The sequence below is a fragment of the Paenibacillus sp. FSL R5-0475 genome, assembly GCF_038004585.1.
Classification (GTDB): Bacteria; Bacillota; Bacilli; order Paenibacillales; family Paenibacillaceae; genus Paenibacillus_AQ.
The window spans coordinates 4,381,172-4,438,842 of sequence record NZ_JBBORK010000001.1 but is presented as its reverse complement, the minus strand read 5'-3'; the positions used below and the strand labels follow the sequence as shown (position 1 = coordinate 4,438,842).

Genomic DNA, 57,671 nt, shown 5'->3' with positions numbered 1-57,671 from the left:
TTCCAGCCTTTAGTTTCCACTAAACCAAAGCAGGTGCTGCGTACTGGCATACCTTGCGGTGCAAAGAGGTCAGTCCCTTCGTGAATACGTGCCCCACCCCAGCTTCTGCCGGTTCCCCAAGTGCTACGATAAGAATAAGAATTACTTAAGGGAAGTGGAAAAGCATTACCTGATAGGTCAAGCCGACCAAAATGTTCATATAGCTTGGCGAACTGAGCTATGCGCTGAGAGGCACGACCATTGTGATAATACTCCCAAATGCCAATGCTGAAATCATTAGCTGAATCACCATATTTCTGCAAGTGTCTAGCCATACTATATAGAACATCAGCATCATTCTCTGGATCGGCGATTCCATCACCTGAGCCATCACGGCCGAAGCCGTTAAAGAAAGTGATGGATTCAGGAGAAGTATCCTCCTGATCCGGGTTGAGTGGACCGGACCATACGGGTGCTGGAATCATGATTCCAGTAAGACGGTTGGTGACGGGTTTGTCTGAGGAACCTTTTTTGGCGATGGTGCGTTCATATTGATCAATGGCTGCGAATCTAAACCAAGGGATTCCAGTGGCTGCACTCAGTTGATCATAAATCCCCCTACGGGCAGACCATATGGATTCTTTGCTAGCATTAACAGAATTGCCGCTGCTTTCCACCGGTTGGACTGTAGCCTGTACTGCAGCTGCTGGAACGGGAAGGCCTAAACCACCCCAAAGGATAGCGGCCGCGGACAGACATAACATAGATCTCCGGTTATTAGTATTCTTAAATAGGGCCAGCAAGATAACAGCCTCCTTTTGTCCGGGCGTAGAATTGAATGTAGGCACTTCGGATAAAGCTTTTATTATAGATTGAAGCAAAAGGCTACTTTTTATCCGTTCTTGTCTAAAGGTACCAGTAAATTCTTCGCCGGAATCGAAATTGAGATGCCCTGCATATTTCACAAAAACAGGCAATTGTAAAGCGCACATGGTATAATATGAGGCAGCATCTTTCATCTGCAGCATCACATTCAGGAGGAAGCGGGGTTTATTATTTTGACGAATAAAACAGCAAAGCAGCCTAAGCCGGATTGGATTAGAATCAAGCTAACTACCGGTGATAACTATCAGGAAATCAAGAGCATGATGCGTTCTAAAACTTTACATACCGTATGTGAAGAAGCTAGGTGTCCGAATATTTATGAATGTTGGGCAAATCGAACGGCTACCTTTATGATTCTTGGTGATATATGTACTCGCGCATGCCGTTTCTGCGCTGTGAATACAGGGTTGCCGACAGAGCTGGACCTGCAGGAACCTGAACGTGTAGCAGAAGCTGCAGAGGGAATGAACCTTCGCCATTGCGTGGTGACCAGTGTGGCCCGTGATGATCTTGCGGATGGTGGCGCTCAGATTTTTGCTGAGACGGTAGCGGCAATTCGTAAACGCCTTCCGTTATGTAGTGTTGAAGTATTGATTCCAGATTTCCTGGGAGAACGGAATAGTCTAGAGATTGTTATGAACAGTAATCCAGACATTCTTAACCATAATATTGAGACGGTGGAACGGATGTCAGACCGTGTACGGGCTAAAGCGAAGTATCGCCGTTCGATGGAACTGCTGCGCAGAGCCAAGGAAATGAAGCCGGATATTCCTACCAAATCAAGCATTATGCTTGGAGTCGGTGAAGAGTGGGATGAGATTTTACAAGCAATGGATGATTTACGAGCCGTAAATTGTGATATATTGACTTTAGGACAATACTTGCAGCCTTCTCCAAAGCATTTGAATGTGGAGAAATATTATCCACCAGAGGAATTTGCGCTGCTTAAGGAAGAGGGATTGAAGCGTGGCTTTAGCCATGTGGAATCAGCTCCGCTTGTTCGCAGCTCTTATCGTGCGCATGAGCAGGTGAAATCTGCCGCTCAAGCTCGTGAGGAGCGCACGGTTTCTTCTAGTTAATTTTTTTGAAATAGTGACAAAGTCACAAAAAGGTTTTATTAAGGAGAGGGTTGAAGGAGCGATAGCGTTCTGAAACACTCAGCCCATAGGTTACACATAAAAAAACGTTGATTTGAGTCATTGGAGAGAAATGTTGGAGCTGTAGGAGCGTAGCGTTCGCCTTTGTTGATTAATTTCACCGCTGATGCGGTTCAAATAGAAGAAATTAATCAACAACAGCGACCGAAAGCCCAATATTTCTCGGAAATGACGGCATAATCAACGAAAATACTTTCCTTCGAAAGGCAGGCGACAAAAGGTTTGATCGTTATAGGCGGAAAAGGCTACGAACTAATGTTAGATCATAAGGATGGTTGGAATCCGGAGGCGTTTCGCGGAAGATATAGCGAAGTGCTGGAAAGATACGACTACATTATTGGTGACTGGGGTTACAGTCAGCTGCGTTTGAAAGGTTTTTATCGGGACAACCACCCAAAGGTGAATCGGGATACAGCGATTTCTGGCATGGTCGATTATATTAATGAATATTGCAATTTTGGCTGCGCATATTTTGTGTTGCATAAGTTAAAAGAGGTACCACAAGAGGGTTTGTTCAAGGATATTCTGATCAAAGAAATACCAGAGCCGAGTGAGGAAGAAGATTCGGAGCTAGAAGCTGAAGATAATGATGGAGCGGCTATAGATAAAGAGCTCTCCTCTAAAGAAACATCATCTAAGCAAGGTTCGAATTCATCTGCTGCATTTAAAGAGATGACTTCTGCTAAGGATAGACCTTTGAGAGAACATCAAAGTCGAAATCACCGGGGTAAAGATTCGCAAGGGAAGAAATCCAAAAAGGAATTTCAAAGCAGACCACCACAAGGTCAATCCCAAAAACCCCAAAACACACAAAAGCCTCAAAATAATCAAAACACACAAAACACACAAAACATAGAAAATCCACAATCTTAACGATGAAAGCTGACCATAAGTAGAGTCCTTCTACGAATGAGACAGCTTTTTTCTTTTGAATAGATATGTACAAATAATAAAGGCAGCAAACCCCATCTCTGGAGAATTGCTGCCTTTTCTTATGGATTATTTTATAGATAATTTCAATTGCTTTTGTGTAGCATTGTAACTCCATACGAGTGCCGGAAACTTCTTCTTAAAGGCATTTAATTCAATGTAGGTCTCACCATTCTGAGATAGCGCCTCTTTGGAGGAAAGCGTAAAGCCGGTAGACGTGCCTGTTCCGCTCTTTACGATGATCTTCTTGTTCTTGGCATCCCAGGTGATCTCGCCCTCGACAAGCGCAGCCAGCACCAGCGATGAAGCATAAGTTTTATCGCCCTGCTTCACAAGACCAACATTACCAGCAAAAGGAACCCCGTTGATATTTAAGATATGATGATCTCCGGTGACTTCTAAAGTCTTCATTCCAGCAATCTGCAGGGCGGTAATCAACTGTGCAGTTTTCCCTTTTACCTCAATATCCGGTGCGAGACCGATGTGATTAAAGTCTTCTTTTTTAGGTGTTAGATATTTCTGCGTGGTCAATTTCAGCATGTCGCCATTAGACACTGGAAGTAGGCTTTGAATACGCGCTTTGCCGTAAGAACGAGTGCCTACAACAGTAGCCAGCTTGTTGTCGCGCAGGGCGCCCGTAAGAGCTTCTGACGCACTTGCAGTGTATTCGTTGGTTAGAATTACGACAGGCACACCGATTTTGCTGCCACTAGTGATCGTTACAGGAGTTAACGCGCCACTTTGATCAGAGGTATACATCATGATGCCTTTATCCATAAAACTAGAGGCAATGTTGTATGCCGAATCCATGTAGCCACCCAAGTTATCACGTAAATCAAGCACCATGGATTTCATTCCCGCTGTACGCATCTTCTTCAGCATAGCGGCGAATTCTTCATCAGAATTCTGTGTGAAACCACTTAGCGAAATATAGGCAATCTTCGGACCAATGAGGGTTCCAAAAACGGAAGTCGAGTTCAATTCATTTCGGGTGACAACATAAGATTTTGTGACACCATTTCTGAGGATCAGCAGGGTGACCTTAGTGCCCGCGGCTCCACTTAGTTCCGAATCATCCGTTTCGTCAACAGGTATTCCGTTGATTTTGAGAATCGTATCGCCGCGTTTCAAACCTGCCTTTTCAGCAGGAGAACCTGGAGAGATTTCTTCGATGTAGAGCTCTGTTGGCGTATATTGAAGTTTAACACCGATGCCAACGTATTCGAGATCAACCGCATGTTCAAATTGCGCCGCTTCCTCGGAATTGAAGTATTGGCTGTATGGATCATCCAGTGTGTTCACCATGCCGTCAATTGCTCCGCGAATCAAAATATCTTTATCTACATCTGAAAGATTATAGTTCTCCAATAGCTTCATTACTTCATTAATAAGATCACTGTTGTCTGTGGAGGCTTTAGCGGCATCTGCAGCGGAAGCCAGTGGAGCAAATGTAATAGATAAAGCTAGACAGCTGGTTAACAGTGCACTTATTATTTTTTTTGATTTCATGGAATCAAACACCCTTTTTATTAGGATTTCACAAGTTTATTGTAGACGCTATATGTGTCATCGATTGTCCATACACCAGTATCCGACTTGGATAGAATATAGATAAGGCCCTGCTCATAAGTCTCCTCTTCACTAGCTTCCTTGTCTTTGCTTTCTACATATATAGCAGCTTCTTTGGCACTGTAATAATAAATATTTGAAATGCCTGGAGTATAGGTAATATCATACGAAGCAAAGAAATCATCCAAATCTGCCTTGAGAGAGGAATCATATTCTTCTCCATATGAAGTCATCGTGGAAAGAACTGCTGTAGGATTCTGTTCGTTCATTGCTTGATAATACTTGCTAATAGTACCTTTGATGGCATCCGCATCGTTTTGAGGGATGTTGGCTGCTGGTTTTATACCTTGTTCACGAGTAAGGAGAACGGTCGAGCTTTGGGATTCCACGGATGAAATCTTCCAGCTTCCGTTCTTGCGGACCAGGGTATATACGTATTCATTCTCTGTATCTGGAGTATAAGCCCCACCTATTCTGCGTGAACTTTCAAGCGTATACACAGTGGCTTCGTCAGCTGTAATGTCGAGGATTTCCAAGCTATCAATAGTATTCTTTATATCGAAAGCTTTAAAAGATTCATTGAGTTCGGCCACTGATTCCGTGTAAGAGTACTCCGAATCCATAAGGGAGTAGAAGCTAGTCGCTTTTTCTTCATTGAAATATTGATTAGACAAACGGATTAATGCTGTAATGGCTGCTTCGTCCTTACCTTTGGAGACAGGAGTAGTAATTTGTACACTTCTACTAGTAGAATTCCAGACAGCTGTGCCCCCGGTTGCCTCGGCGATAAAACGCAAAGGGATGTATGTAGTGCCGGCTGAGGAAACTGGTGCAGTGGTTAGTTTTTTAACGGTTCCGTTAACAGTAGCGCGGTTACTGCCAATTTTGAGGGTAATCGCAAGATTTGAACTTTTTCCTGTTACCGTTCCAGTTTTGGCATCCCAGAGAACTTGAAGTCCAAGCTTCTCAAATACAACCCGGAAAGGTACAAGTACAGAATTGTTCGCTAAGTATGGGGATCCAGCGGTGAAGGAAACCTTACTTCCGTTAATATAAACATCAATTGGTTTCGATGCTGCAAAAGCCGGGACCGCAAGTATGAGGGCCAGTAGACTTATGCTTAAGAGGGATAAAAATCTTTTCAACAGTACTCTCTCCTTTTATGTAACTCTTTGTAAAATAGCCTCATTATACCATTTGGCTTCTCTCTCAGTCTATCAGTTGGTGTTAGTTTTGTCACACAAAAAAGCCGGAGAAATGGATATCTCCAGCCACTGAAAATCGTTGGATCGAAGGTTAATCTTAAACTAAAAAAGCTTCACGTACACGGTTCCAGAACGGAAAAGGACGGTACCTGGCGAAACTGACCTTCTTGTCCGATACTTGGCAGCGTACTGAAATCAGATCATCTACTGGGATATTGTTATGATCTATCGTGAGTAGTAAGCGCTGATCCTTACATGAAAGAATATCGCAATGGTGATGCTTCGGCAGTAGTAATGGCGACCCCATTGTTCGAAATACGCGGTTGTTAATTGAGGCGATTTCGGCAATCTGCAGCGCCTCTATAGATGGGTGAACCATGGCTCCCCCAAGGCTTTTGTTATAGGCCGTGCTACCAGAAGGAGTAGAAATACAAAGCCCATCACCCCGGAACATTTCGAAGGTAACATCATTGATGTCAACTTGAATCATTATAGTTCCATCTACCCCTTTAAGGGTAAATTCATTTAGGGCAATGTGGGACGAAGAACCGGATTTCTTGTGGATTTCCAGCTCAAGCAATGGATATTTCACGATACGAGGTTTCTGAGGCTCAGAATCCTCGGTTCCGCACATGTAGTCGATTAAGGTGGGTAGCTCTTCCGCTTGCCAGTCCGCATAGAAGCCTAAGTGTCCTGTGTGCACACCTACGAAGGCTAGATTGGGGATTTGATCGATAAAGGTATGAAAAGCGTGCAGCATTGTGCCGTCTCCGCCAATAGAGATGACGATTTCGGGAGACTCGGCATCCAGTTGCAGGTCCCGCTCCGCCGCCAGCTTGTGAAACTGCTCGGCAAGTTTGATTGATAGTTCATCACCGCGGTCCAGAACATAATATCTCAAGATGTACAGGCTCCTTTTGTATAATTCAGTCATACACCGATCATAATCAATCTTGACCCGGAACACAATATGTTAATCAACTTCGCCGTACCCATCGAATCATTGTCATGAATACAGGGATAAGCAGTGAGACTAGAATTGCAGCAGTTAATAATAGGCTCAGCAGCGCGAGGCTTGCCGTTATCCCTGAGGCAGAAGGAGTAAAGGCAGCATAGGCTGGTAATGATACCCATGCGGTAGACAGTCCTGTGTTCATCACAGGGTTCCAGAGCAGCAAGACCAATCCTGATGCGAGTATGGCGTGAATTAGCCGTGCAGTCAAAAATGGCAGATACCGCAGCCCGGTACCGTTCAGAATACTTGCCACCTGGGCATGTACAGATAATCCGCCCCAAGAGAGAATGAAGGCAGCTGCCGCTACCTTGAACTGAAGCGGGATGGAAGCTGCGGCTTCACCTGCTGAACGGGCACCGATCGTCACCTCAAAGAATCCGCTAATGAGAGCCTGAGCTAGTTCTGGAGGACCACCTACAAGGGACACAAGATGTCCTGTCATGTTAAAGAGGGAGGATAGGATACCGGCACGGGCTAGCAGTTCCATTAGCACATTGAAGAATACAACCAAACCGCCTACGACAATAATAAGCTTTAGCGAGGACTGGATTGCTCCCTTTAATAGCTCCCCAAAGCTCCGTCCATCTTTGCGCCGAGCCTCCTCCATGGCAAGAAGTGCTGCATGGATTCTTCCAAAACCTTTTTTGGCTGGAACAGAGGGGGCAGTAGAACTAGTTATGGATGGGTCTTGGGAGGGGGAGCTCTGTTCTTTGCGTCCATGGAACGACATTAGCAAGCCAACAATCAAACCGCTCCCATAGTGGGCGAGGGCTAGGATGAGCCCCAACGATGCGTCTCGAAAGAAACCAACGGATACTGCACCTAACAGAAAGATTGGGTCAGAGGAGGTTGTGAAAGCGACTAATCGTTCGCCCTCTACTCTGCTAATCAGATTCTGTTCCCGCAGCTTAGCGGTTAATTTAGCGCCAACAGGATATCCTGATACATATCCCATCGCAGCGACAAACCCGCCGCTACCTGGTATACCAAAAAGAGGGCGCATCAATGGATCGAGCAGTGCTCCGAAGAGATGAACGATCCCTAGGCCTAGCATGATTTCGGATATGACGAAGAATGGAAATAGGGAGGGGAATAACACATCCCACCAGATGGCCAGGCCTCGTAAGGCTGCGCCAAGGGATGCCTCCGGATGAAGCAACATCAGCAGCATACAGCCCGCCAAAGTTAATCCCAGCAGTGGGCCGCCAATCTTTTTAAAAGTCATAATTAACGCCTCCTGATCTATGGTTAGATGTATGCGAAAAGAAGGACAAACAGCACAAAAAAAATAAAGGAAGCGGTTACATAAATCGGTGCTTTTTCGTTCGAAATATGATATTATGTAAATAAGAAATGCACCCTCTGTTACAAGAATAAATGGGATGGAGTGATGGCGATGAGCGTTGTAGCCGGAGTTCTCGTTTGTGCTTTTGTATATGTGATCCGGGTCTCTCTCGTCCCTTCAGGTGATGAAGAATTTCGGACCTACTGACAATAACCTCCAGGCGCTAAACTATAGTTTAGCGTCTTTTTTCTGCCGTTTAGGGGCACTTTCGACGGATATCCGAGCCGTGCTTTTTTTTGGTATAATAAAGTAAGAAACGTTTCATTAATATGGAAGAGAGCTGGTAACCTCAATGAATCCAAATGAGAGTATATATGAGAACCTAGGAGGAGCTGAGGCGCTACATCGATTGGTGGAAGTGTTCTATGCCAAAGTGCAGCTTCATCCGCAGCTGGGTCCGTTATTTCCTGAAGACATTTCTCCTGTTCTGGAGAAGCAGTATCAATTCCTGACACAGTTTTTTGGCGGTGGCCCATTGTATTCAGAACTGCATGGACATCCCATGATGAGAGCAAGGCACATGCATATTCCCATTACTCCAGAACGTGCTGAAGAATGGTTGCAGTGTATGAAAGAGGCGCTTGAGGAGACCGGAGTAGAAGAGCCGCTACGTTCGTTCGTGCTTAGCCGCCTTGCAGGTCCCGCACATCATTTTGTTAACATGCCCCAGGAATAATAAGGGACAGGTTGATCCTGAAAGGAATGAGAGTACTTGCCAGAGTTAATACCCCTATATTCTATTAAGGTCAAATGTTGCAATTGTGAACATGAATTTTCAACCTCTCGCGTACGCCCTAGCCTAAAAAAGGCTATCCGCCGCGATGCTGATTTTTGCGCATATTACAAAAACGAGAATCCGGATTATTATGTTGTACGTGTCTGCCCGAGTTGTGGGTTTGCCTCTACAGAAAATTCAGCGGACAAGCTGACGGATCTGCAGCGAAAAGCATTTAATGAACAGGTAGGAAAACGATGGAAGAGCCGTGACTTTGGGGATAAACGAAGCTGGGAAACTGCACTTGAGACCTATAAACTGGCGCTTTTATGCGCTCAAAGTATTAACGATAAGGATCGAATTATTGCAAGTCTGCTTCATCACATTGCCTGGTTGTATCGGTATCAAGGGAATACGGAACAGGAACAACGCTTTTTGCGCTATTCATTAGCTGAATATGTGAAGGTATACGAAAAAGACGGAATAGCTGGCAATGATGCCCGGCTCATGTATCTTATCGGCGAACTTAACCGGCGCATCGGAGAGTTCTCTGTGGCTGTAATGTGGTTCTCCCGCCTGATTAATGATCAGAAGATTATGGATGCTGCGATGATTCGAGCTGCCAGGGAGCAGTGGGTTGTGCTAAGAGAGCAAATGCGCGGCGAAGCTGTAGATATTGATGCCGATGGATTGCCTTCAGGTTCTTAAAATTTTACGAACAACAAAAAGCGCAGAAGAGAGTAATGCTCTCGTCTGCGCTTTATAAAAATGGTAAGATTGGGATTTAGATGACCTTCTATTTATCGGACTGCCCGATCGAATAGGAGGTAATCTCCGTCGTTATCTACAACTGTGGGACTGGCGCTGCAACATGGGAAGACAAGTAGTTTTTTCTTGCCGTCACGAACGATTTGCAATTCTTTTGGCTTCATAGGGAGAAGAACATTCTCCGAGTTGCAGAAAGGGCAATACTGCACATACATATCGCCTAAAATAATGTCATAAGGCCAGGTATGACTAAAAGGAATCATTGTGAATCCTTCCCAGAAGGAGACTCTTCATTTCCATCCTCAGCTTGCGGTGAATTCTGCTTTTTGGATAGCTCAGCTATTTTTTGTAGCAAAATATGTTGGGGCATATGCATCAAGTGTTCCAGTGGAACGCCTAGTTGCTTTGATAACGTTATGGCTGTTTCCGGTGAAATTTGTAGTGGCTTCATATGGATGCCCTCCTAAAGTTTATCGGCTATGAATGTTCCGGTATCGTTATTCACTTTACCACGGTGTTAATTCAATTACAAAGAAAACGAAATGAGAGCAAAGGAATGGTGAGAAGACATGAAACAACCATTATCACTGACTTGGGAACTTGATTCCATATTTCCTGGAGGATCGTCCTCTACTGAGTTAGAAAGCTTTTTAAAGAATCTTGAACAAGATATTACAGCCTTACAGGGTCTGGTGAAGAATGCTGTAGCTCCAACGGATGTTGAGTCTACAAAGGCGCTGGACGAGGTTGTAGAACTGCTTCAGAGCTGTTCAGGAAGACTTGTGGAGGTCTCTTCCTTCGCAGACTGTCTGGGCGCTCAGAATCAAATGGACAAAGGTGCGGTAAGACTGGCGGCTCGAGTGACAAGTATGCGTGCCGGATTCGAAGGCATTAGCTCACAATTCAGTAATGTGCTTCGTCAGACTACAGATAAGGTATGGGCAGAGTGGATGGCACGTCCGGAGATTGCTCCATTAACGTTCGTGCTTAGCGAGAGCCGTGACTTGGCCCGTGAGAAGATGAGCCCAGAGTTGGAAAGCTTAGCGCTTGAACTAGCCGTTGACGGATATCATGGATGGAGCGGGCACTATGATACGATTGTAAGCTCGATTAAGATCCCATTTGAGGATGAAGAAGGAACAAAGCTGCTCTCCGCAGGTCAAGCTTTTAACAAGCTGGATGATCCAGATCCGAAAGTACGTCAATCCATGTTCCATAAATGGGAAGAAGCATGGACCGAAGCAGCAGATAACTGTGCGGATACCTTGAATCACTTAGCAGGCTTCCGTCTGAAGCTCTATAAAGGAAGAGGTTGGGAAGATATTCTGAAAGATCCACTGAGCATCAATCGCATGTCACAAGATACTTTGAATGCGATGTGGGACGTGATTACGAATAGCAAGCCTGCACTCGTGACCTATCTTCAGCGTAAAGCTAAGCTGCTTGGACTGGATGCTCTTTCCTGGGTAGATGTCGAAGCGCCAGTGGGTAAATCTTCAGGTAAAATCCCATATGATCAGGCCGCTAAAGATATCGTTACCCAGTTCCGCAAATTTAGTCCGAAGATGGCAGAGTTTGCAGAGCGTGCTTTTGATAATAACTGGATTGAGGTTGAGGATCGTCCGGGAAAACGTCCTGGAGGTTTCTGTACATCCTTCCCTGAGAGTAAGGAATCGCGGATTTTCATGACTTATAGCGGTACAACTTCCAATGTTTCAACCTTGGCACATGAGCTGGGACATGCTTATCATTCTTACTTGCTGGATGATCAACCTGTATTTAATCAGAACTACGCTATGAACGTTGCAGAGACTGCTTCAACCTTCGCAGAGGTCATTGTATCTGACGCTCAGGTTAAAGCCGCTGGCAACGCTGAAGAGAAACTGGCGTTGCTTGAAACGAAAATTCAAAACAGTGTAGCCTTCTTTATGAACATTCACGCACGGTTCTTATTCGAGACTCGTTTTTATGAGAAACGTAAGGAAGGTCTTGTAAATGCTGAAGAGCTGTCTGAATTGATGGTGGAAGCACAGAAGGAAGCCTTCTGTGGGGTGCTTTCGGAATACCATCCTCATTTCTGGGCTTCTAAACTGCATTTTTATATCACAGATGTGCCGTTCTATAACTTCCCTTACACCGTTGGCTACATGTTCAGCACAGGCTTGTATCGACTGGCTCTGCAAGAAGGAGCGTCCTTTGCAGATAAATACGATAGCTTGTTGCAAGATACTGGTGTGATGACTTTAGAGGATTTGGTACTTAAGCATCTGGGTGTGGATCTTACGAAGCCGGACTTCTGGCAAGGCGCTACAGATCTGATTGTAGCTGACATTAATGAGTTCTTGGAGATGACGGAGCAATTAGTTTGAAAAAGTCTAAACTAAGACAAATTTAGCGGTAGAAAAAACAACAATTTTTCAGCATGAACACGCAAAAGCCCCTGATACAGGGGCTTTTTTTAATGATAAAATGTCGAAAAATCACGATTTATAAAAAGAAATATGCTATTAATCTATGGATTTCGCGCATCTATAGGGATAATAACCCAATTTTGCCGAATAATGTTGTTTGCCATTTGTTAGTAACCTATAATGAGTCTTAAGCCTTATATAAGGCACGCTAGAGTACCACTTGGCTGAACTCACAAAAATAAGCAAGCGCTTACGAAGTCGGTTCTGCGAAGTGCACTCAAATCAAGCTATGCTCACAAAACTTTTAGGAGGAGAAGTAATGCTTAAGACGGAACAACTATCATTAGCGAGACAGATGGATATGGTGTTTAAGGAGCTGCAGGAAGAATTATCGGGATTAACTTCTGGTACGGTTTTTGTGCAAATACGAAATAACATGATCGGAAAATTCGGGATACGACATAATCCTCTTTCTGGGCGAAGCGGGGGATTCACTGATGCAAAAGAAGGGATGACAGATGGACAACAGTCTTCTTTTCGACTAATGGCGCTGGAAAGCCTGAAATACAAGCGGCGTTGGACGCATGGTGAGATTTCTTATGAATTCGCCATTAGACAGGGAATGGTGATTGTAGATGCTACGTTGGAGTCCAATTATAATATGGCGAATCTAATGATTCGATCGTCTCGTAATGCCTATGCTGAAAGTTCCGAACAGTTTTTTGGTTAAGCGTTGTTTACATAAAATTTCAATAATTGTGAAAATCAAAAACCCTCCCACAGCTTCAGAAAGAAGTGTGAGAGGGCTCAAAAGCTACTCGGCTTTAGGCTTGATATGCCCTAGCCGGATAAAACACTTAAGATAACGTTGTTACTGACGACCAGACAGTTGTTGTTCTGCCAGTTGTACTAGACGTTTAGTGATGTAACCGCCCAGAGAACCAGTTTCGCGAGAAGTGTAGTTCCCGTAATAACCGTCAGCTGGGATCGTTACTCCAAGCTCCTGTGCTGCTTCATATTTCAACTGTTGCAATGCCGCAGTTGCTTGAGGAACGACCAGGTTATTGGAACGGCTGCTACGACCTTGACCTGCTTGACCCATGTGTGTCACCTCCTTCGCCCGTTGTGAAGATAGTATGAGCGCTAAGAGGTTAATTCATGCATCACTTCGAAAGGTTTTAAGGATGGTAATTATTAGTGAAATAAAAGTGAGGATAGAAATCCTTTATTACTAGGGATTACACAAAAAAATCGGTCTTCCCTTACGTAATCGCAAGGCAAGACCGATATAATGTATATCTGCTTTAAATCTCAGGATAGATCATTTCCAGCACGGTGGATAGATTCTGACTTTGACCGGGTTCTACCGTTAAAAGACCTGTGAAGGAAGCATCCTCGGATACATTCGGTGCATTCGCGAGCCAGGTATAGGGCTCAATACACAGAAATTGATCAGCCGGTCCTTTGGTATATAGCACCCAGTGACGGAATAGATTCTCGTCAGCAGTATAACGAAGGCCATAACCATCATCACGTAATAATAAGGCTTCTACAGGCTGTTTTTCTCCAATACGTAGAGCAGTATCAAAATTAGTTCCCTGCATGTTCATTCCGGTGTTCAAGGCTTCCAGATCACCAAGTGGAATCAGATTGCCGCTAGGGAGCAATTCATCGTTCAGTTCATAAATACTATTTACTGGGAGCTTAAGATTCCAGCGCTCAGGTTCTCCATCAATCATAAACCAGGTGTGATAACCGATCCCAAAAGGAATTCGATGATCTCCAAGATTTGTAACCTTTAAAGTTTGGGTAAATCGGGCTTCCTGAAGCCTAAACGTCATTTCGAATTTAAGTGGGATAGGGAATTGCTCCATCCAGTGTGGATCATCTTCCGTTCGGAATTCAGTAGTGACCGCGCAACCATCCTCATCTTCTTCAATATCGCTGACACACCAGGCCTGAGTTCGGTGTAGACCATGAATATGATTGTCATTAGCGGTATTCTGGTCAAATTGATAACTTGTACCCTCGAATTGAAATTGGCCCTTACGAATTCTTCCGGGTGGAATTAATAGCGGCATGCCAAAATGGTAAGGTTTTTGCATAAAGAAAGCTTGATCGCTTTCATCAGGCCGCCGTAGAATTTCCCGTTGTTTCTTGACATCAAACAATGAAATCACGTTATTTCCTAGTCGCGGCAAAAGCGTGACTTCCAGTTCACGGCTGTGCAAAATATAAGTATCATAACCGCCCCACTGCCCTTTGGTCACCTGTTTCATGAGATATGCTCCTTTATCGTAACTGTAATCGAATAGAACATGGATAACCTTATCATAACAGATTTATACGGTAGTGGTTAAGTGATTTGACAACTTCTCTTTATGGTTCTATGATGAAGGCATTAATTCATGATGATAATGTGATGACGGGGACAAGTAGGCAGGCATTGCACCTTCAGAAAGCCGGTGGTTGATGCGAACCGGTAGGACAAACCTGATGAATGGACCCCTGAGCGCCGAGCTTGAACGGGAGCTAGATACCCTAGTAGACCGGCCGGATCTTCCCCGTTAACGGAAGACTAAGGCTGTTTTTTCTTGTCCAACAAGATTAAGCAGCGAATAAGGGTGGCACCACGGTCTCACGTCCCTTGCGGATGAGGCTTTTTTTGCGTTCTCGGAAACTTAGAAATGACATCAAACGGAGGTCTATATTATGAAAAAAGTAATGTCAGGCATTCAGCCAAGCGGTTCACTTACATTGGGGAACTACATTGGAGCACTGAAAAATTTTGTGAAGCTGCAAGATGATCATCAATGTTTCTTTATGGTTGTCGATATGCATGCAATCACTGTAGCACAAGATCCTGCGGCACTGCGTGAACAGTCAGAATCCGTAGCGGCCCTCTTTATTGCAGCAGGAATTGATCCTGCACGTTCTAATGTCTATATGCAGTCGCATGTGCCACAACACGCTGAACTGGGTTGGATCATGACGACACTTACAGCAATGGGCGAGCTGGAGCGTATGACCCAGTTTAAAGATAAATCATCAGGTAAAGATTCTGTTGGCGCTGGTTTATTCGTCTATCCTTCCTTGATGGCAGCAGATATTCTTGTTTATAATGCGGATCTTGTGCCAGTTGGAGAAGATCAAAAACAACATTTGGAGCTGACTCGTGATTTAGCTGGTCGCTTCAATAATCGTTTTGGCGAATTCTTTACCATTCCGGAGCCGTACATTCCAGAGGTGGGTGCACGTATTATGTCTCTGGATGATGGCACCAAAAAAATGAGCAAGAGCAATCCTAACGCAGGCAGCTACATTGCTCTGTTAGATTCACCGGACGTAATCCGTAAAAAAATCAGCCGTGCAACGACTGATTCAGGACGTGAAGTAATTTTTGATCCAGCTAATAAGCCAGAGATCAGTAATTTGATGAGTATTTATTCCGAATGTTCTGGAATGACACTCCAGCAAATTGCCGATCGTTATGAAGGGCAAATGTATGGCGGCTTTAAGAAAGATCTTGCTGAAGTGGTTGTATCTACGCTTGAGCCTTTACAACAAAGATATAATGAAATTCGTAGCTCGGGTGCGATTACAGATATTCTTGCTGAAGGTGCTGGTCGTGCACGTATTGTTGCAACTGAGACGTTGAATGGAGTTAAAGAGCGGATGGGATTTCTGCCAGCTCGTTAATCTAATCAGCGCTTAGGCTTTCCTGTTTGCGTCTGATCTTGGCCTTGAGGATAAATCCCCAGCCAATATTCATGACACAGAGAAACCCGAGCAGAAGTGCCAACCAAAAGCTATAACTGATCGCGATTGAAGCGGCAGTAAGAATAAGAATAGAAGAACAAGCGAACCAAAGTGAAAGTCCTTTACCCATTAAGAGAGCCTTCCTTTCTATGTCTGCTAAAATGAATCCCGGAGTATGATAATAATACTCCGGGATTTTTTGTGATTATAGAATAGATCTCTGCGTAAGTCTACAGTTTCATCGTAAAGAACCAGGGTCAATGGAAAATCGTTTGTCGAGCTTCTCGCTGCTAAGCCAACCTACATAAGTATTTAAAGGTCGATATTGATTGTCCATCACTAATACAGCCACAAATGGGTATTGTTTGCGATGTAAATAACGTACGTCCCCCCAGCGCACCATATATCCTGAAGGGAGTTCCTCGACTTCGGCTACTGCATAAGAGGTGAAGTATAGAAAGGACTGAATATCAGGGTGCGACTTGGAAATCTCCACAGCAGGATGAGTCGAGCATACAGCATGTTTGAACCATTCCAGTCGGTTATTGACTAACTGCCCAACATCATAGCTGCCATCTTTTTTCACCTTGACTACGTTCCAGCGCTTTAGTGAAATTGTAGGGATTACAATATAACGTTCGCCGGCACTATGATGTAAATCCTTAAGCTTAATATTACGCGTGAGACGTGCGTGAACGACGGTTCTCCAAATATAATAAAGAATAGTACAGGCATACAGTGTAATAAATAAAGGTTGCGGTGGAATGATCCCGGTGATCCAGAGAAGGATGGCTGCGATATGGCTACCAAATATAAACGGATCAAAAATGTGGATGATGTTCCATGCAATCCATTTCTCCGTGAATGGACGTGCAGCCTGAGTGCCATAGGTATTAAATAGATCAGAAAATACGTGAACACCTACACCAATGAAGCTCCAGAGCGCAATATGGCTTAGAGCTTGTAAATCAGTAAAACCAAATAAGGGGCCTAACACGAAGGAAATCAGCGCAGGCCACAGAATTAGAAAGGGTAGGGAATGTGTGATTCCTCGGTGATTTCGAATATACATTGCATTGTCCTTCAGTCGTAGCGCAGTATCGGCATCAGGAGCCTGAGAGGCGAGCACTGTTGCCAGCATAACAGCCCCGGCCAGTTTCGGATCAGAAGCAACGATGGGATCAACGAAGGAAAGCCCGGCTAAGCCTAGGCCCATAACTAAATGTGTAGCAGTATCCATTGGTCAGTTCTCCTTTGTTGTTCGGAAGTTCTCTATTTAATAATTACCCAAATACAGCTCTGGTTATTAAGGGGATTGAAATAAATACAAAATAAATATTGTCACGTAATTGTCGAATTCATGAACTTACTGTTCCATGACTGTCAAAGTCTTCACGGGTTTGTTATGATAAAGTTAACAGCGAAGTTAAAAAACTTCGGTTAGAACGTTACATGTTCGTTTAGAAGGAGGATCATTAGGTGTGGACAATCATATAACATTTCAAGCTTCTTCCGACTCTGCAGCCATGTCTGCAAAATCTCCACCGGAAGGTGCTAGCTGGCGTGATTTCATTGCTGTAACAAAACCCGGTATTATCCGATCTAACCTTATTGCCGCCTTTGCGGGATATTGGTTGGCCTCGGGTTGGGATGTTCATTACGGCAGATTAGTTCTGACTCTGCTCGGTACTATGCTGGTTATGGCTTCGGCCTGCGTTTTTAATAACTATTTCGACCGGGATCTGGACATGAAGATGGAAAGAACCCGTGAACGGGGGCTTCCTACAGGACGACTAAAACCAAACACTGTGTTATTATACGCCATTGGGCTTGGTATTGCAGGTTTGATCGTGCTGTTTGCTTTTTCAGGTATGCTTGCCGGTCTGTTTGGAATTGTTGGTATGTTCGTTTACGTAGTAGTATACACGCTTTGGTTGAAGCGGACATCAACATGGAGCACCTCCGTAGGTGCGATTTCTGGAGCAATGCCCCCGGTAATTGGTTATGTTGCGGTTTCAGGAACGGTTGATCTAGGCGCTTGGCTGATCTTTGCCATGTTGTTTCTATGGCAACCCCCTCACTTCTGGGCGTTGGGCATTAGACGTAAAGAAGAATATAGAGCGGCAGGATTTCCATTGTTACCTGTAGTTAAAGGGACGCGACGTACGAAATTTCAGATGATTCCTTATGTAGCCCTTTTGCTGCCTATTCCAGTGTTAATGTACGCCTACGATTACGCAGGCATATTTTTTCTAATCATTTCATCAGCGCTGTCCTTGGCTTGGTTAGTATTGACCTTGATGGGCTTTAAGGCTAAAGATGATGAAGTCTGGGCGAAGAAGAATTTCCTCTTCTCCATTAACTACCTGACAGTTAGTTTGATCGTACTTGTATTGAATACGATTCACGGTTAAGAAGAGGGAGGGTATACGTGTCCGTGCAAACCTTTAAGCGTTACAAATGGACTTGGCTTCTGCTAATACTTGCTTTGATTATGGCTGGTTATCTGGCAATTAACTCTTTGAATTTAGGAAAAGAGAAATTGCCAGTAATCGGAGAAGTGCAGGACTTTTCTCTTGAAAATGTGAATGGAGACCAGGTTACTCTGGCTGATACACAAGGTAAAGCACGGCTGGTATACTTCTTTTTTACACAGTGTCCGGATGTATGTCCTATAACTACGTTTTTGTTATCTCAGACACAGAAGATTCTGGTCGAGGATGGCAGTTTTGGTAAAGATACGGGTTTTGTTTCTATCTCTTTTGATCCGAAGAATGATACTCGGGAAGCTATTAAGGCTTTTGCAGACCGGTTTCAGGCGAATTATGATGGATGGTATTTCTTGCGGGGGGATCAGGAAGAAGTTCGTAAGTTAGCGACGGATTCTTTTAAAGTACTAATCGCAGGGAATTCCAAAGAAAATTTCGTACATGCCAACCGTATAGCGTTAGTTGACCGGAACAATCAACTTCGTGCATTGTATGACGCAGGAGATACGGAGAACGTAACTCCTGAATTTCTTGCCGATCAGCTGACGGAATTGGCTCGGGAATAGAACATAAACATTAAAAACGCCTTTTTCGAATCCCTCTTTATTGAGCGGATAACGAAAAAGGCGTTTTTTTAAATAGACGATAGTATAAGTTTCATGCTATACATTATCCTTATACTTGTTTCAGCTAAAATGGAAGTGGTTCAGGGTAGACGATGAAATCTTCCAATCCGGCTTTTTCGAGCTGAGTGATGTTGTATTCATCAGGCGTACCTTCCACACCAGCATATCCGCGACGAGTATAAATATGATCGGCATCAGGGAAGGCATCCCGGAGCACACTGCGTATTTTTTTGCCAGAGCTATCGTTATCCAAATAAAGGTATACTTCTCCATCTCCTACTTGTTGCCGGAGGGATTCTAATTTTAGTGTATTTAATGTACCAAAGGTACATAGGATTTCTACTTCCGGTACCAGCACGCGCCGTAATCTGCTGCGATCGTTCTTACCTTCGACAATAATCGTTATGGACATTAGCTGACAATCACCTCCGGGAATGGGTCCAAGCTTCAGGCTCATTATAGTTTACCGAAGGATCGTCATTTTTAACAACTGTTTCTGCAGGAAAGTCTTCATTCCCCGGGAAATGTCGTAAAAGCAAAGAATCATGCGGCTCGCCCGTTCCATTTGGAAGTGAGGTTCGATAGTTTACCAGTGTTTTTAGGTGGAAGAAGAAGCAATGCTACCATTAGTATTAGAAAGGCTATGAAGTAAGGAGAAACGAAGGACCTTAGCTGTCCAGCAGCCACGGGCCCAGCGAATGCACCGAGTGACATGGCTATCGACTGCATGGAGAAAGTCCGACCCATTCGCCCAGGGCCACCGAGACTAATAAAGAGTGATGCCATTGCAGGAAACAACACTCCTTTGGCTGCGCCGAGCATAAAAAGAATCGCAGCAGTCGGAATCCTGTGAAATGAGGCGAGTGCAAAGAAGCTGATGGCCATTCCCAGTAATGCCGCTGCTATTCTTCCCCCCGGAGAAAGACGGTTAAGGAAGAGCATGCTGAGCGTTACCAAAGCACCTAAACTGAGGAGTGACAGTAGGATACCAGTGGAAAGAATACTGTTGCTCCCTGTTTGAGATAGCGGGAGCTCGAAAAAGAGAACGCCTTGTGAACAGGAAACGAAAAAAGGTAAAAGGTAATACCGTTTGGATACCAGATCATCATCTTTCGTTGGTATAGAAGGTTTATCTGGAACTTTTAATGCTGATGGCGCTGAGCTTAGCGGCTTTAATATATGTCTCGAAGGTGCAGGTACACTAAAAAAAGCCATGATTCCTGTTGCGATAAGGAGCCATCCAAGTGTGGTGAAGGTGCCAGAGTAGCCGGCTTTTGCTACGATAAAAGCTCCCGCAGCAGGCGATACAACTGAAGCTAACGTATGAACGATACCATGTCCGGACATATATTTACCCTGCTCTGTGGCATCCGATGACAAAGAAGCGAGTAACGTCATACAGGCTGGAGAGAGGAAAGCGAGCACGAATCCACTTGCTGCTCTTAGCATCAGCAGATGCCATGGAAGCTGTACATGAGCTTGCAGCAGTAGGATAGCTCCCGCTGCGACAAGGCTGAAGACGATGTAGCGGCGGGAGCCATTACGATCGACTAGTACGCCTGCAAGCAGATTGCCGGGAAGGTGGGTCAACGAGTACATGCCCATCATCCAGCCAATAAAGGTGGGTCCCGCACCAAGAGAGATGGCAAAGGGCGTAAGGACGGGATACTGAGCATGTAAATCGAAGAACGCCAAAAAGAGAAATAAGTATAGCCACAGCGCAGTTTTCACAGGGAAACACCTCCGAGAGCCACCTACAGCACAAGTGAATGCAGGACGGCGTAATAATGAAGAACGAATTCTTAAGCACTACTTGTACTTTACGTGGGACAGAGAGGGCTTATACCGCTTTTTTAATTCCGCTGGTAGGTATACCTTTTACGGAGGGTGGAACCATGAATTATGATGGGTATTCATGTATAATAATTAATATTGGCGTTATGTCTATGGGAAGAGAGAATCTTTGGGACGAAACTAGGCGATAGGGGTGTTGTGAGATTGATGGATCCAGAGGTATGGTCACAGTTTATAAGGGAAAATTGGCTAGTTATTGTAATTGCGCTTGTCCTGCTGTTTGCGGTTGTTAATTTGGTTAAAACCGTTCTGAAATGGGCGATTGTCATTGTGATCGTTGTAGGTTTGTTCATCTATAGTGGTGTTACAATGGACCAAATTGGTAACGCTGTGAATAAGGTGGCAGATGGAACGGTAAGCACGCTAAAGAAGGAAGCGCAAGAGGTTATGCTTAAAGAAGCGCAGGATGCGAAGTACACTTCAAATGGAGACGGGACCTTTACGATTACAACGCCGAATATTGAAGTGAAGGGCGCAGCGGGTGAAGATAAAGTAGAGGTTACTTTCCGTGGTGTGAGTCTTGGGAAGTGGAGTGTTACAGATACGACAAAAACATTTATCGAGGAAGCCCGAAAACATCAATAACAGGCTTGGACTCAAAAATATAACAAGCGAGCAAGCACGCGACTGAAAGGAGAGAGCGGATATGATAAACGGATGGATGACTAGTGTGAGTGATGCTAATATCATCTCCATCGCCCTCCTGCTGGTTGTAGTCTTCTCTCTATTGCAAGGCTGGAGCAGAGGTTTCTCAAGCGCTACCGGAAGATTATTTGGGCTGCTGGGAACAGGATTATTTACTATAGCATCTTTGGTATTAGCTATCCCAGCTGCGGCCTACCTCAATCCCTATGTAGAGACTTGGGCATCGGGTATTAGTCTTCCTGATACGAAGCTTACACAGTGGCAGCAAATTTATTATACGGCGGTGTCTGTGTTATCAGAATCACCGCTAGTTCGATTTCTATTGTTACTCCTGATTTCTTATCTGTTAATTCGTATGCTCTTAGGACTGTTATCCATGTTGCTTCCTTTTCCACAATTGCGGCGTACTAAGAAGTTTAAAGACAGAAAGATTACGCAGGTAAGCCGTATGGGAGGAGCAATGGTTGGATTAATTATCGGCTTAATGCGTAGTCTGGTAATTGTTCTCGCTCTTTTCATCTGTGTTGGATTAAATCCGGAGAGTGGATTTAGTCGTTATGTGGAGTCCTCACCAATCTATAGTCAGAGCGCTGCTGCTGTATTTGAACCTATTGTTGGTGAGACTGTGCAGAAGAAACTTCCAATTCTGACGAAGACCGTTGCAGCAGAGATGAATGATATCCTTCGCAGAAAATATGAGGTTATCGATCATGAAATTCCTCAGGATATTATAGGAGCAGCAGAAGACATTGTTGGACAAGCGCAAGAAGAAGAGAAAAAAGCGAGACTTCTCTATGATTGGGTAGGTACACGCGTGACTTACGATTATGCTAAGGCTGACAATTATTTGCAAAACAGGGTCTGGCATGAACAGACACCACAGGATACATTCGACACTCGGCAAGGGGTATGTATAGACTATGCCCGACTGTACGCTGTGATGGCTCGTTCACAGGGCTTGCAGGTACGGGTTGTAACAGGTCAGGGTTATGATGGGCGTGGCGGATATGGTGCACATGCTTGGAATGAAGTATATATAAGTGATCGGCAAGCTTGGATTCCGCTGGATCCGACTTGGGCTAGCAGTGGAGATTGGTTCAATCCGAAGGATTTTGATGAAACGCATATTAGGGAGAACGCCCTCTGAGTGAGGGCGTTGAACTCCTGGGGTGTGGTACAATAAACTCAAGTAACGTCAGTTCTAACTTAAATGCGAGGGCATGCTCACAATAAGCAGCTAAGAACTCACCTTCATCATAAGAGTAATGTCGCAGGCAAAGGGTTGTCAGACATTTTTTTAAAATATAAGAAAGTATAAGCACTATACTTTATGTCTTATATTTCTCGCTTAAACACTTACCTTCCTTATAAGGACGGTCAAGGCGTTTATGCTTGTAGAAGGGGAGAAAGCTGGTGAGTTTGTTTGGTAAGCAGCTCCCGCCTAAGGACGGGATATCTTCAAGAAATTCTGTAGGCTTGAGACTGAATATTTTTTTCTTTGGCACTTTTTTTATTTTTTGTATTATTATCGTACGTCTTGCAGGTTTACAGTTTACTGAGGGAGCTCTGTTGAGTGAAGAAGAAACGAGCCGGGAAACGAAAATTGTTCCGCTCGCAGCGATGCGTGGGATTATTTTTGCTGCCGAAGGAGAGCAGATTGCCTATTCAACACCTACCGAGTCGCTTTACCTTACATTAACTAAAGATTATACAGCTAGAACGACAGATAAAGTAACGGGTGAGACCTCACTTACGGAGAAGGCGAAGAACAACTCCGATATGCTTGCAGCAAGGCTTGCAGCTGATTTTGCTAAATATGGAGATCCGAATGCACCGAAGCTGACGCAGCAAGATATCTTGGATTTATTAGATTTAGATTTCAAAAAGTATTTAGGTTATGTGCCGCGACGGATCAAGACTGGATTAATTCCAGAGGAAATAGCCTATTTCATGGAGCATAAAGACAATTATCCGGGGCTAACGATCGTGGAGGAGAGTGTTCGTCACTACGATAAAGATACGGTAGCGGTACAGACAGTCGGCTTTGGAAAGCCGTTTAAATCGACTGAAGATATAGCGATGTATAAGAATGTCCGTAGTGAAATGAAAAAAGATTCTCCCCCTGGACTTATGTATAAAGCAGAAGAATATGTGGGGTTTGATGGTCTGGAAATGCAGTATCAACGAGAGCTACGAGGAGAAAATGGTTATCAGGTCATTTCGGTGACTCCTCAGAATATGGCTGAGAAGGTTGAACAGAACGTTGCTCCTGTAAAAGGTAATAATATTTGGATGACCATTAATAAGAAGATTCAGATGAAGACAGAACAGGCCATATTGGATCAGATTAAATGGTTGCATACCAATGCTGTTCAAGGTGAGACGCATCCAGATGCTTTAACCGGATACGCCGTAGCAATGGAAGTGGAGACTGGAAATATTGTCGCCATGGCAAGCATGCCGGATTACGATTCAAATGTATGGACTAAAGACTCCTTACCAACACCTGTTTGGAATAAAATAATGAATAATCATCTAAACGGTACGATTACTTCGAATTCATCTGGTAGATCAGGTCATGATTTTAGTTCACTTGTATTTATGGGATCTACGATCAAACCATTAAGTGTGTTAATTGGTTTAAAGGAAGGTTTCTTTAATACCTCAACAACCTATTCAGATGTGGGCATTACTTATTTCGGTAAGGATAATAAATCATCCGTAAGAAATTCATCGGGTCACGTATATGGTTCACTAGATCCGGCCAAGGCGATTATGAATTCCTCTAATGTATTTATGATTGATATGGTGGGTAAGCAGCTTTACAAGAAATATCCGGGGGATAAAGGCATTGAGGTATGGGACAGATATATGAAAGAGTTCGGGCTGGGTGTATCTACGAAAAGTGGTCTCCCAGGTGAATCACCGGGCCAGATTAACTATACTGATCTTAAGGCCGCAGGCAGCTCGCAGGCCGCACTTATCTATGCTTCTTTTGGCCAACAGGGCAGTTATACTACATTGCAGCTTGCCCAGTATGCTTCTACTCTTGCAAATGAAGGAGTGCGTATTAAGCCTCAACTCGTTAGCAAGATCACGGATGCGCAAGGTAAGGCGGTTAAGGAATTTCAAAGAGAAGTGCTTAATACGGTAACGTTTGACAAATCCTACTGGAAAGAGATCAAACAGGGGATGAGCAGTGAAGTTAGTGCCTTTGATGATTTTCCTTATGATTTTGCACGTAAGACAGGTACCTCTGAAAAAACAGACAGAAAAAATATAAACCGTGATAATGGGGTATTTATTGCATTTGCTCCGCGAGAAAATCCGAAGCTAGCCGTAGCGGTTGTTATACCAGAAGGGGGCTTTGGCTCCAAAAGCGCTGCTCCGGTGGCTCGTAAAATTTTTGACGCCTATGATTGGGAGTATGGGCTCGATGGTGTGCCAAAAAAGAATGTTGCTCCTGCGTCAGACCCCGTTCAAAAATAATTAGAGAAAAAGGAGAGAAATAAACTGTGAGTTTTTTTCGTAAGCAGGCCTCACCTCCAGATGAGACCAACAGTAAAAGTTCCATAGGCCTGCGACTCAACGTGTTTTTCTTTAGCACGTTTGTTATATTTTGCGTAATTATTATACGCCTGGCTGTGTTGCAATTCGTGGAAGGACCAACTTTAACTGAAGTGGAGACAAGCAGAGATACCAAAAATGTACCCCTTGCATCCATGAGAGGTGTAATTTATGCTGCTGAAGGTGAGAAGTTAGCGTACTCTACACCGGTTCAATCGCTGTATATTACGCTCAATAAGGAGTATACCGCTAAGCAAACAGATAAAAATACCGGTAAAACTACCCTAACTCCAGAAGCTAAAGCCAAGTCAGATGCATTGGCAGCCAAGCTGGTAACTGATTTCAATAAATATGGTGATCCAAAAGCTGAGAAGATGACAGAAGAAGATGTTATTGACGCACTGGATTTATATTTCCGAAAATCACTTGGCTTTATGGCACGGCGAATTAAGGCGGACCTGACTACTCAGGAAGTAGCCTATTTCATGGAACATAAGGGAGAATACCCAGGCCTTGAAATTGTCGAGGAAAGCATTCGTCATTACGATAAAGATACGGTTGCCGTACAGACGATAGGTTATATCAAGCCTTTTAAATCAGCAAACAGCCTTAATATTTATAAGAATATCTTAAATGCTATGAAGAACAATCCGGAGCCAGGACTAACTTACAAGGACGATGAATTTGTCGGATTTGACGGCCTGGAGCTGCAGTATCAGAGAGAGCTTCGGGGACAAAACGGCTATCAGGAAATCTCCGTCAATCCACAGAACATGGCAGAAAAAGTCGAACGTGTAGTCCCTCCTGTGAAAGGCAATGACGTCTGGACAACTATTAATAAGAACATTCAGATGAAGACAGAGCAGGCGATTATGGATCAGATTAAGTGGCTGCATTCCAATACTGTACAGGGTAAAACGCATCCTAATGCTTTAACTGGTTACGCTGTAGCGATGGAAGTTGATACGGGGAATATCGTCAGTATGGCAAGTATGCCGGACTACGATACGAATATTTGGACATCGGGATCCTTATCCACTGATGTTTGGAACAGTATTATGGACAACTATCAGAACGGTACCATTAATCCGATTTCTTCAGGGACGTCAGGTAATGGACTTAGGTCTGTGCTGCTATTAGGTTCAACGATTAAACCTTTGAGCGTACTCGTGGGTTTGAATGAAGGTCTCTTTACAACCTCAACTTACTATTCGGATAGAGGTTTCGCGACTTTTGGTAAAACAGGTCATGAAACTAAGGTAAGAAACTCCGGAGGACATGTGTACGGTTCTATGGACCCTGCAAGAGCGATTGAGAAATCTTCGAATGCGTTCATGGTGGACATGATCGGTAAACGATTGTATGACAAATACAAAAGCAAAGGCGTAGATGTCTGGGATAAGTATATGAAAGAGTTTGGACTTGGTGTATCCACGGGAAGTGGTCTGCCAAATGAATTCTTAGGACAGATTAACTATACCAATATAGAGGCTGCGGGTAGCGCCCAAGCGGCACTTGTATATGCTTCTTTCGGCCAACAAGGTAGTTATACGGTGTTGCAGCTTGCCCAATACGTAGCTACACTTGCTAATGAAGGACAGCGGATCAAACCTCAGCTTGTTAGCAAGATTACAGATGCTGACGGAAAAGTAGTCAAGGAGTTCGGTCGTGAGGTAATAGATGAAGTAACAGCCTTCGATAAATCCTACTGGAAAGAAATTCAACAGGGTATGCGAAGTGAAGTTAGTGCTTTTTCTGATTTCCCTTATGATTTTGCTCGTAAGACGGGAACATCTCAACAAGTGGCAAAAGGTCAAATTCGCGATAACGGTGTATTTATTGCCTATGCCCCACGAAATAATCCTAAGCTGGCAGTAGCCGTAGTCATTCCAGAAGGGGGCTTTGGTTCCCAGAGTGCTGCGCCGGTCGCACGCAAAATTTTTGATGCTTATGATTGGGAATATGGACTTGATGGCGTTCCGAAGAAGAGTCTACAGTCAGGTAATAATACGAATGATCCTGCGAATGAAGGAACGACTACAGGTACTCAGTAACTTTGACTCTAAGGTGAATAATGATTAAAAAATAAACAGCTGCTCTATTGAGAGCATAAAAGAATGGAGGGGTGGCAATGACTGCCAAATACCGCCTGCTTGCTTTGGATATGGATGGAACCCTACTGAATGATGAACAGATTATTACACCTACAACAGTGAAATGGCTTCAAAAGGCGGTCGACGCAGGCGTTCATGTCTGCCTGTCGACAGGCCGGGCTTTTACAAGTGCATTTCCATATGCTGAGCAGCTTGGACTAGAAACACCTATGATTACTGTGAACGGTAGTGAGGTATGGCGAGCTCCACATGAAATTTATCGGCGATCATTGATGGACCCTATGCTGGTACAGCAAATGTATGAACTTGCTAAAGAAGATGACATCTGGTTCTGGGCCTATTCTACGGAAAAAGTCCACAAACAGGATAACTGGGATGGGGATGTAACGGGCAGAGAATGGCTTAAATTCGGTTATCACACCGAAGATGATGAGCTTCGTCATAAGCTGCTGCTTCGTCTTCAAGATATGGGTGGATTGGAGATTACGAACTCCTCTCCACATAACCTGGAGATTAACCCTCTAGGAGTGAATAAAGCAGCCGGAATCATGGAAGTCTGTAAGCTGCTAGGACTAGACATGTCCCAAGTTATAGCGGTTGGTGACAGCCTCAATGACCTTGCAGCGATTCAGCAGTCAGGGCTTGGGGTTGCCATGGGCAACGCTCAGGAGACGGTTAAAGAAGAGGCTGACGTTGTGGTAGCTTCTAATAATAATGATGGAATTGCAGAAGTCATTCAAAAATATATTTTTAATGAAGCTATTGCGAAGTGAATCCATAGAGCATATTTGCTATTAGGAGGTTAAGTGTTGACGATCCTGGGTTGGATTCTTATTATTGCTTTATTTGCCGTAGGGCTAGCGGGGGCTGTGTACCCTATACTGCCGGGTGCGCTTGCGATTTATCTTGCCTTTTTCGTATATGGCTGGTTCTTTTCTTTCGAGCCTTTTGGTGTCTGGTTCTGGATCATTCAAACGCTGATCGTTGTAGTTTTATTTATTGCTGATTACGTTGTAGGGGCGTGGGGCGTTAAGAAATTTGGCGGCTCACGTTCATCGATTATCGGGAGTACAATTGGGCTAATCATTGGTCCTTTTGTAATCCCAGCCTTTGGACTTATTATTGGTCCGTTTCTGGGTGCCTTTATAGGAGAATTGATCGTAGGTTCTTCACCAGCTAAAGCTGCCAAAGTAAGTGTAGGATCAATACTTGGGTTGTTTAGTAGTACTGTTGTCAAAATTGTGCTACAAATTATTATGGTCGTCCTCTTTTTTATATGGGTCGTCCGGTTTTAATTTTAACAGTGAAGAAGGGGAAATGGTTTGTCCAAGAAAGAGTCTTTCGTAAAAGGCACGCTTATCCTTGCTGCTGCAGCTTTGGTGGCAAGGGTACTCGGGCTTGTTCAGCGGGTGCCGCTGGATCATATTTTTGATGATGTGGGGAGAGCATCATTTGGGGTATCGAACAATATCTATTTAATGCTGCTCACCGTGGCTACAGCAGGTATTCCAAGTACGCTCAGTAAAATGGTCTCCGAGCGGTACGCTCTGAATCGTCCTGAAGAGGCGAGACAAGTGTATCATGCAGCATTGCTATTTTCAGTAGCAGCAGGGGTAATCATGACGGCCTTGCTGTACCTAGGCGCTCCGTTCTATGCGACACATATTGCTGATGTACCTGAATCAGCGATGGCAGTTAGGGCTATTGCACCTGCGCTTTTACTTTTTCCGGCAATTGCCATGATGCGTGGATATTTTCAAGGGCGCAACAACATGATGGCTGGTGGTATTTCACAGATTGTAGAGCAGTTCGCTCGCGTACTAGTCGCTATTTTACTAGCTTATATTTTATTACAGCAGGGGTATAACAATACAACTATAGCTGCGGGAGCATCCTTCGGTAGCGTAATTGGTAGTATTGCAGCATTTGGTGTCATGATTTATTTTGCAATCAAGCTGCGCCGAGAGGATAAACAGCAAGGATTAAATTACAATACCACTCAAAAATTGCCGATTTGGGGAATTTACAAAGATATTTTCACACTATCAATTCCGATCGTGCTCTCTTCACTTACGATTCCCGTAGTGAATGTGATTGATACTTCTTTGGCTGTTCCACTGCTTATTGATCAGATGGGTAGAGAGAGTGCAACAGCAGCTTTGGGTATACTAACCACGCGTGCTCAAAGTGTGGCCGGAATTCCGCCGGTACTAGCCATTGCGCTAGGTACCTCGCTGATTCCGATCATTTCAGCTGCCTATGCCCGTCGTGATGAGGGACACTTGAAGAAGCAAATTACACTTGCTTTGCGGATTTCTATCCTAACAGGGATGCCAATTGTGTTGGCACTTGTGGCAGCAGCCTATTCTGTAAACGGGTTATTGTTCAGCAGCTTGGACGGAAGCGGAATTGTGGCGATGCTTACGATTGGAACGATCTTTCAGATCACCATGATGACAACGAACTCCATCTTGCTCGGTATGGGCAAATCACGCATTTCAATGTATTATGTCCTAGTGGGTATTATTGTTAAATTAGTCGCAAGCTTCTTACTAAGTAAGATATTTGGGATCTACGGGATTATCGGCGCAACAGCACTTTGTTTCGTAGTTATTACTATTCTTAACTTACGGATGCTGAAATCCATTGTACCTTTCGAAATTATGGGTAAACGGTGGGGCGGCTTCGCAATTGCGGTTCTGGTGTCCGGTGGTATTGGTTTTGGACTTAACCAAGCTGGAATTCTGTTAACAGATCTAATGCCTGCACGTCTGGCATTTCTGATCACTTGTCTTGTTGTAGGGGCCGCAGTTGTTGTTATTTATCTGGTCATGCTAATTGTACTGGGTGTGCTTACTAAACAGGAAATCTCCAGTTATCCGCGTGCATTGCAAAAATTGCTCCATCCGCTGATGAAATTGCAGCCTGCGCGTGTTCGTATGAGAGAATAAGTTTGACTTCTGCATGACATTTTGCTTCACTTAAAGAATAGAAATTTGACAGATATGGAAGAAAGGACTGAACAAGCTATGGACAAAATTAGTTCTCCTGCTGAATTTCAGGTAGCCATTCAATCTCCTCGATTAACTGTAGCCATCTTCAAGGCGGACTGGTGCTCGGATTGTAAATTTATCGATCCTTTTATTCCTGAGGTAGAGCAAGCCTATGCAGATCGTCTAACGCTGGTTGAGGTTGACGTTGATGCTGTGGGTGACGTTAGTCAGGAACAAAATATTATGGGTATTCCAAGCTTTGTCGCGTATTCCGATGGACGTGAATTGGTTAGATTCGTTAATAAATTACGTAAATCCCGCGAGGAAATTGAGAATTTCCTGGATAAAGCGGTTCAAGTGCATCAAAGCCTTCAACAGTAATTCCGGAAAACCACCGCTTTCGCCTGTTCGAGCAAAAGCGGTGGTTTTTTAAGATGCTTCTTCATTACTAAAAACTGCGGGTGATATTTTTGTCGACAAATCAGTTGAAATGGCTTAGTTATCTTACTTGCCTTATCATGTTCCTCGCTGTACTAGGGGGAGCGGTTGTAACGAAGACTGGATCGGGATTGGAATGTGGAAATGAATGGCCGCTCTGTCATGGGAAATTGATTCCGGCCTATACTGTAGGTTCGATGATTGAATACACCCATCGCTTGTTTAGCGGATTGGCAGGGTTATTGTCACTTGCCTCGATGATTGCCTTTTGGCGTTATGCTCGAAATCGGCGGGACTTGTTAGTATATGCATTCATGACGTTGCTGTTTGTAATTGTTCAAGGTGGTATGGGAGCGCTTGCAGTGATTAAATCCCAATCTGCTGCTGTAATGGCACTACATATGGGCTTTTCTTTGATCGCTTTTTCAAGTTCTCTAATGCTGGCTCTAGGAACTAAAAGGCGACATGAAGCAGGTGAGTATGATCCTAAGATGGAGCTTCAGAAGCAACCCGTCAGTAAGGCTTTCCGCAATTTAACCTGCTTTACGGCCTTTTATTCCTATGTTGTTGTTTATATTGGAGCCTTTGTTAGTCATACGGATTCGCGCGGTGGATGTTCTGGCTGGCCGCTCTGTAACGGTGAATGGGTTCCCGAGCTTTCCGGGGGAGTAGGTATTGTTTTTACGCACCGGATTGCGGCTTTGATCTTATTCATTCTTACTGCGGTGCTTGGACATTTAGCTTTTTGGAAACATAAGGATTATCCAGAGCTAAGAGCTCTTGGCGTAGCGGCTGTTCTGCTGTGCTTGATGCAGGTATTTAGTGGAGCTGCTGTTGTTTACACACTAGATAATGAAAGATTGTACATATTTGCTGCTTTGGCTCATATTTTGTTGATCGCTAGTTTGTTTGGTGTCTTATGTTATATGAGTGTAAGAGTATGGCAGCTGAATCGCGCGAGAAATGTCGTTGTTGAAAAAAATCCGACGAATCCAATGACACCGTTGTAACACCCTTGGTAGAAAGTTCCCACCGTGGATAGAGTCGCTTTACCTGCGGAATAATAAAGTGGAAATCGGTATATCGTGGTGCTGGACAAAACTTTAGGAGGACTGGGATATGCTGCGGGTTATACTTGGAGAGCCGCCTCGAAAGAACAGCGGTGTATTGGCTGACGCGATGGAGAACATGGCCACATTTGCAGCCTTACTGCGCAAGGAAATGAACGCTCATGAGGATAATGACCATGAATACCGCAAGCTGGAGATTTGGACACGTGGACTGATCTCCTCATTGGATGAATTGGAGCAAAGCTGGTTCGCAGCTGCTTTTTACCGGAAATCGGTAATCGCTGGTTATATGGACGATATGTCACCAGTGGAACAAGGCGATTATGCGCGGTATGTTTATTTTTATAAAGATGGATTTATTCGTGTGTTCTCTCTTCTGGATAAGCTTGGAACGGTACTGAATCATTTTTATGACCTCAAAACCTCCAAATTAAAAACGCACTTTTCTTATTTTACAGTACTGCGTCAACTTCAGTTATTGAATGTACATCCTGCGCTAGCAGATCAACTGGAACAGATCAAGAACTCTTATCGTGATCCACTGGAGAATCTACGCAAGCGCAGAAATGCTGAAATTCATTATATGAATTCCGAAATGCAGGATGATTTATGGCAGCGACATCAAGGCTTGCATGACAAAATTCAGCTTGAGGATTTAGATAGCCATCTTGAGGATTTAAAGCAGTCCCTTGAAATGAACTGTAAAACATTAATCGCGGCATTCAGCTACAGCAATGAACAGCTGCGTAAGGAAATAAGCAAGGCAAAGCGTGAACAATCCTAAGCGTTCAAGATATTTCCTTTTGACAAAAAACAAGAAACTTACTATACTTATGCTTGCATTAAAGTCTGTACGAATTCAAACATAAAATTTCATACTCTATATCTTATCGAGAGTGGCGGAGGGATAGGCCCGATGAAGCCCGGCAACCGATTTGTATACAGCGCGATTAGCGTTATGTACAAATGTCATGGTGCTAATTCCTACAATGACGCAAGGTTTGTGGTCGTTGGCAGATGAGAAGGCATTGTCTAAATAAACACACAGAGCCTCTTGCGATCTGCATCGATCGTCGGAGGTTTTTTTGTATGGAATAAGTGAATTATAAAGGGGGCGACGAGCGTTGATTAATCTAAAAGGAATAACAAAGGTATATGGAAAAGGCAGCCATGCGGCTACAGCACTTTCCGGATTGAATTTGTCTATCGAAAAAGGTGAAATATTCGGAGTTATTGGCCATTCTGGAGCGGGGAAAAGTACATTGATCCGTTGCATTAATCTGTTGGAGCGTCCGACAGAAGGGGAAGTATGGGTAGATGGCATTGAACTAACCAAGCTTACCCAAGGCCAACTGCAGGAGCAGCGGCGCAAGATAGGAATGATTTTTCAACATTTCAATCTGCTATCTTCTGCGACTGTATATGATAATATTGCTTTTCCTCTACGACTCACAGGTACCTCGAGAGCAGATATTGATGCAAAAGTGAAAGAACTGCTTGCTCTAGTTGGGCTTGAAGAACACCAGGATAAGTATCCGTCTCAATTATCAGGAGGACAAAAGCAACGAGTCGGCATCGCTCGGGCACTTGCCAGCGACCCTGATGTGCTGCTGTGTGACGAGGCAACCTCTGCGCTTGATCCACAAACGACAGACTCTATTCTTAAGCTATTGCTCGATATTAATAAACGGTTCCATCTGACTATTGTGCTGATCACTCACGAAATGCACGTGATTCAGAGCATTTGCGACCGTGTTGCGGTCATTCATGGTGGTGGTATCGTTGAGCAAGGTAAAGTCACGGAGGTATTCCTGAAGCCACAGCATGAGGTCACTCGCGATTTCATTCGCAGTGAATCACAGAATGAGGGACCCCTTCGTACGGCGCTTGACGCTGCTGCTGGGGACAACTCTCAGGCCGTCAAAATCACTTTTTTCGGAGAGAAGACCTACGGCTCTGCACTTTCCAATGTAGTACGTGAGACGGGTGTTAGCTTCGCCATTCTGCATGGTACCATCTCAACGATAAAAGACGTACCTTATGGACAAATGATTGTTCGGTTCGAAGGTCCAGCTGAAGCGATCGCTGTGACGATAGCCGAACTAACCGCTCAAGGCCTTGAAGTGGAGGTGATTTCGTAATGAATTTCGCAGACTTAAACTGGCAAGAAATGATGGATGCTACAGTTGCTACCTTGCAAATGTTAATATTCTCTGGATTGTTCACAATTATTCTTGGTTTACCACTCGGAATTCTATTGTATTTATGGGGAAGATCGAATAGTATAGTAATCAGAGTAATTTACTCGGTCTTATCATTCTTTGTAAACATCTTGCGTTCCGTACCGTTTATCATTTTGATGGTGGCTTTAATTCCTTTTAGCAAAACCATCGTTGGAACCTCCATTGGAGTACTTGGTACGATTCCACCGCTCGTGATTGGTGCAGCTCCATTCTTTGCTCGCTTGGTGGAAACGGCATTAAGAGAAGTGGATCGTGGAGTAATCGAAGCGGCGCAAGGGATGGGAGCATCCACGAATCAGATCGTTATGCGTGTTCTTTTGCCAGAGGCTCGTCCAGGTCTGCTCGCTGGGGTTACGATCACACTGGTTACACTGGTCTCCTATACGGCAATGTCCGGGATGGTAGGCGGCGGCGGGCTAGGGGATCTAGCGATTCGTTACGGATATTACCGATATGAGAAGGAAGTTATGATTATCTCTGTAGTCTTAATGGTCATACTGGTGCAACTGCTACAAATGGCCGGTGATCGACTAGTACGACATTTCACACGGAAATAAGGTACGTCCATATATAGCCTTATTCATACAAATACCAAGGATAAGAGGGGGATTTAAAATGAAAAAATTACTACTTACTTTTTTTAGTCTGACACTGGTTGTGGTGCTGGCTGCTTGCGGCAATAACAATAATGCTTCTAACTCGGCTGCTACTAATGCACCAAAAGATGGTGCTGCAACTGAGTCATCTGCAGAACCTGTAAAATTGGTGGTTGGTGCTTCACCTGTTCCACACGCTGAGATCCTAAAAGCTATTGCTCCATTGCTTGAAGCGCAAGGAATTAAATTAGAAATCAAAGAATTCACTGACTATGTTCAACCAAACGTTCAGCTTTCAGAGAAGAATCTGGATGCTAACTTCTTCCAACATCAACCTTACCTGGATGACCAGAATCAAAAGAACGGTTCGGATCTAGTTTCTGTTACAGCCGTTCACGTTGAACCTTTTGGTGCTTATTCCAAAAAAATCAAATCCATCGACGAGCTGGCTGATGGTGCGAAAGTTGCCATCCCGAATGATGCTACAAACGGTGGTCGTGCACTGATCCTGCTTGCCAAAAATGGACTGATTTCTTTGAAAGATGATACCAACATCACATCTACCCAAGCAGATATCACTGAAAATAAGAAAAACCTTAAAATCATCGAGCTAGATGCAGCAATGTTAGGTCGTCAATTGGATGAAGTAGATCTTGCCTTGATTAACACTAACTATGCTTTGGAAGCTAACCTAGTTCCTACTAAAGATGCTTTGTTCATTGAGGGTACGGATTCCCCTTACGCCAACATCCTGGTAGCTCGTCCTGACAATAAAGATTCTGATGCAATCAAAAAGCTTGCCGCTGCACTGAATTCTCCAGAAGCTAAAGCTTTTATTGAAGAGCAGTACAAAGGCTCGATCATTCCAGCATTTTAAGACAGAAAGCTAACTTAATCTCTAATACAGCATAAAACCCGCTGCCTAACGGCAAGCGGGTTTTATGCTGTATGTTGTAGGGGAAGTGTAAATCCTCTATAATAAGAAAATCCCGATCTCCTGAAGAGGAGGATCGGGAATGATATTGAATGGGATTAGAATACTTGCATAACTTCTTGTACGCCTTCTACTTCTTCAAGAAGGGCGCGTTCAATCCCGGCTTTCAAGGTGATCGTGGAGCTTGGGCAGCTGCCGCAGGCACCCATAAGTTTCAACTTAACGATGCCGTCTTCTACATCGACCAGTTCAACGTCGCCGCCATCGCGTTGCAGGAACGGACGAAGCTTATCCAGCACTTCCAATACTTCATCATACATTTCGGTGCTTTGTGCATTCTCACTCATTTCTCAATCACTCCTTTCATAAGTTCATTATAGTACAAAAAGTTAAAAAATAAAATGGTTAGGCGGAATAGGGAGATCATCATGAGACCAATTATTGAATTTTGTGCCAGTAACATGGGTCACGGAACAGACAAGCTAATGCATAAGCTGGAGGAAAATCCAGATTACGATGTGATCGAATACGGATGCCTGAACAATTGTGGGGAATGTTATTTAACTCCCTTTGCCATGGTTGAAGGTGACATCGTTGCTGCAGATACGGTTGTCGAGCTAGAAGAGAAAATTGATACTAAAATCAAAGAGCTAGAGGCTTGGTTTAATATGGACCTTGATTAAATGCTTTTTGTGGAAAATAAAGGGCTGCTCTTTTTCGTATTTATAACGGAAAAGAGCAGCCCTTAGGTTTATCCTAAAGTGCGTTTTGACATCCAGAGCACCCCGCTCTTAAGGATACGGGGAACCCGTCCTTTGACGGAGCGTTGGCCCATCAGACCAAATCCAGCTTTCTTGCCTAGTGAGCCTAAGGTACCCTTTAGACGAATAGGATGAAGCTTAGGGGTCTCGCCGCGCCACATGGCTTGAATAACCTGAGCAACCTGCTCACCCTGCGCTCCTGCGGCTTGTGCGCTTGGAGCGAATGGCAGGCTGGCACAGTCGCCAATTACATACACTTCTGGATAATCAGGTACACGATAATATTCATCCAGAATGATTCGTCCTCCGCGATCCTTCGGGACTGTTAATTCCTGAACAACCTTCACCGGTTGGATCCCCGCGGTCCATACCGTAACATCTGAAAGAATTTCCTCTGTACCGTTAAAAAGCGCATCTTTCTCTACATGGGATACGGAGACACGTCCAAGTGTCTGTACTTGATGGTGGTGAAACCATTCCTCCACGTACTGTGACAGCTTCGCAGGGAAGGCAGATAAGACACGTTCACCGCGATCCAGAATAGCAATATTAAGATCTGGTCGGCTCTCCCGAAGCTCTGCCGCCAATTCCACTCCACTTAGTCCTCCGCCTACAATGTTTATTGTTCCATAAGGCTTCACATCGTTTAAACGTTGGTAAGTTTCGCGTGTTCCTGCAAAGGTCTGGATACTGCAAGTATATTGATCAGCTCCAGGGATGTTATGGTAATTGTCGGTACAACCTAGTGCAATGGCAAGTATGTCATAAGACACAGTCTCGTCAGGCTCCATTGTAACGATTCTACTCTCCAAATCAATGGAACTCACCTCACCGTAACGGATAGTGAGACGGGGATGAACCGGAAACTGGATTCGCAAGTGATAGTCAGTTACTGTACCTGCGGCAAGCGCATAATATTCCGTTTTGATTCCTTGATAAGGCATTCGGTCAATTAAGATAATTTCAATATCCTGTGGAAGGTGATTATTGAGCAATTCTTGAATTAGGGCCAAGCCGCCATAGCCGCCGCCCAGAACGAGTAGTGTTCTCATGCTGACCGAACTTCCTTTCCAATATAGGATAACGGATCTAGGTAGTCGTTTATTCGTATACCTTTATCGCATTGTAGAACGTGTCGCGTTCTACTGGAATTCGTCCAGCACCTTTTACTAACCAGATCAATTCATCGCGAGTGAGGCCTTCAGGTGTTAAGGCACCAGCCGCATGGCTAATGCGTTCTTTAAGAATAGTACCATGGACGTCAGAAGCACCGAAGTTCAGTGCAACTTGAGTAAGCTGAGGACCGATATTAATAAAGTACGCTTTGATGTGATCGAAATTATCCAGCATCAATCTGCTGATCGCAATCGTCTTCAGATCCTCATAAGCGGAGTTGCGGCGCATAATCCCTGCATTCTTGTTCTTAGGCTGCATAGATAATGGAATGAATACCATAAAGCCATTGGTTTCATCCTGTAGATCGCGGATCTGCATCATGTGCCGGATACGATCTTCATGAGATTCAATCGAACCGTAAAGCATAGTTGTATGTGTCTTCATGCCAAGCTGATGTGCTGTTCGGTGAACTTCCAGATATTCTTCCACATTAGCCTTATCTACACGCATTTTTTTACGGTATTGATCGGATAATATTTCTGCGCCGCCACCAGTAAGTGTCTTAAGTCCTGCAGCACGCAGCTGCTCGAGTACCTCACGAATACTCAATCCGCTAATTCGGGTGAAAAAATCGATTTCGGCTGCAGTGTATGCTTTTAAGGTTACCTCAGGGAAACGTTCATTCAAGGCTTTTAAAGAATCCACGTAATACTGGAAAGGAACCTTGTCATTATGACCGCCTACGATATGGAATTCGCGCACACCTGGATGAATATGCTGTTCGACATATTGCACCATTTCCTGACCGGAAAGGGTATAAGCACCCTCTTCTCCATCATCTTTGCGGAAATTGCAGAATGCACAGTGAGATTCGCAAACATTGGTGAAATATAGACTCATGTTTTCGATAAAATATACCCTGTTGTTGTTCTTTGCAAGATTGACTTCATTTGCTAATTGGCCAATCGTAAGTAGGTCGTTACTCTGATATAAATAAACGCCATCTTCTAAATTCAATCTTTCGCCGCCGCGAACTTTTTCAATAATGTTCATCATTCGGGCGTCTGTTTGGGGGGTGAAAAGAGTAGACATATAATAAATTCCTCCTGAAAGTTTTACGGGGTCCATTGCCCGCAGATAATTCCCAGACTTACCCAGACGGTAGCTGTTCATTCATGAAAATAAACCGGAGGTTTAGCCTCCGTGACAAATTTCCGAATTTTTACTTATGTTTGCCTTCCTTATTATAAACCTCTCTTATAAGGGGATCAACAGCTGGATATGGATGGTTTATTTTGGTGCGGCAGGTCAGGCATAAGGCAGTTGTGACTTGAGGGTAATGGAATAGTCGGTTATACTGAGTTTATTAAGTATATATTTTTAAGAAAGTAATTTTTGACCGGAAGGTCCCTTAAACATAAGTTTTTCTGTTGAAGTAAGTTAATTTATAGGAGGATATGATCATGATTAATATTAGCGAAAAGGCAGCAGAACAATTAAAGGCGATGCTTGCTGAACAAGAAGTGCCGAACATGTTCCTCCGTATTGGAGTAACGCCCGGCGGTTGCAGTGGATTCTCTTACGCTATGGGCTTTGATGATAATGAAACCGATCAGGACGTATATATGGACATCCAAGAAATGAAGGTTGTCGTGGAGAAAGAAAATCTTCGTTACCTTGATGGTCTCGAAATTGATTTTGAAGAATCCGGCATGACAGGTGGCTTCACCATTAATAACCCGAACGCTACTGCAACCTGTGGCTGTGGCTCAAGCTTCCGTACAGCTACGGATGCAGGAAAACCGAACGAAGAGCCTTGCTAATCGCGACGTTACGCCTTCAAGCCCCATGTTGAGTTCTACAACACGGGCTTGGAGGCTTTTTTTATTCTCAATGACAAAAGTCATCACAAGGAGCTCTAAGCATGCTAATTAGGAAATTAAACGCAGAAGAACAACCACCCTTACATTTGTTGTTATTAGCCGATCCTTCCCTAAGTCTTGTTGAAGCGTATTTAAAAAGAGGGCAATGTTTTGTAGCTGAAGTGGAGAATTGCATTATAGGTGTCTATGTTTTGCTACAAACGAGACCTGAGACAGTGGAGCTAGTGAATATAGCCGTTGATGAGAATCAGCAAAGTAAAGGGATAGGAAAGCAGTTGGTCTATCATGCGATTCAGAATGCGACATTACTTGGTGCGAAGACGATTGAAGTGGGTACGGGGAATTCTAGTGTAGGACAACTGGCTCTTTATCAGAAATGTGGATTTAGAATTACCGGAATCGATAGAGATTTTTTTATCAGACATTATAGTGAAGAGATTGTTGAAAATGGGATCAAGGTAGTGGATATGATCCGTCTTACGCTAGATATATGAGTGACATACAAACAAAAGCCCTCCGATGGAATTCCTCGAGAGGGCTTTTGTTTGTTCCTGCGTACAATTAGGCTGGAATAATAAACTTGTAATTAATCATAAACACGATGAGCCCTGCGGCTCCAAGGGAAAAGGCAATACAGCCAGCACCCAGTGCTCTGCGCCTGTCTTTAATGAATTTAAAGCCAATAGCGCAGATCAGTATAGTCGTTCCAGCCAATACGATGGACATCCCAAGCATGGCCACCCAATATAATACCTCGAAAAACTGAGCCATTCCGAGCCCTCCCCGCGCTGTTTTTTAGCGAGCCTCTAATTCATTATTATATAGTAGGAATTGAAAATGTAACCGCTATTAATAATACAACGATTTTGAAGATTATTCTAGTTATAGTGAACTCATCCATTGCGATTTAGATGTCGAATGTTCAGAAATGAGGTTCTACAAAATCTGCAATCTAACCTGCGAGGTTGAGAATGTTGTCGATACAAGCTCTAAGCCCTTTTTGCTAAGAGCTTCCTCCTACACGGACAATCATACAAGAGGGTGGGGCCTTTTCTGAGTAATGTATAGGGTAGGCTGGAATGTGAAAGGAGGGAAAGGACGATGTCGGGAAGACAATTGGCTAGCAAATGGTTGAAGACAGAAGCATTGCTCAGTGACGCGAGGGTTTCTCATTATATACCAATGACGAGGGTGTATTCGGCTGACTCACTGTTAGCCATGCTCCGGAGATACGGAAATGTTGTTATTAAACCAATAGTTGGCGGTGGAGGCTACGGTGTAATTAAAGTGTTTCGGGATAGTCGAGGTTATGGATTTACTTATATGGACAGAACTCGAATTTACAAGGACTTTAGATCCATGAGACGAGCGCTTCATTTCGTCAAGGTTAGACGTAAATATTTGATTCAACAGGGGATTTCTCTCGCCAGAATTGGTGGGCGTCCTATTGATTATCGGGTCAAAGTAGTGAGAAATGGCGGTGTTTGGGAGTTTCGCTCTATGGTGGGAAGATTGGCCCGGCCTGGCCTGTTCGTAACTAATTTATGTAAAGGAGGCACGATGCTTTCTTGTCGAGAAGGACTTCGCAGATCCTTGCCTCGAATTAAAGCCTCAGCGAAGAAATCAGAAATGCGCAGGCTAACGCTCGTATGTATCGAACTGATGGAGCGGCATTTCCCTGGAATAGGCGAACTGGGTTTTGATTACGCCGTGGATTATTCAGGTAAAATATGGATTCTGGAGGTTAATACAAGACCTCAGTAAATTAACAAAAATTTTAGAATTGACGATAATAGAGTAGTAAGATAAAATTGCGTTTAGTTGCGTTCTTTTGGGGTAAATTATATTGTAATTTATTTACAATAAAAATATATTTTTAGCTGTATACAAGTGGTTCAGTCCTGTGTATAACTATTATCCCCATATTCCACTGTGCAGTTATCACCTTTGTAACGCTTACGCACATATTATACACAGGATTTCCACATGTACTTGTGGATAACACGAACGCTTGTTCGAAAAATGATAGTTTGATATGATAGATTCAGATCCAAATACAGGAAAGGTAGATGAACGTTATGGTTGAATTGTCCGATGAGATGCTTCTAGACTCTTACCATAGAGCGATAGAACTGCAGCTAGAGCATGATTTCATCGCTCTTCTACTCGTTGAGATTCGCAAACGAAACTTACACTCTCCAGTTCATGCGGTTCTTCATTAAAAGAGCGCAAAGTATACCTTTGTAGCTGGCTACATATAAATAAACCGCGAGTCACAAACATAAAAGGGTATCCTGATAGGCTAGTATTGATAGGCCTGTCAGAATACCCTTTTTTATTGTGGTAGATTGAATTAGAGTTTCATATTACTACTGTGTCCTGGTGAAAGCTTGGCTTCCGGATCGATGTAGACTTTTGCATTATTCACAGCCGTTGGGGCTTCGCCGAATCCTACAGCAATTAGCTTCAGCTTACCTGGATATGTGGTGATATCGCCGGCTGCAAAGATTCCCGGAATACTCGTTTCCATACGTGAGTCAACGACAATGGAGTTCCCTTCAATATCGATACCCCACTCTGCAATGGGTCCCAGAGAGGAAACAAATCCGAAATTGACGATTACACTGTCGACTTCGATTTCTTGTGTTTCCTTGGTCTTGATATGAGATAAGGTAACCTTAGTAATAAACTCGTCACCATGCAGTTCTGTAATTTCAGTAGGTGTAATTACGTTAACTTTGGAAGCCATCAGATTCTCTACGCTGTGCTCATGCGCACGGAATTTATCCCGGCGGTGAATCAGGGTTACTTGCTCCGCGATCGGTTCCAGCATTAGTGCCCAGTCTACTGCGGAATCTCCACCACCGCTAATCAGAACTTTTTTATCTTTAAAGGCATTTAAATCATTTACAAAATAATGAAGGTTGGCTTTTTCAAACCGTCCTGCGTCTGGCAGTTCTAAACGACGAGGTTCAAAGGCGCCTACCCCAGCTGTAATGATAATAGCTTTACTGTGATATTCTGCTACATCGGTTGTAACTACAAAATGGCGTTCGTCCCGTTTCTGAACAGAAATTACTTTCTCCTCCAGCCGGATATTCGATTGGAACATATCCATTTGCCGTGTCAGGTTGTCAACCAATTCTTGTGCAGTTACTTTTGGAAAACCTGCTACATCATAAATGTATTTTTCAGGATAAAGTGCAGCAAGTTGTCCTCCCAATTGGGGCATACTTTCAATAAGTGTTACTGATGCCTGACGCATCCCACCGTAAAATGCGGCAAACATGCCAGCTGGACCGCCACCTATGATTAAAAGGTCGCTCATAGGAACGCCGGATTGCTCTTGTGTCACGGGATATTACACCTCCGAGTTGATATATTCATTTTGCCATACTTGTATTCTTTCTTATTATAAACATTGTGACACATACCTGCAAAGAAAGACTTTAGAACACAATAAGAATGTGACGTTTTTTAGTATTTTAATGTTTGATTAATAGTACACTAAGGTTTACAATGGATATGGTCAATTTAGAAATCCTTTAAGTTTGATTGGAATTTCTTCTAAATATAAGTGTATAAATTCACAAAAAGGACCGTACATTGTTTCAATAAAAAATACAAAGACAGATTTACCTCTTGGAAGGAGCCGGAACATGAGTAGTATTCCCAAAATCGTAATCTTAGGCGCGGGCTATGGGGGTATTTTGACCGCACAGCGCTTACAGAAGGCTTTGAACTATAATGAAGCGGATGTCACGCTCGTAAACCGTCACGAGTACCACTATTTTACTACCCATCTACATATGCCTGCCGCGGGTACAGACAGTATTGAACACACTCGGGTGTCTATTTCTAAACTAATCGATGAATTCAAGATCGATCTCGTTAAGTCATCTGTTCAGGAAATTCGTACCCAGCAGAAAAAGATTATTTTGGAGGATGGTACTCTTTCGTATGACTATCTCGTCATTGCTTTGGGCGGAGAGCCTGAAACATTCGGTATTCCAGGACTTGATAAATACGCACTGACGATCCGGAGCATCAACTCCGTTCGTTTGATTCGTGAACATATTGAGTATCAATTTGCCAAATATAAGAACGAGAACAATGCTCAGGAGCATATTAATTTCGTAGTCGGTGGTGCCGGCTTTAGCGGAATTGAATTTGTGGCCGAATTAGCTGACCGCATCCCTGGGTTGTGCAAAGAATTTGACGTTGATCCAAGCATGGTAAATATATATAACATAGAAGCTGCTCCAACAGCTCTGCCTGGATTTGCTCCTGAACTTGTTGAGTATGCGATGAACTTGCTCACTAAGAAGGGTGTTACATTCAAGATGGGCGTTGCGATCAAGGAATGTCTACCAAACGGTGTAATTCTGGCATCAGGCGAAGAGATTAAGGCTTCTACAATTGTCTGGACAGGCGGAATTCGAGGAAACCGTCTGATTGAAGCTGCAGGATTTGAAGCTATGCGTGGACGTGTGAAAGTAGATGAATATTTACGTGCACCAGGCCAAGACAATATCTTCATTATTGGAGACGGCTCCTTGATGATTAACCCAGAAGGGCGTCCTTATCCGCCAACGGCACAAATTGCTATGCAACAGGGAGAGTGCTGTGCACATAATTTGGTGGCTGCGATCCGTAATCAACAACCCAAGAAATTTGCATTCAGCAATAAAGGAACAGTAGCTTCTCTAGGTAAAGGTCAAGGGATTGCTGTAGTTGGCAGCAAAACTTACAAGGGCTGGACTGCAGCTCAATTGAAAAAAGTTGTGGATATGCGCTATTTGTTCATTATCGGTGGGATTCCGCTGGTTCTGAAAAAAGGAAGATTCTTATAAGATGCGTCACTGCAGCGTGCAGGTGCGTGGATTGCTGACCCGAGAAGAATTGGACCGATATAACGGACTGATTGAGGTTGGATCTTATCTGGAGGATCAGAATCAGTACGATCTAGCGTATGTTGTTCAAAAGGAAATTGATCTGCTCATTCTCCCTGGCATTGAACGCTTAAAGGAAAAAGGGCGAGCACGTGACAGGGCTACGGCTGAATATTTGGAAAGTCTGCGTGATGATGAAGATGACAGCGAAGAGGATGAGGAAGCAGGAACTTCGTTATAGCATTTAAAAAGGGTGAGTCTCCATAAAGATCTGGAGACTCACCCTTTTTGTTATTACAATTACAATTTAAGCATTTCTTCAAAAGAATCCTCAGTCAGCAGGTTGCCGACATAGAAAGGTCCGAATTCGCCGTAGCGAGCACTGACTTCGTCAAAGCGCATTTCGTAAACCAGCTTCTTGAATTGTAGCGGATCTTCAGCGAACAGGGTTACGCCCCATTCCCAATCATCAAAACCTACGGAGCCGGTGATAATTTGTTTCACCTTACCCGCATAACCACGTCCGATTAATCCGTGAGAAGCCATCAGCTCCCGACGTTTATCCATATCGAGCATATACCAGTTATCGGCGAGCTCGCGTTTCTTGTTCATTGGATAGAAGCAAATATGCTTCGCTTGCGGCAAAACAGGTTTTAGACGTGCGATAACATGCGGATTCTGCATAGGATCACTACCATCGCTGCCCCCCGCAAGGTAATTGCTTAATTCAACAATACTTACGTAGGAATAGGCTTTAGTTGTATATTGAGCAAAAGCGATTTTGTTAAAGGCCGTCTCAAGCTGGTTCAAATCTTCCAAGCTTTCGCGCAAGAACATCATTACGAAATCGGCCTTCTGGCCAACGATGGAATATACCGCGGAGCTGCCTTGTTTGGCTTCTTCGACAGGACTCCATTCTTGCATAAAAGCATGTAATTCTTCCAGAGCAACGGCACGTTCTTCATCATCTGCTGCCGTCCATGCGGTCCAGTTCAGTGAGCGGAAGTCATGCAATGCATACCAGCCTTCCAGTGTCATAGCGGCTTCGTTCATGATCTCACTCCTTAAAAGTTTTACGAAGCATAGGCTCCGCTTGAATAACGTCGCGTAAAACTTGCATCGGAAGCATACGCTTTGTTTTACGAAGCATAGGCTCCGCTTGAAATAACATCGCGTAAAACTAACATCGGAAGCATACGCTTAGTTTTACGAAGCATAGGCTCCGCTTGAAATAACATCGCGTAAAACTAGCTACGAAGCTCCTGCATCATAGACTATGTATGATTTATTAATCTATATGCATTGTATCGCAATCAAGTTGCTTAGAGCAAATGATGACATTCCGATGTAAGAGTATTAGACCTAATTTTGAATAAAGTTCATTGCTTCGTGACATTTTTTCTAGTAAACTTACTACTAGCTCGTATAAGATGTGCGCTTCTTTATAGAAAGGGGTAGTGACGGTAAGATGGGGTTTATTCCAGTGTTTATCCTAACCGTTTTATTCTTTGTGATGATGTTTGGTATTGGATTTATTCTTAACATGTTAATGAAGACAACCTGGTTTCCCGCTTATCTATTCGTACTTATTATTCTACCCGTCGTAGTCTATTCCATTTGGGATAGAAGCGCGATGTCGCTCTGGGAGCATCTCTCCAGTTTCCACTTTGTTGATTACTTAACTGGTGTCGCTGGTCTTGCAGGTGCTATATTGAGTGGATGGACCATTCAAAAACTGCGCTTTGGCGGTTACAAGATGTTTTAAAGATTTAATCGGAAGACCTGCGGCTCTGATGTGAGAGTCGTTTTTTTGAACATATAAGCTTTTAGTTCTACGCTAAGAATCAATTTTGAAATTCAGCGAGAAACGGAACCTTCCTCTTCCAGAGGACAGTGAAGCCGTTTCTTCTTGTTTAATAGAGGTAGATAATCGTATGAAAAAGCTGATTATATAGCGAAAAGAGTCGGAATTGGTAGTTTATTTACATTTCCGGCGACGTTTTTTATGATAGAATAGAATCCTGTATGAATTCGTGAAAACAAGGGGGTATCCGTAGATGCGCATGAGTAACTTACATCATTTCACCGAACATCATCGGTACTGCGTTTCCCGCGAATTTGGTCTTAGTGTTATAGATGGACGTATGCTTAGCTCTGTGTATCAGCCTATGGTAGGAGCTTTTGCAATCAGTTTCTATCGCTTGCTGGTTGAACATGTACCGGCAGATAGCATTGGCTATTCTGGAGTGGAGCAACAGCGCAGATTATTTATGACGCTAGGCGTTGAACCAAATGAGAAAGGCCGCAAATATTTAATAGATCAGGCTTCCCGGTTAGAAGCGGTAGGTCTGCTACAGACCTGTCGAATCTATGTGCCGGAAACCGATGATTACTTATATGAATATGAGCTTATGCCGCCGCTATCGCCAGCTGACTTTTTTGCCACTCAGCATTTGACGTTGCTGTTACGCGATAAAATCGGCAAATTTGCTGTGCTGTCCTTACGGGAACAATTCTGGAATCGAGAGCCAGAAGAATGGAGTCGTAGATCCATAGGCAAAGAGAATATCTCCGTGCCTTTTTATGATATTTTTCAACTTAATACACATGTCATTGATTATGAGCTGGAGCAGGCACTTGCAGAAGTAGCCACTGTGCGTCAGCCTGGTATGCGTGAATCTGGAGAACAAGCGATTGGATATAGTGATATTATTTTGCGTTTTCCAAGAGAGTCCGTGAACCGGGCTCATGTAGAAAAACTGCGTTTTGACCATACTCAAATGGGTGTTATTAACTATGTAGCTCATAAGTACGAACTCAGTCCGCAGGATTTATGTCGTCTGCTGGATGAAGATGGCGTGTTCTCACCGGATGGCGAGGTTATTCTGGATGCACTGCAATATAAAGCGAGCCAGCATTTCAGGCAGGATATGAAACGACAAGAAAAGCGTGAAGTTGCTGCTGCTAAGGTTGTTTCCATCCGTTCCAGTGCCTCTGAAGAGAATGATGATTCTATAGCACCACCGGAGCAATCTGTAGAGATGGAGTATTATGTAGAAGTACCACCACAATTTTTGTCCAAATGTGACATCCACCAATATAATATGATGCTGCGGAACGAACCTTATACGCGGCTGCTTCAAACTTTTTTCCCAGGTGCAGTACCCAGTCATTTGATGGATATGTTCGAGAAAATAGATTTGAACTATAAGCTAAGCGGTGAAGTAATCAATGTACTTATTCATTACTTAATGACTATGGTAGCCTCAGGTGGAGAACAGCGAATGAACCGCAATTTTGTGGAGGCTATCGCTTCCAATATGCTGGTTAAACAGGTGAACACCTACGAAAAGGCTGTAAAATATATCAGGGATCAGTCCAAAGTGAAAGGCAAGGGAGCTACAACTAACACGGCGGCAGGATCTCGATCACGTTCATATGCTAAAAATACAGGTCGATCCGCTAAACCGGAAATTCCGATTGTGCTGGACGATGGAAGTGCCGGAACGGTATCGGAAGAGGAATTCGCGGCGATGATGAAGAAAGCTGCAGAAATTAAAGCCAACAAGAAAAAAGGCGTTTCCCAAGCGCCGTAATGAAAGAGAGGTGGAACTATGGAGTCTATGGGCGATGTGCTTCGTTCGATTAACAATCCAACTCTACGGCAGCGTCAACGCGATCTTGAACAGGAGTTATTCAATCATCCGCTTGTGAAGGCATTACAGTCTGAACATCCTGAGTTAGATGATTCGCGACTGCGGCTTCATATGAGCCGCCTGTATCAATATGTAGAGGAAAGCCGCCACTGTGCGAACTGTCCGGGTCTGGAGAAATGTCCGAATGATTTCCCTGGTCACTTTAGCAAACTTACGGTCGAGAGCGTGAATGGTTCGGCGGACTTATATGAGCGCAAGACGGCATGCCGGCTTAAAGTGGCACAGGATAATCAGGATAGCATCCGCAAACGTATCCGTAGCTTTTATGTGGACGAGCGTGTGCTCAATGGCGGTTATGATGAAATAGATATTATGGGCAAGGATCCACGCCGGGTCTCTGCTGTTAATAAAATATTTGATTATATCACGAGCGTTAAAGAAGAGGGTCTGACCTCGCGCGGGATTTATCTACATGGGACTTTCGGAACAGGCAAAACATTTCTGATGTGTTACTTGCTTCATGAGCTTGCTGTTGCCGGCTATACTGGAGTTATCGTATATATGCCAGATTTTATCGAGGATTTGAAGTCGATCATGATGGACGGCCAGAAGATGAAGGAAACCGTAGATACGTTGAAAAACTGCGATTTACTTATTTTTGATGATATTGGTGCGGAGAACTTGAATCCATGGGCGCGTGATCATGTGCTTGGTGCGATTCTGAATTATCGGATGAACCGTAAGCCAACCTTCTATACCTCAAATTATCCGCTCGATGGTTTGGAGAAACATCTTAGCTTTACGAGCAAGGATGGCGAGGAGATTTATAAAGGTCAACGTTTGATGGATCGTATTGCTCCTTTTGTGGATGTTATTCCACTGCATGGGGAGAATCAACGGGGGACGATTAGATAAACTCGAAATATTCATAACCGTAACATTCAAAAGAGCAGCGATTCTCCTTTTATTGGAGGATCGTTGCTCTCTGTTTTTTTCTTATTTACTCTCAAAAAAAGAAGCCGCCCCCTAAGTAGCATTTACTACTTTTGAGACGGCCTCTGTTTATATTGCGATGATTCCCTTACTCCGAAATGAACTTAATGATAACCATGCCGAAAAAGACAACGGTCATAAATGCAGTCATTCCGAAAAATCCATTCATTAAATCGCCTAGATCATTGCGGGGTTCTTCGTTGATATGTTCTCGTGGGTCCCGTGCTTGCGCGTTGACATCCATAGCTTCTGCCTCCTTACAGGGACAATGCCTGTATTGTTAAGATGCAAATTGAGTTGACCATTATGAAATAAGTCATTGACATTTAATGCGCTTTCTTAGAGTATACCGAAAGGCTGGGGAGATTGTAAAGAAAAGAGTAACGTAAATAAAATTAGTTTGAGAGCAATATAATTGTATGTGATATATAACATATCCCTTAAAGATATGTTATACTGGAATTGTCTCGGTAAGTGGTAATTTGGTTATCATATTACATGAAACAATTTATTAACTTATATTTTCGGAGCAGCTTCCATAAACTAAGCTTTGGTTTAGAGTGGAGTAATGTTTCGTAAAACTTTAGAGGAGGAACAATATCATGGCTATCGTGAACGTGTCTGACCAAACCTTCAGTAACGAAGTGGAAGGTCAAGGTACTGTAGTAGTAGACTTCTGGGCTCCTTGGTGTGGTCCTTGTAAGATGATTGCTCCAATCTTGGACGAATTGTCCGCAGAACTGGGAGACAGCGTGAAGATTGCAAAATTGAATGTGGATGAGAATCCGGAAACGGCTTCCCGTTTTGGCGTGATGAGTATCCCAACCCTGATCTTCTTCAAAGACGGTCAACCGGTAGATAAAGTTGTGGGATTGAACTCCAAAGAATCCCTGAAAAATATCGTAGCTAAACATCAATAATTGTTAAATGCTACTGTTCGGGCCTCGGCCCTGCCGCTCAGCGCCTTCGGTTCATTCCGGAGGCGTTTTGTGTGCTGAATGCCAATTAATTATGGGTCCAATTTAGCTGGAGGGGATCATTTTGGACAATATCCGCAACAAACTGGCTCTATTACCCGACCTGCCCGGGTGCTATCTGATGAAGAATGAAGAAGGCACCATTATTTATGTGGGTAAGGCGAAGGTGCTTAAGAACCGGGTTCGTTCTTATTTTACAGGCAGTCATAATGGTAAAACTCAGCGGCTTGTCGCTAACATTGCTGATTTCGAATATATTGTTACGTCCAGTAACATGGAAGCGCTCATTCTCGAGTGCAATCTGATTAAGAAGCATATGCCGCGTTATAACGTACTTCTGAAGGACGATAAGACATTTCCTTATATCAAAATAACGAATGAAACTCACCCTCGGCTTGAAGTCACACGCCGGGTGATTAAAGATAAAGCAAAATATTTCGGCCCTTATCCTAATGGTTATGCTGCACAGCAAACGAAAAAGCTCCTCGATCGTATGTATCCGCTCCGTAAATGTGGCGTAATGCCAAAGGAAGTCTGTCTTTACTATCACATGGGCCAATGCTTGGCGCCGTGTGAGAAGGAAGTGCAGAAGTCCGAGTATGAGCAGATTACGCAAGATATCGCTGCTTTTCTGAGCGGAGGTCATGATGCGGTTAAGAAGGATCTACAGCAGAAGATGCAGGAAGCTGCTGAGGAATTATATTTTGAACGGGCGAAGGAACTGCGGGATCAGATTATCCATATTGATGCATTGATGGAGAAACAAAAGATTAACACCACAGATACTAAGGATCGTGACGTATTTGGTTATGCGGTAGACAAGGGATGGATGTGTGTACAGATTCTGTACATGAGACAAGGGAAGATGATTCAGCGCCACTCCTCTGTCTTTCCGTTCTATGGGGAAGCCTACAGTGACTTTATGTCTTATGTGACGCAGTATTACAGTGATAATCCTGCTCTGCCGCAGGAGATTCTTCTGCCGGATGTGCTTGACGAGGAAGCAGTGGTTGATAAAGAAGCTAAACCGGCGATTGTCATTGCTGCTCCAGCCGAAGAAGATCTACAAAAGGGGGAAGATACCCCCGAATCGCCTGAAGAAGTTGAGGCCCGTGAAATGGCCGCTGCGGAAGCATCAGCAGCAGGTGTCGTTGATGCTGCAGGTGGCGCCTCTATTCTACAGGAGTGGCTCGGCACCAAAGTGCTAGTTCCACAGCGTGGCCTCAAGAAGCAGATGGTCGGTATGGCCTGCCAAAATGCTACAGTCGCAATCGACGAGAAGTTCCGGCTTATTGAACGAGATGAAGTACGTACCTCTGGTGCTGCAATGAGCTTAGGCGAGAGCTTGGGGCTCGAACGCTTAAGCCGGATCGAGGCGTTCGATAACTCGAATATTCAAGGGACTAATCCGGTTTCTGCGATGGTTGTCTTCATTGATGGCAAGCCCGCACGAAAAGAGTATCGTAAATATAAGGTTCGTACGGTGGTGGGTGCGGATGATTATGGAACGATGCGCGAGGTCATCCGGCGGCGGTATGAACGGGTGCTGAAAGAGAACCTGCCGATACCAGATCTTATCGTAGTCGATGGTGGTAAAGGGCAGATATCCTCAGCTATTGATATTCTGGAGAACGAGCTGGGGTTATTCATTCCGGTCTGTGGTCTCGTTAAGGATGATAAGCATAAGACGGCTCAGCTTTTGGTTGGAGATCCGCCAGAACCTGTCGCTTTGGCTCGGGATAGTCAGGAATTTTATCTGTTGCAACGGATTCAGGATGAGGTGCATAGATTCGCCATCACCTTCCACCGTGAACAACGTGGGAAGTCCATGGTTACTTCTAAACTGGACTCCATACCAGGTATAGGCGAGAAGCGGCGCAAGGCGCTGCTTAAGCATTTCGGATCACTAAAGAAAATTAAAGAAGCCTCCATAGAGGATTTTAAATCACTTTCTATTGGCGAAAAGCTGGCTAGTCAAATTCTTGAGGCGCTCAAGGATGAAGAGCCAGCGACATAGGCATTCGAAATACTGGAATGATGTATACGTAAATATAAAAAAGGTGTCACAGCAGTTTTCTGCTGTGACACCTTTTTTAATTATAGGTTTAAATTACAGATGTAGGTTCAACCGGCTTAGGTTCTGATTTCTGCGGTGGATTAAACCGATAGACGATGTAGGCGACTATGAACGGCATGATAATCGCGAAGATACCAGCCCCTACATTCACGCTTTCCTTCATAAAGATCAGCGTAGCGCCCATCAGAATGCTGTCAAACACGACGTGACTGAACATGACGGCAATAAAGCCGTAACGAAGGAATATATAGCTAAAGAGCAAACCGATCACGGTCAGCTCAATAGGACGGGAACTGATGGGGTAGATCGGATACAGCGTATGGCCAAACGCCCAAACCAGCGTGGTGATCAGGCAAGCAATGAACGTGCTACGGAATACTTTTTTCAACATAGGAATTCCGAAAAAACGATAAATGGCTTCCTCGGATAAACCAGCGAGCCATGCAACGATGGGCAGCAGCCAAGCATATCTCATGTTGTAAGGAGATTGAGTAGCGTCAGTAGTGGACCAGTTCTGCAAGGTAAGTGATAATACGATGAACATAAGGGTCTGCACCCCTAGCAGCACGAATGCCCAGACGTATCCAGCCCGGATACTATCCAGAACATATTTTCCATAGCCAGGCTCTTTAGCACGAGGCCATGGGTTCATCCCCTCTTCTTTTTTCCATAGGCCGTCCCCTCCAACTAAAGAAAAATAGAGCAGGGAGGACATTAGGAGGCTATATAAGGCATAAATGATGAACATTATGACGGAAGTTATCTGAGCCTCGAGTCCTTCGCCTGAGGATTCAGGGAGCATATTATAGGTGCTGATCATCATGATTACAAAATAAGCTGAGCTTAGGAATATTCCACGCTTAAAGGAGGTATGTTCTCTTCTAAGTATGCTGTAGATGAGTGCCAGAATTCCTAAAGCTAAAGTAGGCAAACCGTAGCCGAATAAAGTAAACTTTTCCGCGAGAGAGGTCTGGTCCTTTACATAGGAGGTATGCCAGGCTGGAGCGGTGAATCCTGCTTTAAAGCTGGATACCTGTTCGCCAGTGAAATCGAAATAATAGTGTAGTAAGGATTCGCCGATCTGAACGGAACGATCTGTATACACGAGCCCGTAGTTTCCCGTATTCGATTCAATTTGCAGCTTGGCGGGATTTACATCCCATTCCTGAAGCCAGGGACGGGCAAGATTTTCTTTTTGTGCAAGTGATAAGGTAGTACCCTTGTCCTCTTCTATTGCACTGGTGGATACATTGTTTGGTAATACGGTACCTGATCCTTCTGCACCTTGTGTGAAAGCGACAACTGCACCAGTATACATATTGAGGTCAACAGAGATCAGTGGCTCTTGTTCCGCTGAAGGACTAAGTGTTACACGAAAGATGTCAAAAGGATATCGTTGATCCAATTTCTTTTTTGTATAGTCCTCCAAAAGCTTCTCGCGGGACATATAACCATAAAAGGAAGAGTCCGTATCGTACAGTACATTCCACTGATCGGTTGGTGCTTTGGTGTAGTTCAGCTTTTGTTCTGCGAATGATATGGCTTTGTCGCGGGCTTCCGCCTTGCTGATGACAGTAGTATCTTCCCCGGCAGGGCTATTTAGCACCGAGGGAGCAATTTGAAACATAATAAATAGAATAAGACCGATAATGCCCGAGATGATGAGCCTCTTGGAGAGGGCACGTTGCTGTAAGGGCTGGCCAACGGGATTCATGTAACGCCTCCTTGTAAACTGACAATGTTATGTTCCATTATAGTATTAGTGCCATGATAGTTACAAAAATCATCGTATATTCTTTTTATGGGTAATAGAGATATTATAGAATAGGTAGCTGAATATATACCATGAATTTAAGGTGATTATTTCTTCATTTTTCATGAAAATCGATGCAATTGCAGGGAAAACACGGAAAAGTGATGAGAAAAGGCACTCTTAGTGGTACATCCTCTCCAAACCGCATTTTTCATATGAATCACCATTAATAGTGTCTTTGTGATTTATCGAAATAACATATATAATTTGTATGCAATTGTATATAGCCGAATTTCAGGTGAAAACGGGGGAACCATAAGAAGTAATGAAAAGATGAGTATACGCCATAGGCGTTGTCTTTATTCATCAGGGGTGAATTTCGTTCTAGGAACGAATAGGGCAGCCTGCACAGTCCGAATCCGTCAGCTAACCTCGTAGGCTAATTTACTGCAGGAACCAAGGGTAGCATTGGTTTTCCAGTGCTTTTTTTGTTGGAATTCTTTAAATTTTGATAAGAGGGTGAGCGTAGTGGCTTCACAGTTTCGCAGGGTTTCTGAATCAAAGTTCCTGAAGCTCTCTCCGCCTCAGATTATGGTGCTTGGTTTTGCATCGATCATTCTGATTGGAGCCTTGCTGCTTATGCTTCCCATTTCAAGTACCAGTGGGAATGTTGTGAGTTTTATTGATGCGTTGTTTACTGCAACATCGGCCACCTGTGTGACAGGACTTGTGGTGCTGGACACCGGGACGACATTCACCATTTTTGGGAAAACCGTAATTATGGTGCTTATCCAGGTTGGTGGCTTAGGGTTTATGACAATGGCGACCTTATTTGCCATGATGATGAAACGCAAAATTTCCTTGCGGGACAGACTGATCCTTCAGGAAGCAATGAACCAAGGCTCTATGGAGGGGATTGTTCGACTGATCCGGAGAGTACTTATTTATTCCTTGGTCATCGAAGGCTGTGCAGCGGTGCTTCTGTCCTTACGCTGGGCGTTTGATATGCCACTGGGAAAGGCCATTTATTTTGGAATATTTCATGCGGTGTCTATGTTTAATAATGCTGGATTTGATATTTTCGGGGATTTCCGGAGTTTAACCGATTATGTATATGACCCGCTAGTGAACATCGTGGTGATGTTTCTGATTGTCTCTGGCGGTATTGGTTTTATTGTCATGTCGGATCTGGTGGAGTTTCGTGTCAAACGTAAATTATCTTTGCATAGCAAAGTTGTACTCTCCACCACTGCAGGGCTTATTCTTATCGGCGCTTTGGTTATTTTTATATTTGAATTTACGAATCAGCGCACACTGGGGAATTTAAATTTCGGCGGCAAAATATTATCGGCATTCTTTCAGTCGGTATCGCCCCGAACCGCTGGCGCCAATACGGTGGATATTGCCGGACTGCGGCAAGCCTCACAGTTCTTTATGGTTATTCTTATGTTTATTGGTGCATCTCCAGGATCAACAGGTGGCGGGGTCAAGACTACAACCTTTACGATTATGATTGGTGCAGTAATCGCGATGCTGCGCGGACGTGAAGATGTTGTACTGTTCCGTTACCGATTGGCGCAGGAGCGTATCTATAAAGCGTTGACGTTAACATTACTCGCTTTGCTATTGGTCCTCACGGTGTCGATGTTACTGTCCACAACAGAGGATAGTAATTTCTTAGCGATATTATTTGAGACGACCTCAGCTTTTGCCACGGTGGGACTAACCATGGGGCTGACACCTGAACTGTCTATCTTCGGCAAGATTCTGATCTGTCTGACCATGTTTGCAGGTCGGCTAGGTCCATTAACATTAGTGTATGCGCTTGGACCTAAACAGGGTAAACCATTGTATAAGCACCCAGAAGGTAAAATAATTATTGGATAGGAGTTAATCCGAAATGAAAGCACAGCAATTTGTAGTAATCGGTTTAGGCCGCTTTGGCTCAAGCCTTGCACTTGAGCTGATGGAAATGGGCTACGAGGTGCTCGGCATTGATCACCATGAGGAGCGTGTGGAGGAAATGAGCGATCACCTGACGCATGCGGTAGTGGCTGATGCTACAGATGAAGGAATTATGCGCTCGCTTGGCGTACGGAACTTTGACTGTGGGATTGTTGCGATTGGCGACAATATGGAACGAAGTATTCTGGCGGCGATTTTGTTAAAAGAGATTGGAGTCAAGCAAGTAGTAGCCAAGGCGATCTCGATCCTTCATGGTCGTGCGTTGTCCAGGCTGGGCGTGGACCGGGTTATTTTTCCGGAGCGGGATATGGGCATTCGTGTAGCACATCAGCTCGTGACACCCAATTTGCTGGATTATATTGAACTGTCCAAGGATTATAAAATCGTCGAGCTGACCGTTCCGTCTTGCATGAACGGGAAAAGCTTGTCAGATTTAAATACAAGAGCGAAATATGGCTGCAGTATTGTTGCCCTGAACCGGGAAAGTGGAATTATAGTGGCTCCAACGGCACATGATCATTTGAGTGAGGGCGACGTTATGGTACTTATTGGTTCTAATGAAAGTATTGATCGATTTGAGGATGAAGTTGTAAACCAAGATTAAATAGATAAGCCCTCCGTTCTTTACATGGGACGGAGGGCTTTTTTAATTAAGGCTGCACGCAGAGGTATGTACTATTTCTCTCGTTCCGTCAGAAACATCTCTTCTGTGACCTGCACGAGGCTGCGGGCCGCTGTGCTAAGACTCCCATCGTCACGGTAAATCAGACAGGTAGTTCGCTGAGTCTGCTCCAGCTCCTTAATATGCAAAGAGACCAGGCCACCGCCGTTTAACAGCTGCGGACGCAGATAAGACTTGGGCAGTAACGCTGCCACATTGACTGTCGGCAGCAGCCGCACGATGGCTTCGAAGGAGTCAATCTCCATCCGAACGTCTGGATCAATTCCACAGCGCTGGAACAGATCGTCTGTTAGACGGCGGTACCAGGTGCCTTTGGAGAAAAGGATCATAGGCAGTCGGGACAGATCATCCATGGTTAGCTTGACAGATTGATTCAGAGGATGATGCTCAGAAACAACCAGTCGAAGTTGATCCTCAAACAGAGAAATACAGCGCAGTCCAGGTTCTTGAATAGAGGAAGCGATCAGACCTATATCTGACTTTCCTTCACTGACAGAGGAGACAATTTCATGTGTTCGGCCTGTGATTAGCTTCAGCTCCGCAGTTGGGTATTTCTCCATATATGCGTTAACTAGTGGAGGCAGAGTAGTCTGCAGTGAGGTAAGTGACGCTCCTAAGGTGACGAGCTTAGGCTCGCCTTCTTTGTATTTAGACAAAGCCTCCAGAAATTTAGAGCGCTGCTGCCGTTGTTCAAGTGCGTAGGAATAAGTAAGACGTCCAACCTCGGTTAACTCCAGTCGCTTGCCATAACGATTAAATAGCGCGACACCCAGCCGTTCTTCCAGCTTGGAGATTTTACGAGATAGGGCAGGTTGGGACAGATTGAGCTGGCGGGAGGCCCGATTCAAGCTGGAGTGCTCCACAACCGCTGCAAAAACATCTAAATCGTCAAACATATTTATGTTCCTCTCGTAGTGCAATCTATAAACAGTAGTGACGAAATTCATAGCCATGAAGACAATACTTCTTGCTCCATAAGGAAATAAAAGATGTGTCGGAAAATGTTGTTTCTCTAAATGAGAATTATTATCATATAAAATCTATTCTTATGCGTTTATTGTATAACGTTTAATAATTAGATTGCAATTCCCTTATAAGGGAAAAAGGAGTAACATGAAAAGTGACACAAGATATTCACATTTTGTGAAAAAGAAAACAAAGTCCGGGAAACCAAGGATAGCGGTAAATATAGACGTTTTGTCTTGACATAGTCTACGTTATCCTGTGTCAAATGTAGTTCCGGCGGTGAATACACAATAATGAAAACGCTGTTTTAATCGGAAAGGGGTTACTTTGTATGAAAGGATTTTATTCCAGAAAGATTCATTCCTTGCTAGGCGTTATCCCGCTTGGAGCTTTCTTCATTGAGCACATGATGACGAATTTTGCGGCTGTAGAGGGTGGCGCTTCCGGTTTCACTGACAGCGTGATATGGCTGAATAGCCTGCCGCTTGTCTTCTTCCTGGAATTGTTCGGTATATGGCTTCCTCTGCTGTACCATGGCGTATACGGACTGTATATTGCCTATCAATCCAAGCCGAACTTGAACCGTTTCAACATTGAAAGAAACTGGCGTTATACGCTGCAACGTATTACAGGAATTATTACC

The 57,671-nt window shown here is 44.0% G+C and carries 59 protein-coding genes, 2 riboswitches and 1 other annotated feature (2 of these 62 running past the window's edge); of the genes, 37 read left to right on the top strand and 22 right to left on the bottom strand.

Annotation, left to right across the window (positions count from 1 at the left end; all coding sequences use genetic code 11):
* Positions 1-743, bottom strand: partial view of a M23 family metallopeptidase gene (locus MKX41_RS19890; RefSeq protein ID WP_042194496.1) — the 5' portion only. It extends 331 nt beyond the left edge of the window; 743 of the gene's 1,074 nt are visible here — the first part of the coding sequence; it begins with the start codon at positions 741-743; the stop codon falls past the left edge of the window.
* 294 nt (positions 744-1,037) lie between these two features.
* Between MKX41_RS19890 and lipA the strand changes: the two genes are divergently transcribed.
* The gene (gene lipA / locus MKX41_RS19885; protein ID WP_042191639.1) at positions 1,038-1,943 is read left to right on the top strand and encodes a lipoyl synthase; all 906 of its coding nucleotides are present in this window, start codon (positions 1,038-1,040) and stop codon (positions 1,941-1,943) included.
* Between the two features lie 333 nt (positions 1,944-2,276).
* Entirely contained in the window at positions 2,277-2,894 is a 618-nt protein-coding gene (locus MKX41_RS19880) for a YutD family protein (RefSeq protein ID WP_081951311.1), read from the top strand.
* Positions 2,895-3,020: 126 nt separating this feature from the next.
* Here MKX41_RS19880 and MKX41_RS19875 read toward each other — a convergent pair whose 3' ends face one another.
* The 4 genes from MKX41_RS19875 to ylbJ all read right to left on the bottom strand — a co-directional run bounded on the left by MKX41_RS19875 (position 3,021) and on the right by ylbJ (position 7,965).
* The gene (locus MKX41_RS19875; protein ID WP_340972760.1) at positions 3,021-4,460 is read right to left on the bottom strand and encodes a S41 family peptidase; all 1,440 of its coding nucleotides are present in this window, start codon (positions 4,458-4,460) and stop codon (positions 3,021-3,023) included.
* 20 nt (positions 4,461-4,480) lie between these two features.
* Positions 4,481-5,665: a copper amine oxidase N-terminal domain-containing protein gene (locus tag MKX41_RS19870; RefSeq protein ID WP_340972759.1), complete on the bottom strand. Its 1,185-nt coding sequence runs from the start codon at positions 5,663-5,665 to the stop codon at positions 4,481-4,483.
* Between the two features lie 157 nt (positions 5,666-5,822).
* A complete protein-coding gene (locus MKX41_RS19865; protein WP_042191633.1) occupies positions 5,823-6,626 on the bottom strand; it encodes an NAD kinase in 804 nt (267 codons plus the stop codon).
* Between the two features lie 76 nt (positions 6,627-6,702).
* Positions 6,703-7,965 carry a sporulation integral membrane protein YlbJ gene (gene ylbJ / locus MKX41_RS19860; RefSeq protein WP_340972758.1) on the bottom strand — a complete coding sequence of 421 codons (1,263 nt, stop codon included), beginning with the start codon at positions 7,963-7,965 and terminating at the stop codon, positions 6,703-6,705.
* 412 nt (positions 7,966-8,377) lie between these two features.
* Here ylbJ and MKX41_RS19855 point away from each other — a divergent pair, with 412 nt between their 5' ends.
* Positions 8,378-8,761: a globin domain-containing protein gene (locus tag MKX41_RS19855; protein ID WP_042191628.1), complete on the top strand. Its 384-nt coding sequence runs from the start codon at positions 8,378-8,380 to the stop codon at positions 8,759-8,761.
* A gap of 36 nt (positions 8,762-8,797) precedes the next feature.
* Positions 8,798-9,508: a DUF2225 domain-containing protein gene (locus tag MKX41_RS19850; protein ID WP_076285264.1), complete on the top strand. Its 711-nt coding sequence runs from the start codon at positions 8,798-8,800 to the stop codon at positions 9,506-9,508.
* Positions 9,509-9,600: 92 nt separating this feature from the next.
* Here MKX41_RS19850 and MKX41_RS19845 read toward each other — a convergent pair whose 3' ends face one another.
* A complete protein-coding gene (locus MKX41_RS19845) occupies positions 9,601-9,831 on the bottom strand; it encodes a hypothetical protein (RefSeq protein WP_042130921.1) in 231 nt (76 codons plus the stop codon).
* Positions 9,828-10,019, bottom strand: coding sequence for a YycC family protein (locus MKX41_RS19840; protein WP_042130920.1), 192 nt, complete (start codon positions 10,017-10,019; stop codon positions 9,828-9,830). Before MKX41_RS19840 ends, MKX41_RS19845 begins: the two co-directional genes overlap by 4 nt.
* Before the next feature lie 118 nt (positions 10,020-10,137).
* Between MKX41_RS19840 and MKX41_RS19835 the strand changes: the two genes are divergently transcribed.
* Together MKX41_RS19835 and MKX41_RS19830 are read left to right on the top strand one after the other, a co-directional pair.
* The gene (locus MKX41_RS19835; protein WP_340972757.1) at positions 10,138-11,937 is read left to right on the top strand and encodes a M3 family oligoendopeptidase; all 1,800 of its coding nucleotides are present in this window, start codon (positions 10,138-10,140) and stop codon (positions 11,935-11,937) included.
* Between the two features lie 361 nt (positions 11,938-12,298).
* Complete coding sequence (locus MKX41_RS19830) at positions 12,299-12,709, top strand: O-methyltransferase (protein ID WP_340972755.1); 411 nt, start codon at positions 12,299-12,301, stop codon at positions 12,707-12,709.
* Between the two features lie 141 nt (positions 12,710-12,850).
* Here the strand turns inward: MKX41_RS19830 and MKX41_RS19825 are convergent, their stop codons facing one another.
* Together MKX41_RS19825 and MKX41_RS19820 are read right to left on the bottom strand one after the other, a co-directional pair.
* A complete protein-coding gene (locus MKX41_RS19825) occupies positions 12,851-13,081 on the bottom strand; it encodes an alpha/beta-type small acid-soluble spore protein (RefSeq protein WP_042130917.1) in 231 nt (76 codons plus the stop codon).
* 202 nt (positions 13,082-13,283) lie between these two features.
* A complete protein-coding gene (locus MKX41_RS19820; RefSeq protein WP_076300354.1) occupies positions 13,284-14,258 on the bottom strand; it encodes an aldose 1-epimerase in 975 nt (324 codons plus the stop codon).
* A gap of 134 nt (positions 14,259-14,392) precedes the next feature.
* Positions 14,393-14,630: a binding site (T-box leader), on the top strand.
* A gap of 61 nt (positions 14,631-14,691) precedes the next feature.
* Here MKX41_RS19820 and trpS point away from each other — a divergent pair.
* Positions 14,692-15,678: a tryptophan--tRNA ligase gene (trpS, locus tag MKX41_RS19815; protein WP_042191616.1), complete on the top strand. Its 987-nt coding sequence runs from the start codon at positions 14,692-14,694 to the stop codon at positions 15,676-15,678.
* Position 15,679: 1 nt separating this feature from the next.
* Here the strand turns inward: trpS and MKX41_RS19810 are convergent, their stop codons facing one another.
* Together MKX41_RS19810 and MKX41_RS19805 are read right to left on the bottom strand one after the other, a co-directional pair.
* Positions 15,680-15,868, bottom strand: coding sequence for a hypothetical protein (locus MKX41_RS19810; RefSeq protein WP_042130914.1), 189 nt, complete (start codon positions 15,866-15,868; stop codon positions 15,680-15,682).
* A 108-nt stretch (positions 15,869-15,976) separates the two neighbouring features.
* Entirely contained in the window at positions 15,977-16,978 is a 1,002-nt protein-coding gene (locus MKX41_RS19805; protein WP_042191614.1) for a metal-dependent hydrolase, read from the bottom strand.
* A 241-nt stretch (positions 16,979-17,219) separates the two neighbouring features.
* Here MKX41_RS19805 and cyoE point away from each other — a divergent pair, with 241 nt between their 5' ends.
* Together cyoE and MKX41_RS19795 are read left to right on the top strand one after the other, a co-directional pair.
* Entirely contained in the window at positions 17,220-18,152 is a 933-nt protein-coding gene (gene cyoE, locus MKX41_RS19800; protein ID WP_042191612.1) for a heme o synthase, read from the top strand.
* Positions 18,153-18,169: 17 nt separating this feature from the next.
* Entirely contained in the window at positions 18,170-18,793 is a 624-nt protein-coding gene (locus MKX41_RS19795) for an SCO family protein (RefSeq protein WP_331281395.1), read from the top strand.
* Positions 18,794-18,917: 124 nt separating this feature from the next.
* Here the strand turns inward: MKX41_RS19795 and MKX41_RS19790 are convergent, their stop codons facing one another.
* Both MKX41_RS19790 and MKX41_RS19785 read right to left on the bottom strand, forming a co-directional pair.
* Entirely contained in the window at positions 18,918-19,265 is a 348-nt protein-coding gene (locus tag MKX41_RS19790; protein WP_042191609.1) for a DNA primase, read from the bottom strand.
* Between the two features lie 131 nt (positions 19,266-19,396).
* On the bottom strand, positions 19,397-20,584 hold the full coding sequence (locus MKX41_RS19785) for an MFS transporter (protein ID WP_340972753.1): 1,188 nt from the start codon (positions 20,582-20,584) through the stop codon (positions 19,397-19,399).
* A gap of 270 nt (positions 20,585-20,854) precedes the next feature.
* Between MKX41_RS19785 and MKX41_RS19780 the strand changes: the two genes are divergently transcribed.
* From MKX41_RS19780 to MKX41_RS19720, 13 genes are all read left to right on the top strand, one after another.
* Positions 20,855-21,292, top strand: a complete 438-nt coding sequence (locus tag MKX41_RS19780; RefSeq protein ID WP_042191604.1) for a hypothetical protein — start codon at positions 20,855-20,857, stop codon at positions 21,290-21,292.
* A gap of 61 nt (positions 21,293-21,353) precedes the next feature.
* Positions 21,354-22,499 carry a transglutaminase domain-containing protein gene (locus tag MKX41_RS19775; RefSeq protein ID WP_339243427.1) on the top strand — a complete coding sequence of 382 codons (1,146 nt, stop codon included), beginning with the start codon at positions 21,354-21,356 and terminating at the stop codon, positions 22,497-22,499.
* A 266-nt stretch (positions 22,500-22,765) separates the two neighbouring features.
* The gene (locus MKX41_RS19770) at positions 22,766-24,841 is read left to right on the top strand and encodes a peptidoglycan D,D-transpeptidase FtsI family protein (protein WP_340972752.1); all 2,076 of its coding nucleotides are present in this window, start codon (positions 22,766-22,768) and stop codon (positions 24,839-24,841) included.
* A gap of 26 nt (positions 24,842-24,867) precedes the next feature.
* Positions 24,868-26,973: a peptidoglycan D,D-transpeptidase FtsI family protein gene (locus MKX41_RS19765; protein ID WP_340972751.1), complete on the top strand. Its 2,106-nt coding sequence runs from the start codon at positions 24,868-24,870 to the stop codon at positions 26,971-26,973.
* Positions 26,974-27,050: 77 nt separating this feature from the next.
* Positions 27,051-27,806 (top strand): Cof-type HAD-IIB family hydrolase, encoded by a 756-nt coding sequence (locus MKX41_RS19760; RefSeq protein ID WP_042191600.1) that lies wholly within the window; start codon positions 27,051-27,053, stop codon positions 27,804-27,806.
* A 36-nt stretch (positions 27,807-27,842) separates the two neighbouring features.
* Complete coding sequence (locus tag MKX41_RS19755) at positions 27,843-28,328, top strand: DUF456 domain-containing protein (protein ID WP_076285251.1); 486 nt, start codon at positions 27,843-27,845, stop codon at positions 28,326-28,328.
* A gap of 27 nt (positions 28,329-28,355) precedes the next feature.
* Positions 28,356-29,984 carry a putative polysaccharide biosynthesis protein gene (locus MKX41_RS19750; RefSeq protein WP_340972750.1) on the top strand — a complete coding sequence of 543 codons (1,629 nt, stop codon included), beginning with the start codon at positions 28,356-28,358 and terminating at the stop codon, positions 29,982-29,984.
* A gap of 78 nt (positions 29,985-30,062) precedes the next feature.
* Positions 30,063-30,407 carry a thioredoxin family protein gene (locus MKX41_RS19745; RefSeq protein WP_042194485.1) on the top strand — a complete coding sequence of 115 codons (345 nt, stop codon included), beginning with the start codon at positions 30,063-30,065 and terminating at the stop codon, positions 30,405-30,407.
* A gap of 89 nt (positions 30,408-30,496) precedes the next feature.
* Positions 30,497-31,474, top strand: a complete 978-nt coding sequence (locus tag MKX41_RS19740) for a COX15/CtaA family protein (RefSeq protein ID WP_042191594.1) — start codon at positions 30,497-30,499, stop codon at positions 31,472-31,474.
* Between the two features lie 109 nt (positions 31,475-31,583).
* Positions 31,584-32,318 carry a Cthe_2314 family HEPN domain-containing protein gene (locus tag MKX41_RS19735; RefSeq protein WP_340972749.1) on the top strand — a complete coding sequence of 245 codons (735 nt, stop codon included), beginning with the start codon at positions 31,584-31,586 and terminating at the stop codon, positions 32,316-32,318.
* Between the two features lie 100 nt (positions 32,319-32,418).
* Positions 32,419-32,558: riboswitch (SAM riboswitch) on the top strand.
* A gap of 100 nt (positions 32,559-32,658) precedes the next feature.
* A complete protein-coding gene (locus MKX41_RS19730; protein ID WP_339267032.1) occupies positions 32,659-33,675 on the top strand; it encodes a methionine ABC transporter ATP-binding protein in 1,017 nt (338 codons plus the stop codon).
* Entirely contained in the window at positions 33,675-34,334 is a 660-nt protein-coding gene (locus MKX41_RS19725) for a methionine ABC transporter permease (protein WP_042191587.1), read from the top strand. Before MKX41_RS19730 ends, MKX41_RS19725 begins: the two co-directional genes overlap by 1 nt.
* Positions 34,335-34,392: 58 nt before the next feature.
* Entirely contained in the window at positions 34,393-35,250 is an 858-nt protein-coding gene (locus tag MKX41_RS19720) for a MetQ/NlpA family ABC transporter substrate-binding protein (protein ID WP_042191585.1), read from the top strand.
* A 155-nt stretch (positions 35,251-35,405) separates the two neighbouring features.
* On the opposite strand, the gene MKX41_RS19715 is transcribed toward MKX41_RS19720, so the two are convergent.
* Entirely contained in the window at positions 35,406-35,654 is a 249-nt protein-coding gene (locus MKX41_RS19715) for a NifU family protein (RefSeq protein WP_042130899.1), read from the bottom strand.
* 81 nt (positions 35,655-35,735) lie between these two features.
* Between MKX41_RS19715 and MKX41_RS19710 the strand changes: the two genes are divergently transcribed.
* Positions 35,736-35,990, top strand: coding sequence for a YuzB family protein (locus MKX41_RS19710; protein WP_340972747.1), 255 nt, complete (start codon positions 35,736-35,738; stop codon positions 35,988-35,990).
* Positions 35,991-36,058: 68 nt separating this feature from the next.
* Here the strand turns inward: MKX41_RS19710 and MKX41_RS19705 are convergent, their stop codons facing one another.
* Both MKX41_RS19705 and mqnE read right to left on the bottom strand, forming a co-directional pair.
* Positions 36,059-37,120: an NAD(P)/FAD-dependent oxidoreductase gene (locus MKX41_RS19705; RefSeq protein ID WP_042191580.1), complete on the bottom strand. Its 1,062-nt coding sequence runs from the start codon at positions 37,118-37,120 to the stop codon at positions 36,059-36,061.
* 49 nt (positions 37,121-37,169) lie between these two features.
* Positions 37,170-38,276 carry an aminofutalosine synthase MqnE gene (gene mqnE, locus MKX41_RS19700; protein WP_076285245.1) on the bottom strand — a complete coding sequence of 369 codons (1,107 nt, stop codon included), beginning with the start codon at positions 38,274-38,276 and terminating at the stop codon, positions 37,170-37,172.
* Between the two features lie 371 nt (positions 38,277-38,647).
* On the opposite strand from mqnE, the gene MKX41_RS19695 reads away from it, so the two are divergent.
* Both MKX41_RS19695 and MKX41_RS19690 read left to right on the top strand, forming a co-directional pair.
* Positions 38,648-39,007: a HesB/IscA family protein gene (locus MKX41_RS19695; RefSeq protein ID WP_042191575.1), complete on the top strand. Its 360-nt coding sequence runs from the start codon at positions 38,648-38,650 to the stop codon at positions 39,005-39,007.
* A 101-nt stretch (positions 39,008-39,108) separates the two neighbouring features.
* A complete protein-coding gene (locus MKX41_RS19690) occupies positions 39,109-39,561 on the top strand; it encodes a GNAT family N-acetyltransferase (RefSeq protein WP_340972744.1) in 453 nt (150 codons plus the stop codon).
* Between the two features lie 67 nt (positions 39,562-39,628).
* Here MKX41_RS19690 and MKX41_RS19685 read toward each other — a convergent pair whose 3' ends face one another.
* Complete coding sequence (locus MKX41_RS19685; protein WP_042191571.1) at positions 39,629-39,838, bottom strand: hypothetical protein; 210 nt, start codon at positions 39,836-39,838, stop codon at positions 39,629-39,631.
* Positions 39,839-40,168: 330 nt separating this feature from the next.
* Here MKX41_RS19685 and MKX41_RS19680 point away from each other — a divergent pair, with 330 nt between their 5' ends.
* Positions 40,169-40,831, top strand: coding sequence for a YheC/YheD family protein (locus MKX41_RS19680; protein WP_340972743.1), 663 nt, complete (start codon positions 40,169-40,171; stop codon positions 40,829-40,831).
* Between the two features lie 314 nt (positions 40,832-41,145).
* Positions 41,146-41,289, top strand: a complete 144-nt coding sequence (locus MKX41_RS19675; RefSeq protein ID WP_036685584.1) for a sporulation histidine kinase inhibitor Sda — start codon at positions 41,146-41,148, stop codon at positions 41,287-41,289.
* 131 nt (positions 41,290-41,420) lie between these two features.
* On the opposite strand, the gene MKX41_RS19670 is transcribed toward MKX41_RS19675, so the two are convergent.
* Entirely contained in the window at positions 41,421-42,395 is a 975-nt protein-coding gene (locus tag MKX41_RS19670; RefSeq protein ID WP_094877850.1) for an NAD(P)/FAD-dependent oxidoreductase, read from the bottom strand.
* 331 nt (positions 42,396-42,726) lie between these two features.
* Between MKX41_RS19670 and MKX41_RS19665 the strand changes: the two genes are divergently transcribed.
* Both MKX41_RS19665 and MKX41_RS19660 read left to right on the top strand, forming a co-directional pair.
* Positions 42,727-43,920 (top strand): NAD(P)/FAD-dependent oxidoreductase, encoded by a 1,194-nt coding sequence (locus MKX41_RS19665; protein ID WP_042130890.1) that lies wholly within the window; start codon positions 42,727-42,729, stop codon positions 43,918-43,920.
* Between the two features lies 1 nt (position 43,921).
* Entirely contained in the window at positions 43,922-44,200 is a 279-nt protein-coding gene (locus tag MKX41_RS19660; protein WP_042191567.1) for a hypothetical protein, read from the top strand.
* Positions 44,201-44,259: 59 nt separating this feature from the next.
* On the opposite strand, the gene hemQ is transcribed toward MKX41_RS19660, so the two are convergent.
* A complete protein-coding gene (hemQ, locus tag MKX41_RS19655; RefSeq protein WP_042191564.1) occupies positions 44,260-45,012 on the bottom strand; it encodes a hydrogen peroxide-dependent heme synthase in 753 nt (250 codons plus the stop codon).
* 415 nt (positions 45,013-45,427) lie between these two features.
* Between hemQ and MKX41_RS19650 the strand changes: the two genes are divergently transcribed.
* The 3 genes from MKX41_RS19650 to dnaI all read left to right on the top strand — a co-directional run bounded on the left by MKX41_RS19650 (position 45,428) and on the right by dnaI (position 48,530).
* A complete protein-coding gene (locus MKX41_RS19650) occupies positions 45,428-45,724 on the top strand; it encodes a YuiB family protein (protein WP_042130887.1) in 297 nt (98 codons plus the stop codon).
* Positions 45,725-46,016: 292 nt separating this feature from the next.
* Positions 46,017-47,555 carry a DnaD domain protein gene (locus MKX41_RS19645; RefSeq protein ID WP_042191562.1) on the top strand — a complete coding sequence of 513 codons (1,539 nt, stop codon included), beginning with the start codon at positions 46,017-46,019 and terminating at the stop codon, positions 47,553-47,555.
* 18 nt (positions 47,556-47,573) lie between these two features.
* Positions 47,574-48,530 (top strand): primosomal protein DnaI, encoded by a 957-nt coding sequence (gene dnaI, locus MKX41_RS19640; RefSeq protein WP_042191560.1) that lies wholly within the window; start codon positions 47,574-47,576, stop codon positions 48,528-48,530.
* 166 nt (positions 48,531-48,696) lie between these two features.
* Here dnaI and MKX41_RS19635 read toward each other — a convergent pair whose 3' ends face one another.
* Positions 48,697-48,852: a YqzM family protein gene (locus MKX41_RS19635; protein ID WP_143759540.1), complete on the bottom strand. Its 156-nt coding sequence runs from the start codon at positions 48,850-48,852 to the stop codon at positions 48,697-48,699.
* Between the two features lie 358 nt (positions 48,853-49,210).
* On the opposite strand from MKX41_RS19635, the gene trxA reads away from it, so the two are divergent.
* Both trxA and uvrC read left to right on the top strand, forming a co-directional pair.
* Positions 49,211-49,528, top strand: coding sequence for a thioredoxin (gene trxA, locus MKX41_RS19630; protein WP_042130884.1), 318 nt, complete (start codon positions 49,211-49,213; stop codon positions 49,526-49,528).
* A gap of 121 nt (positions 49,529-49,649) precedes the next feature.
* Positions 49,650-51,602: an excinuclease ABC subunit UvrC gene (uvrC, locus tag MKX41_RS19625; protein WP_339267016.1), complete on the top strand. Its 1,953-nt coding sequence runs from the start codon at positions 49,650-49,652 to the stop codon at positions 51,600-51,602.
* A gap of 88 nt (positions 51,603-51,690) precedes the next feature.
* Here uvrC and MKX41_RS19620 read toward each other — a convergent pair whose 3' ends face one another.
* On the bottom strand, positions 51,691-53,376 hold the full coding sequence (locus MKX41_RS19620; RefSeq protein WP_340972738.1) for a CPBP family intramembrane glutamic endopeptidase: 1,686 nt from the start codon (positions 53,374-53,376) through the stop codon (positions 51,691-51,693).
* Between the two features lie 314 nt (positions 53,377-53,690).
* Positions 53,691-53,872: riboswitch (cyclic di-AMP (ydaO/yuaA leader) on the top strand.
* A 134-nt stretch (positions 53,873-54,006) separates the two neighbouring features.
* On the opposite strand from MKX41_RS19620, the gene MKX41_RS19615 reads away from it, so the two are divergent.
* Together MKX41_RS19615 and MKX41_RS19610 are read left to right on the top strand one after the other, a co-directional pair.
* A complete protein-coding gene (locus MKX41_RS19615; protein WP_149645076.1) occupies positions 54,007-55,302 on the top strand; it encodes a TrkH family potassium uptake protein in 1,296 nt (431 codons plus the stop codon).
* A gap of 13 nt (positions 55,303-55,315) precedes the next feature.
* Positions 55,316-55,984 (top strand): potassium channel family protein, encoded by a 669-nt coding sequence (locus tag MKX41_RS19610; protein WP_042191554.1) that lies wholly within the window; start codon positions 55,316-55,318, stop codon positions 55,982-55,984.
* Between the two features lie 71 nt (positions 55,985-56,055).
* On the opposite strand, the gene MKX41_RS19605 is transcribed toward MKX41_RS19610, so the two are convergent.
* Entirely contained in the window at positions 56,056-56,958 is a 903-nt protein-coding gene (locus MKX41_RS19605; RefSeq protein ID WP_340972737.1) for a LysR family transcriptional regulator, read from the bottom strand.
* A 401-nt stretch (positions 56,959-57,359) separates the two neighbouring features.
* Between MKX41_RS19605 and MKX41_RS19600 the strand changes: the two genes are divergently transcribed.
* Positions 57,360-57,671: the 5' end (the start) of a succinate dehydrogenase cytochrome b558 subunit gene (locus MKX41_RS19600; protein WP_340972735.1), read on the top strand. It continues 354 nt past the right edge of the window; the window shows 312 of its 666 coding nt (coding positions 1-312); the start codon lies at positions 57,360-57,362; its stop codon lies beyond the right edge, outside the window.

Coding starts and splice junctions, on each gene's coding strand:
- MKX41_RS19880 (WP_081951311.1), top strand. CDS start 2,277: ATGTTAGATCATAAGGATGGTTGGAATCCGGAGGCGTTTCGCGGAAGA.
- MKX41_RS19875 (WP_340972760.1), bottom strand. CDS start 4,460: ATGAAATCAAAAAAAATAATAAGTGCACTGTTAACCAGCTGTCTAGCT.
- ylbJ (WP_340972758.1), bottom strand. CDS start 7,965: ATGACTTTTAAAAAGATTGGCGGCCCACTGCTGGGATTAACTTTGGCG.
- MKX41_RS19855 (WP_042191628.1), top strand. CDS start 8,378: ATGAATCCAAATGAGAGTATATATGAGAACCTAGGAGGAGCTGAGGCG.
- MKX41_RS19845 (WP_042130921.1), bottom strand. CDS start 9,831: ATGATTCCTTTTAGTCATACCTGGCCTTATGACATTATTTTAGGCGAT.
- MKX41_RS19840 (WP_042130920.1), bottom strand. CDS start 10,019: ATGAAGCCACTACAAATTTCACCGGAAACAGCCATAACGTTATCAAAG.
- MKX41_RS19835 (WP_340972757.1), top strand. CDS start 10,138: ATGAAACAACCATTATCACTGACTTGGGAACTTGATTCCATATTTCCT.
- MKX41_RS19830 (WP_340972755.1), top strand. CDS start 12,299: ATGCTTAAGACGGAACAACTATCATTAGCGAGACAGATGGATATGGTG.
- MKX41_RS19825 (WP_042130917.1), bottom strand. CDS start 13,081: ATGGGTCAAGCAGGTCAAGGTCGTAGCAGCCGTTCCAATAACCTGGTC.
- MKX41_RS19820 (WP_076300354.1), bottom strand. CDS start 14,258: ATGAAACAGGTGACCAAAGGGCAGTGGGGCGGTTATGATACTTATATT.
- trpS (WP_042191616.1), top strand. CDS start 14,692: ATGAAAAAAGTAATGTCAGGCATTCAGCCAAGCGGTTCACTTACATTG.
- MKX41_RS19810 (WP_042130914.1), bottom strand. CDS start 15,868: ATGGGTAAAGGACTTTCACTTTGGTTCGCTTGTTCTTCTATTCTTATT.
- MKX41_RS19805 (WP_042191614.1), bottom strand. CDS start 16,978: ATGGATACTGCTACACATTTAGTTATGGGCCTAGGCTTAGCCGGGCTT.
- MKX41_RS19790 (WP_042191609.1), bottom strand. CDS start 19,265: ATGTCCATAACGATTATTGTCGAAGGTAAGAACGATCGCAGCAGATTA.
- MKX41_RS19780 (WP_042191604.1), top strand. CDS start 20,855: ATGGATCCAGAGGTATGGTCACAGTTTATAAGGGAAAATTGGCTAGTT.
- MKX41_RS19775 (WP_339243427.1), top strand. CDS start 21,354: ATGATAAACGGATGGATGACTAGTGTGAGTGATGCTAATATCATCTCC.
- MKX41_RS19760 (WP_042191600.1), top strand. CDS start 27,051: ATGACTGCCAAATACCGCCTGCTTGCTTTGGATATGGATGGAACCCTA.
- MKX41_RS19745 (WP_042194485.1), top strand. CDS start 30,063: ATGGACAAAATTAGTTCTCCTGCTGAATTTCAGGTAGCCATTCAATCT.
- MKX41_RS19735 (WP_340972749.1), top strand. CDS start 31,584: ATGCTGCGGGTTATACTTGGAGAGCCGCCTCGAAAGAACAGCGGTGTA.
- MKX41_RS19725 (WP_042191587.1), top strand. CDS start 33,675: ATGAATTTCGCAGACTTAAACTGGCAAGAAATGATGGATGCTACAGTT.
- MKX41_RS19720 (WP_042191585.1), top strand. CDS start 34,393: ATGAAAAAATTACTACTTACTTTTTTTAGTCTGACACTGGTTGTGGTG.
- MKX41_RS19715 (WP_042130899.1), bottom strand. CDS start 35,654: ATGAGTGAGAATGCACAAAGCACCGAAATGTATGATGAAGTATTGGAA.
- MKX41_RS19710 (WP_340972747.1), top strand. CDS start 35,736: ATGAGACCAATTATTGAATTTTGTGCCAGTAACATGGGTCACGGAACA.
- MKX41_RS19705 (WP_042191580.1), bottom strand. CDS start 37,120: ATGAGAACACTACTCGTTCTGGGCGGCGGCTATGGCGGCTTGGCCCTA.
- mqnE (WP_076285245.1), bottom strand. CDS start 38,276: ATGTCTACTCTTTTCACCCCCCAAACAGACGCCCGAATGATGAACATT.
- MKX41_RS19695 (WP_042191575.1), top strand. CDS start 38,648: ATGATTAATATTAGCGAAAAGGCAGCAGAACAATTAAAGGCGATGCTT.
- MKX41_RS19690 (WP_340972744.1), top strand. CDS start 39,109: ATGCTAATTAGGAAATTAAACGCAGAAGAACAACCACCCTTACATTTG.
- MKX41_RS19685 (WP_042191571.1), bottom strand. CDS start 39,838: ATGGCTCAGTTTTTCGAGGTATTATATTGGGTGGCCATGCTTGGGATG.
- MKX41_RS19680 (WP_340972743.1), top strand. CDS start 40,169: ATGTCGGGAAGACAATTGGCTAGCAAATGGTTGAAGACAGAAGCATTG.
- MKX41_RS19675 (WP_036685584.1), top strand. CDS start 41,146: ATGGTTGAATTGTCCGATGAGATGCTTCTAGACTCTTACCATAGAGCG.
- MKX41_RS19670 (WP_094877850.1), bottom strand. CDS start 42,395: ATGAGCGACCTTTTAATCATAGGTGGCGGTCCAGCTGGCATGTTTGCC.
- MKX41_RS19665 (WP_042130890.1), top strand. CDS start 42,727: ATGAGTAGTATTCCCAAAATCGTAATCTTAGGCGCGGGCTATGGGGGT.
- MKX41_RS19660 (WP_042191567.1), top strand. CDS start 43,922: ATGCGTCACTGCAGCGTGCAGGTGCGTGGATTGCTGACCCGAGAAGAA.
- hemQ (WP_042191564.1), bottom strand. CDS start 45,012: ATGAACGAAGCCGCTATGACACTGGAAGGCTGGTATGCATTGCATGAC.
- MKX41_RS19650 (WP_042130887.1), top strand. CDS start 45,428: ATGGGGTTTATTCCAGTGTTTATCCTAACCGTTTTATTCTTTGTGATG.
- MKX41_RS19645 (WP_042191562.1), top strand. CDS start 46,017: ATGCGCATGAGTAACTTACATCATTTCACCGAACATCATCGGTACTGC.
- dnaI (WP_042191560.1), top strand. CDS start 47,574: ATGGAGTCTATGGGCGATGTGCTTCGTTCGATTAACAATCCAACTCTA.
- MKX41_RS19635 (WP_143759540.1), bottom strand. CDS start 48,852: ATGGATGTCAACGCGCAAGCACGGGACCCACGAGAACATATCAACGAA.
- trxA (WP_042130884.1), top strand. CDS start 49,211: ATGGCTATCGTGAACGTGTCTGACCAAACCTTCAGTAACGAAGTGGAA.
- MKX41_RS19620 (WP_340972738.1), bottom strand. CDS start 53,376: ATGAATCCCGTTGGCCAGCCCTTACAGCAACGTGCCCTCTCCAAGAGG.
- MKX41_RS19615 (WP_149645076.1), top strand. CDS start 54,007: ATGGTGCTTGGTTTTGCATCGATCATTCTGATTGGAGCCTTGCTGCTT.
- MKX41_RS19610 (WP_042191554.1), top strand. CDS start 55,316: ATGAAAGCACAGCAATTTGTAGTAATCGGTTTAGGCCGCTTTGGCTCA.
- MKX41_RS19605 (WP_340972737.1), bottom strand. CDS start 56,958: ATGTTTGACGATTTAGATGTTTTTGCAGCGGTTGTGGAGCACTCCAGC.